This window comes from Acinetobacter sp. 1294596 (assembly GCF_000582925.1).
In the GTDB taxonomy this organism is placed as follows: domain Bacteria; phylum Pseudomonadota; class Gammaproteobacteria; order Pseudomonadales; family Moraxellaceae; genus Acinetobacter; species Acinetobacter radioresistens.
In genome coordinates this window covers 1-57,671 of sequence record NZ_JFCC01000009.1, presented here as the reverse complement: position 1 = coordinate 57,671, position 57,671 = coordinate 1, and the positions used below count along the sequence as shown (strand labels likewise).

Here is a 57,671-nt window from a genome sequence, read left to right as displayed (position 1 = left end):
GAGAAAGTATTGCCACAAGTTGAATATGTTGTGGACTCTCTTAAGATCGATCAGAAACATCTGAAAGCCTACAATGAAGTGTGCGGCTTTAAAAATAATGGAGAGGTTCCTGCAATTTATCTGGCAGTACTTTCACAAAGTCTGCAAATGCATATGATGACGCAGGAAGCTTTCCCGTTTGCAATTCTGGGGCTGGTACATATTCGCAATATGGTACGTCAAACCCGTAGCATCAAAACCAGTGAAGAGCTGACGTTGTCTTGCAGGTTTGGTGAACTTAAACCCCATGATAAAGGTATACAATTCGACTTTATCACTACTGCTAAAGCTGGTAACCAGGTCGTGATGGAAGGACTGACTACCTATCTTGTTCGTCAGAAAAGTACAGTAAAAGCGGCTGAAAAGGTAAAGGCTGAACAGGAACCAGAATATCAGTTGAAAGAAAAATGGGATATTTCTGAAAATACCGGACGCCGCTATGCTTTAGTCTCAGGAGACTTCAACCTGATCCATATTCATGCTGTTACAGCCAAGGCATTTGGTTTCAAGCAGGCAATAGCGCATGGTATGTGGAGTAAGGCTCGAGCACTGGCAAGTCTTGAACTACCAGAAGCTTATGAAGCCGATGTGAATTTTAAATTACCTATGTATTTACCTTCCCGGGTAGAGCTTCTCTCTGCCAAGCAAGGCCAAGATACAGTATTCCTGATTTGTAATGCCAAATCGCATAAACCCCATGTTGCGGGTTGTATTAAAGCGTTGTAAGTTTTAAGCCTGAGTTTCATAACTCAGGCTTTTTTATAGTAAGTATTGAATTAAAACATTTAGATTAAAAATAAGAGTAATGATATGTCAGCCATTCAAGAATGGATTCTTCATGGACACCAGCATTATCAGGGTGAATGTCAATCTGAATTCAGAGATTTAGCAAAGCTGTTTAGCCGATTGCAGTCTAACCGTTTAAATAGCGGAGGGGCTGGGTTAGCAGTTTATTTTAAAGGAAAAAAAGTTGTTGATATTTATACTGGCAAAAAATCTGCAACTAAAAACGGGCAAGCCGATACGCTGGCAGTATGCTATTCAACCGGTAAAGGCGTATTGGCCACTTTGGCTCATATTCTGGTAAGTGAAGGCTTTCTGGACTATGACACACCCATTGGTCGATATTGGCCTGAATTTGCACAGCAAGGGAAAGACAAGCTGACGCTACGACATATATTGTCTCATCAAAGCGGTTTATATGATATCCGCAACCTGATTAATGACGCTGCAGAAATGCTTGAGTGGCAGCATATGTTAACAGTGTTCGAGCAGGCTAAACCACGTTTTTCAGCAGGAGAGGGCGTTGCTTATCAGGCTTTAACCTTTGGCTGGCTGGTCGGCGGGCTACTTGAGAAAGTTACCGGTCAAACTTTATCTCAGTTAATGCAACAATATCTGGTAGAACCACTTGGGTTAGATGGTGCATATTTTGGTCTTCCCTTGACTGAACTGGAGCGTGTAGCTCGTCCTTTTGCTGCCTCTAAACCAGTCCGGAAGGAACATAACAATCAAATATCAAAGAAAACAAAAAGAAAAACATCATTCAGTGAAAAGCTGTTTTACTGGAGTGGACAGAACCCTCAAGATTTCCAAGATGCTATGGTTCCTAAAGGAATGAAAAACTTTAGCTTCTTTAATGAGGCCGGCCTGCAGGCCTTGGTTCCCGCAGCCAATGGTGTGTTTAATGCGCATAGTCTGGCAAAAATTTATGCCATGTTGGCTAATCATGGACAGTGGAAAGGTAAGGTCTTGATTAAACCAGAAGTTTTTCAGGAGCTCAGCAGTATTCAGAGTTTTGCTCGCGACCGGGTTATGCCTGTACCCATGAACTGGCGTTTGGGCTATCATCGGATCTTTACGCTGGGTAAGGCCGCCCAACAAGGTTTTGGGCACATGGGATATAACAGTTCAGCGGCCTGGTGTGATCCTGAGCGTAATTTGAGTTTTGCCTATACTCATAATTTCCAGATGGGTTCCATGACTGGAGATTACCGTTTGTGGGCACTTACTCAAGAAGCTTTACGCTGTGCAGATGGTGTACTTACTGGTAGGAAAGGATGGTTCTCTTGAATTAAAATAATATAAAAGGACATATATGGACATAGAGCTTTCAGATTTACAAACCAAGAAGCAAGCTTTACTAGATCTGTTAAAACATCTTAAAGCTAATGCTTATCAGTTTATCAGTGTAACGCCAGAAACGCATTCACGGGTCTTAAGACATGCGGCGGTAGGAGAAACTTTAGCAGATATTTTTGGCTGGAATCGCTGGTTCTATGCAGCAGATCTCAAGGCACCTTTATTTGAACTATTGAAATATCATGATTTGCTTGAACAGCAGGAGCAACTGTTTCGCTGCAAATTTCGTGTTTCAAGTTTAAATGATGAGATTTTTATCCATAGCAGTTACCCTACAACTAGCCAGAATGCTGTTTTCTTAGGACCTGATACCTACCGTTTTAATTTGCATTTAGACTGTTTCCTAAAACAACAGCAATTCTCTGTGAGCAGTATTCTGGAAATGGGTTCGGGTACGGCAGCCACTGCGATTCTAACAACCAAAAAATTTAACCCTCAGCCAGAACTTACATTGGTAGACATTAATCCACACGCTCTATTATTAAGTGAACTTCATGCAGAATTCTCGGGCATTGAAAAGTTTCGTGCAGTAAATAGTCATTTATATCAGGAAATTCATGAGCAATATGATTTGATTATTGCCAATCCTCCTTACCTGGTAGACTCGGAGCGGCGTCAGTATCGGCATGGTGGCTATAAAATGGATGGTGCACAGCTGGCTTTTGATATTGTGCAGCAAGGGGTTACTCATCTTTACAGAAATGGACACTTGTTTTTATATACAGGGGTTGCCATCCGTAATGGTCAAAGCGTATTACAGGAACGAATTGAAGAGTGGTTTAAAGGACAATCAAAATTTACATGGCGCTGGCAGGAAATCGATCCGGATATTTTTGGTGAAGAACTCGAACAGCCATATTATTCAGGTGTGGAGCGAATTGCAGCCATTATTCTATGTGTTCACAAGATTGCCTGATAGTTTAAAAGCACAGAAATTTTAAATATACATAAATGTAAAAGCGTATCTGGTTTCAAAAATTATTTTCATATTCAAACGCAAAGTAGTGACTTGTCGTTTTAAAAGCAATTGATGACATCGGCTCATTCACTAAGCTGCAAAAAAACAGTATGCTTATACAGGCAAAAAGGAGCATACATGTATCAAGTACTTGCGCGAAAATATCGTCCACGCAACTTTAATGAGCTGGTCGGGCAAAGCCATGTGTCACGGGCGCTGACCAATGCGTTAGAACGTGGCCGTCTGCATCATGCTTATTTATTTACAGGTACACGTGGCGTAGGCAAAACAACAATTGCGCGTATTTTAGCAAAGTGCTTAAACTGTGAAACCGGTGTTACTTCTACACCATGCGAAGTATGTGCTACCTGTAAAGCCGTCAATGAAGGCCGTTTCATTGATCTGATTGAAATTGATGCCGCTTCAAGAACCAAAGTTGAAGATACCCGCGAACTGCTCGACAATGTACCTTATGCACCGACTCAGGGACGCTTTAAGGTTTATCTGATCGATGAAGTGCATATGCTCTCTACTCACTCTTTTAATGCACTCCTGAAAACGCTCGAAGAGCCGCCAGAGCATGTAAAATTTTTATTCGCTACCACAGATCCGCAGAAATTACCTATTACGGTTATTTCACGATGCCTGCAATTTACCTTGCGACCATTAGCAGTTGATGAGATTACTGAACATTTAACCCGAATTTTACAAAAAGAAGAGATTAATGCTGATAGTGACGCCATCTGGCAAATTGGTGAGTCTGCCCAAGGCTCCCTACGTGATGCATTGTCTCTGACAGATCAGGCGATTGCTTATGGTCAGGGTGAGGTACACCATCAGGATGTCAAAGAGATGCTGGGGCTGATCGACCGCACTATCATCTATGACCTGATTCTGGCCATTCATCAGAATAATCAGGCCCGGGTCAGCCAGCTTTTATTACAGTTTAGACATCAGGCACTGGATGTTTCACTTGTTCTGGATCAGCTGATTTCGACCTTACACGAATTGGCTCTATTACAATATTTGCCCGACCTAGGCCTTAAATACAGTGATGAGATTAACCGTAAAATTTTACAGCTCTCACGCCTGATTTCAGCGCAAGACCTGCAACTGTATTATCAAATTGCCTGTAAAGGACGAGCTGACCTGCAACTGTCTGTTACGCAAGAGCAGGGCTTTGAAATGTGTATTTTACGGCTGTTAGCTTTTCGGCCTTTGGCACCTGATGAAATATCAATAGACTATTCTGGACAGGCGGTTCCTGATAGTAGCTCCTCAGCATCGGCAGAAGTTAATACAGCACCTCATCTGTCTGAACCACAGGTAACAGTTTTAGCAGAGAAATTTGAGCCTGAGACAAATTTTATTTCTGAAGAGTTATTACTCGCTGGAGCAGAGCCAGACACTGTGCCTAAAACTACAGCAGACTCTTCTGAACCTTTTGAGAAAAAACCGCTAGAACCAGCTGTTCCGGACAGTAATACTGAGGAAAGTTCAGCAGCAAATGAAATGCTGAGCTTCAATTTAAACTCGGCTGATGGGCTGGTCGGGTTTGATGAGGCAGGTTTAAATATTCAGCCTAAACCGGTAGCGCCTTCTGCTGATCTTTTGGATACTAAATTTCTTGAACCTGATACTGCAGTCATTTCAGAACTGGCAGTAAGCACCCAACCCGATATACTAAAAGATCTTAGCCAGAGTGAAACAGCGCCTACCATATCTGCGGAAGATTTATTTGTTGAGTTACCTGTAGCCGAGTCCTTTAAAACCGGGGGAAAGAGTGAGCAGGTATCTCATAGTTTTTCTGATGAAAAATTGTCTGATACTAAGCTGGAAAAAGCTGGTATTAGCGCTCAGCAATATGAAAACTCTGGTCACTTGATGCCTCAGGATATTCTAACACTGGCACCTCAGCAGTTAGAGCATGACTGGACTGTAGAAAAATGGGAATACTGGTTTAGGAATAGCGAGTTATCACCTGCCGTTCAAGAGCTGGCCCAGCATGGATTGATGACAGGCACGATTAATGGCCTGTCAGTTTTTCAAATTCCACAACAATATGAAGGAATGCTGTCTCAGCTCCAGCATGCTTTAGAGCAAGCCATGAAAGAGCAATGGCCCGATACACAGTTTCAAGTGGAATACAAAGAAATTGAGCAGATCACGCCATATATCATGCAAACGGTACGCAAGGAAAAAGCGTACCAGCGTGCAAAAGAATTACTACAGCAGGAGCCTGCAATTCAGAGTTTAATTCATCTTTTTGATGCCGAGCTGCAAAATATCCAGTTAAAATTATGATTGTTTTATAAACAATAAGTGGCTAGATCCTCCCGCATCTGTTGAGATATGGGAGTGCTTTTTCGTGTTTTACGATTTACAAACACATGAACAAAGTGACCTTGTGCAGATGCTTGCTGCTGACCCTGTTTAAAAATCGCTAAACGATATGTTAAAGAAGATTGGCCGATACGTTCAATTGCTACGCCAACCTCAATTATTTCAGGAAAAGACAGTTCCTGAAAAAAGCTACAAGCAGAATCAACTACCAGCCCAATTACAGGGGATTGATGAATGTTAAACCCTGCTTTCTGAATCAGCAGCGAATTAGCCGCCGTGTCAAAATAGCTATAATAGGTTACGTTATTGACGTGCCCGTATATATCGTTATCTGCCCAGCGAGTCTGAATCGGCAAGAAAAATTTAAAATGCTTGCGTTCGGTAATTACAGGCTTATTCATGAATAAATGGCTCGATATATATTGAGGGCATCCTCATAACCCAGCTCACGGGGGTTATTCTGTAATAGCCGGGTTTGTAATATTGCATCTTGTGCCAGCTGTTCTAAAGCCTGCTCAGGTATGGCGAGTGATTGCAAAGTCAAGGGTAAGCCAGTGATGTCCAGATAATTTTGCATATGATCAATAAACAGATCACTAAGGCCTTCTACTGAGCCACTACTTTTAGGTTCAATATGTAACATCAATTCAGCATAGTGCTGCTTGGCATGAGTCAGGTTAAATTTTAAGACTTCAGTAAAAACCAGAGCATTGCTATGCCCATGTGAAATATGGAAGTGTCCACCAAGCGGATAAGCCAAGGCATGTACCGCACCCACTGGTGAGTTGGCAAAGGCCTGCCCGGCAAGCATTGAACCGACCAGCATATTCTGCCGGGCTTCCATATTGTGGCCATTTTCAAGTACCGGTCTTAAATTTGTATAAAGAATCTGGAGCGCTTTAACTGCGAGTAAATCCGCATAGAAATTTTTTTTAATTTTAGATGTATAGGCTTCGACAGCATGCACCATCGCATCAATACCGGTCGCTGCAGTAATATGACGTGGTAAATTTCGGGTGAAATTTGCATCGAGTATAGTAGTATCTGCAAAAAGCACAGATGATACTATTCCACTTTTTGTTGTTTCCCCAGTGGTTACTATCGAAATAGGCGTGACTTCGGAGCCGGTACCAGCAGTGGTGGGAATTAAAATTAATTTCAGTCGTGCGCCTTGGACCTGATTTACACCATACATCTCCTGGAGCTTTTGCTGTTGTTCAGGATGCGCAAGCAGGGCAATAATCTTGGCAACGTCCATAGAGCTGCCGCCACCAAAGCCTAAAATAATGTCTGCTTTTTCTTCTCGGGCAAAACGGGCGGCTGCCAGGACTACGTCTTCTGGTGGATCAGCCTGTACATCAGCATAAATACTATATTCAAGTCCAATGCTATGTAAAATATCTAAAACAGGTTGATGAAGCTGCTGAGCCAGCATTCCCGGATCGGTAACCAATAACAGTTTTTTGGACTTCTGCTCTATCAAGATTTGCTTGAGTCTCTCAATTGAGCCTAGCCCAGCAATAATATTGGGAACGGTTTGAAACTGAAATTGGCCCATACGTTTTCCTTAATTCTTTAAAAAATTGAACATTATTGTTTTACAGTTCTATAGGATTCATCCTGTAAATAACTTAACATAAGACTCTTCAAAAGAAAGCTGTACTTGAGGTCGTTATGTCGTCCAAAGCGCCGTATAAGGTGTTGTGTGTCTGTTTAGGAAATATTTGCCGCTCTCCCACAGCGGAAATTGTCCTGAGGCATTATTGTGACGAGTATCAGTTAAATGTAATCGTTGATTCAGCTGGCACCAGTAATTATCATCCAGGTAAAGCACCTGACCAACGGAGTCAGAAGCATGCTAAAAAACGTGGTTATGATCTCTCAACGTTAAGAGCTCGTCAGTTAAAGACTCAGGATTTTCTTGATTTTGACTTGATTCTGGCAATGGATCATCAGAGTCTTGAAGATATACAAGCAGTAATGCATCAAGCTGGTCTTGAATATGGCGAAACATGCCTGCGTGCAAAAGTTGCTCTGATGAGTGAGCATGACCCTGAATATTCCAAGCAGGCTTTACCCGATCCCTATTATGGCGGACTTGATGGTTTTGAGCGGGTACTGGATCAGTGTGAATCAAGCAGTCGTGCCTGGATAAATGTATTTAAAAGTCAGTTTGGTCAGTAATTTAAAAGGTTTAGATGTGATTCAGATTCAAAATAATATTCAACTTAAACCTTTTAACAGTTTAAAGCTTAACAGTGTCGCTTCCCATTACATTCACATTGAACAGACTCGGCAGATTCCGGCTGCGGTTCAATATGCTATCCAGAATCAGCTGAATATTCTTGTACTTTCTGGTGGCAGTAACCTGCTTCTACCTGAAAAGATTAATGCACTGGTCATGCATATTGATATTCAAGGTATTGAGTATTTAGATGAAGATGAACAAAGCCGCAGCCTGAGGGTGGGTGCCGGTCAGGTCTGGCATGAGTTTGTACTCTATACCACCACAAAACGCTTGTATGGCTTACAGAACCTGGCTTTAATTCCAGGACGAGTTGGCGCGTCACCTGTACAGAATATTGGTGCTTATGGGGTAGAAGCTGGGGATTTTATTGAATCGGTACAAGTATATGATCGTGAAACTGGCCAGTTTGACTCGATCTGTGCTAAAGACTGCGGTTTTTCATACCGGCACAGTATTTTTAAAGATCAGCCAAATCGCTACATTATTACCCATGTAACATTCAGGTTATTAAAAACACCGCAGCTCAAGCTGAACTATGGCGATCTGAAACTGGCTATGGCAGGTGATCAGAGTGCCGAAAACCTGCAACAGCAGGTTATTCATATTCGACAAAGTAAGTTACCTGACCCGGCACAATATCCTAATGCCGGCAGTTTTTTTAAAAATCCTGTAATTAGTAATGAGGCTTATCAGAAACTGGCAGTGCGATTCCCGAGACTACCGCATTACCCCCAGTTGACTGGTCAGGCCAAGATCGCAGCTGGCTGGCTGATTGAGCAGGCAGGATGGAAGGGCAAGCGTCTGGGTCAGGTAGGCATGTTTGAAAAACAGGCACTGGTCCTGGTCAATTATGCTGAAGCGTCATTAGAAGATATCAAAGCTACTTACTGCGCGGTACAGCACGATGTTTATCAGAAATTTAACATCATGCTCGAGCCGGAACCGGTACTCTATAATGAAATAGCCCAGATTTGCTCACATACGGAATAAACAGTTTATGGCTCAGTATCATTGGATGGTGCGTTTAGTACAGCTTGCCGCAGGCATATTTGTACTGCTCGGCTGTCTGATGGTTTTTATCTATACCCCTTTTTATTCGCAGCTGGTGGTCAAGGCTCTTAATACTTTTGTGCCAGTAGAAGTCAACCAGGTGGCAGCAAAAAGTCAGGAAATGGCCGCCCTGAGCGAATATGAGGAACTAGAGCCTGGTTCAAATCTCTGGATTGCCCGTCAGGCATACTTAAAGCTGATGGAGCAGTCTATGCAAAACCAGAATGCACAGGATTTGCCTACGCTACAGGCCCGTTATAAAGCATTGCAAAAAATTATTATTGAAGAACAGGAAAAAGAAGAAAACGATAAGGACGACCAACCGGTTATTCCATTACTGGTTCCATCTGTTGATAAAAAAGGACAGGAACAAGAACAGCCAGTCTCCGATTCGGTTGAAGACATGCGTGAGCTTCTGCAATTGAATAGCGCAGAGAATAAGGTGTTAATGGAGCAATATATAGATTTCCTGATGACACATCCGGTTGAACAGCAAGAGGCAGTAGAAAGCGAAATTTATCAGGATATTGCCCAAATACAAAAAGAAAAAAATGAACCAGTCTATCCGGCAAGTTCCAGCAAACCTTATGCAATTGTTGTTTTAGGTGGCGGTTTAACTTTAGCTGATAACCAGAAAGATATTGTAGTGAATAAATATACCCGCTTGCGGCTCGAGAAAACCCTGGAAGTCGAAAAACAATACCATTTACCCATTGTTTTAAGCGGGGTAGAAGCCCCTTATATGCAGGCTTGGCTAAAAGAAAGAAATGTAGAAGCAAAATTACTGGAAAACCGCAGTATGAATACCTGTGAGAATTCACGGTTCAGTTCATTGCTTTTACAGAAAAAAGGTGGGGCACCTACAGTAATCTTGATCACGGATGTTTATCATATGCCACGTACACGCCGTTTATTTGCACTAAACGGTATAGAAACCATACCGGTTGAAGCGCCTATGCCTTCAAAATTAACAGACTGGCGTCCAAGCCGGCAGAATTATGATCACAGTCGCCGTGCCAATTACGAAATGCTGGCCACAATTCGCGATATCCTATTTGGCTCAAGTGGCTGCCGGGAGGTACCTTAATGTCAGATATCCCATTTTTAAATCCGAATGTACTTACCCAACTTGACTTGCCTATACCTAGCCGTGAAATTACTTCACAGCTTCTAGAACCATTAAATCTGAACCGCCCGTATGAGCCCTCAGTTGATATTTTGGCTTATCGCAAACTTTATGGTTTAAATCTGCTGTACTGTGACCAATGGCAGGGTTATGTTCCCATGCCACTTTTTCGATTACATGTACAGGTTTTTAAACCGAGAGTTGCTGAAATTAAAGGTACGGTCTGTTTGCTGCATGGTTATCTTGAACACAGCGGCATTTACCAGCCAATCATCCGTGAAATACTTGAACAGGGCTTCAGCGTAATAACATATGACTTGCCGGGGCATGGCTTAAGTGACGGTTCGCCGGCCAATATCCAGAATTTTGATCATTATCAGCAGGTTTTACTGGCCGTATATCAGTATGTCCGTCAGGCTGACCAGTTGCCGCAACCATGGTTAGGTATTGGACAGAGTACGGGAGGCGCAATCTGGATGCATCATTTGCTCGAATATGCTGAGCAACGCCGTAATCCGATTGTTGATCGTATTTTGCTTTTATCTCCACTCATTCGACCTGCAAAAACAGCATGGTGGCATAACCCGGTTGGCCTCGGTATTATCCGGCGTATCAAGCGGCAAGTGCCTCGACATTTCCGGCGTAATAACCATAATCCGGAATTTCTGCGCTTTATTCGCTTAAAAGATCCCTTACAGCCCCGTATGATGGGTATGGACTGGATTCTGGCGATGTCGCGGTGGATGCTGGAAATGGAGCAGCGACCGGCTTGCCGAATACCAGTCTGGCTTGCTCAGGGAGCCCTGGACCAGACGGTAGACTGGCGTTATAACATTGAATTTATTCGGCGAAAATTCCGATTACAGACCCTGCTTATGCTTGAAGAGGGTTCGCATCAACTCATTAATGAGCGGGCTGATATTCGGGCTGCACTTACCGGGCTGATTCCGGCATTTCTACATGCCAGACCTTCAAAATACTATTATGAATAAATAAGCTCATGATCTGGCATTAAGTACTAATAAAACTTAGCGTCATATAATCTTCTGAAAAAGCCAGAGTAATGATCTGGCTTTGTAGTTTTTAGTGAATAGTATGCTTTTATATTCAAGCCTGCTTTTTTGCCAGTAATGTAGCAAAACGCAATTTTATCCGGCGACCATGCTCATCGAGCCGATGTAGCTCACCAACATCTTCATTATATTGTAAGATATTCCAACCCGTATAATAACGAATGAGCTCTCCTTCTTTAAAGGTGAAGGGGAAATCAACATTACATGGATAGTCTGGTGTATCCATAGCCGCAACAATCAGGTTATAACCTTCAGGCAGAGTTGCTTTTTGCATTTCTTCTATAAGTCGGGGAATAGTAGCGGGCTGTAAAAACATCAGCACAACCGTTGAAAAGATAAAGTTATAGCGTTTTTCAATAATGGGATTCTGGTTCAGGTCACGTATCTCAGTGTGAATATGATGAATTTTCTCTGCATCAATAATTTCATTAAGCTTATTGATGCTAGCTTCATTAATATCCCATGCATCGACCTCAAAACCTTTTTCACTGAGAAAAAGTGTATTGCGGCCACTACCACAACCAAGATCAAGTGCGGTACCTGCACTGTGCAGAATTTTACTCGCCATACGTATTTCGGAATGCGTTGGTACTAGTCCATATTTCTTTTCAAAGTAACGCTCAGGTTCACAGAAAAATTCAAGTTGGCAGGCAATATCGGAACTGGTAGAGACAATTTTGTGCCATGCTTGAGGTGAGACTAAGGAAGGTTGATGACTAGCATTAAAAGTTTCTTCAGAAATTATTTCACCATTTTCTGATAGCATGGCAAATACCAGTTCGCCCTGCAATATTGTCAATTTAGCCCAAGTCCCTTCTTGAGTATTATGTTTCTCGCGGAAATTCTGAGGAAGGGTTTTATTAGACCATACAGGCATTTGTTTATAACAGCGCAAGTTACTCATCGTGTTTTCCTCAGATAGAGTTTTATGGTGATCAAGTTAGCCAAGTGAAGAATGTATGTACTCAGCTTTTTACAGTTCAGAATTTTTGAGCACTGGCCATTTGCCACATGCGGTAATAAAAATTTTCTTTATCCTGAAGCTGGTTATTAATAAGGGCATTTTCCTCCATAAAATAATGCAACTGGGCATAATTTTTAATTTCCCGGTCATTAATCCGTTGTGCCAGATGGTGTGCATCAAGTTCCGAAGGATGACGCAAGCCTGCTGCTGCTATCATATCTGCCAAGGCATGCAAAGTGTTTTTATGGAAATTAAAAACCCGTTCAGCTTTGGTGGGCACATGTAAAGCTTTTTGTCGGTCACGGTCCTGTGTAGCTACCCCAACCGGGCACTGATTGGTATGGCAGCTTTGTGCCTGTATACAGCCAATTGCAAACATGAACCCCCGACCTGAATTCACCCAGTCTGCGCCCAGTGCAAATGTACTGGCAATATCAAATGCACTGACGATTTTACCCGCTGCTCCAATCTTGATCTGATCACGTAAACCGGTACCCACCAAGGTATTATGTACAAAGCGTAAGCCTTCACGCAGAGGTGTACCAATATAGTCACTAAATTCAATTGGTGCTGCACCTGTACCACCCTCAGAGCCATCGACTACAATAAAATCCGGTACAATTTTGGTTTCCAGCATAGCTTTTACAATACTCATAAATTGCCATGGATGCCCAATACAGAGCTTAAAGCCTACTGGTTTACCACCAGAAAGATCACGTAGTTTTTGCAGAAAGTGCATCATCTGGATCGGTGTACGAAAAGCAGAGTGGGTAGCAGGAGAGATGCAGTCACGATCACGACTTACTCCCCGAATTAGGGCAATTTCTTCAGAAATTTTATGCTTTGGCAAAATACCGCCATGACCCGGTTTGGCGCCTTGGGACAGTTTGAGTTCAATCATTTTAACCTGTTCAAGTTGCGCCTGTTTAGCAAACTTTCCTTCATCAAACTGTCCGTCAAGCGTCCGGCAGCCAAAATAACCACTGGCAATTTGCCAGACCAAATCGCCACCATTCTCCAGATGATAAGGGCTGATACTGCCTTCTCCTGTGTCATGGTAAAAGTTACCCATCTTGGCACCCTGATTTAACGCCAGAATTGCATTGGCGCTGAGACTGCCAAAACTCATGCCAGAGATATTGAAAATTGAAGCGCTATAGGGCTGAGTACATTGCTCATTACCAATCTGAATACGAAAAGTGGCCGGATCTGCTGGTGAGCAAGGTGCCAGGGAGTGAGTAATAAAACGATAATCTGCCTGATAGACATCTAAAATTGAGCCAAAGGGTTTATCTGAATTTTCATTTTTCGCACGCTGATATACCAGACTGCGCTGTACCCGTGAAAATGGCAGTGCATCATGATCCGATTCAATAAAATACTGCCGGATCTCTGGGCGAAAATCTTCAAAAATATAGCGAAAGTGTCCCATAATCGGATAGTTTTTTAAGATCGAGTGACGATTCTGCAAAACATCATAGAGACCCAGCAGGCTGAGCAAAGCTGTGATTAACCAGACACTGTTAAGCAAGGTATCTGAAACGAAGTAATAAATATAATGTGGCTCATAGAATAGCCTAAGCATGGTAATACCTAATGCGATCAGAATGCACAGAAACCAGACTGAATGTCTTGAGAAAAATGTATTGAGGAGCTTATGACGTATTGTTTGTGCTGGGCTTGCCATTATATTCAGCTTTCCTTTTAATATTTTTCAATAGATTCAACTTGCCAAGCCGGGCTGTATTTCTCAATGACAGTTTTGTTCATTCTCAGTCACATAAGAAGATAACTAGGATAATTTTTCAGATAAAAAAATAACCAGAACAGGTCTGGCTATTTTTTATAAATAAATATTAGTTTTGCTCTTCTTCTGGTGGAAGCAACATCAAAATAGAGTCAGTCAATAGCTGTGCGATATCTTCAAGTATTTCTTCATCATTTAAATTCTGATCAAGAACCAGAATTTCACCATCAGCAAGACGCTTTAAATAGGCTGCAAAGCTTTCAGAAATATATAGTGCTTCACCATTTGCCCAAAAAAGTAGCTGGTTGTCTTCATCTGTATAAAGCAGGCGTGAAGCAGGTTCCAGCATTAGCATGTAACCCTGATCCAAAGCTTCTTCCAGATCACCTGTACCGATCTCTTCCGCTTCAGGAATATTCTCCGGATACTTCGGTTCCGACATCAAGCTGATAATAGCATCATCAAGTACAGTAGAGTTTTGCAGACGGGCAAGTAGTTCTGTTTTAAGGTACTCAAGTTCAACAGGTGTAATCTCACCTGCTGCTGTAGCCTGGTCACGCAGAATATCGGTTAGCGGATTTCTGAGTAACTGGTCTTCAGAAAATTTATCACTCACACGATCCATCATATCTGCAATATTAGGCATACGAAAACCAAAGGAAAAGGTCAGGCAGTCGTCTTCTGCTACGCCATAGTGAGACAGACCTGGCGGAACATATAACAGATCACCTGGAGCCAGTACTTCATCAAAATTTACCTCCATGTCTGGTAGCAGTTTAAGAGGCTGACCTGGAACAAAAGCCGTGTCTGCATCGCACATCTGCCCAAGCTGCCAGCGACGGTGACCGTAACCTTGCACCAGGAATACATCATAAAAGTCAAAATGCTTGCCAACTGAACCGCCTTTAGGCGCATAAGACACCATAATATCATCACGGCGCCACTGTGGAATAAAGGGAAATTTTTTCCATAGGGCTGCGAGGTCAAATGAATAATGGTCAACCGCCTGAACCAGCAAGGTCCATAGTTTTGGCATTTTCTGGAAATCGCCTTTAATTAGAGGAGAAGATTTCACTGACCACTGGTTAGAATCTTTATCTTTTTGCTTGATTAAACGGGCAGTAACATTTTCTTCAAGCGCAAGTTCTTTAACATCGTTCGGTTCAAGAATATTGATAATTTCGGGTAGGGCATTACGGACCAGTAGCGGTTTTTTTTGCCAATATTCACTTAAAAATTGTTCGGCAGTTATACCGCCTAAGACAGCTAGAGGTTGGGACATAGAAAAAACCTGTAAATATTAAAAAAATTAGCTAGGGAATCTGGAAGTCAAGTTGGCGCAAAATCTGGCATAGCTGAATCATGGGTAGGCCCATTAAAGTTGTCTGGTCATTACCCGTCATCTTTTCAAACAGACTAATGCCCAGACTTTCACATTTAAAGCTACCTGCACAGTGAAGTGGTTGATCCAGTTCGATGTATCGCTCAATTTCGGCCAGATTTAATGTGCGGAATTTTACCTGATAATGCTCTACCAGTGTGTGCTGAAAACCTGTGGAATGCTGCTGTACACTCAGCCCCGTACTAAAATAGACCGTTTTCCCGGAATTGGCCTGCAACTGTTGCACTGCCTTTTCAACTGTTAAGGGCTTACCTATAAAATCATCGGGTGTATGTTCCCGCCATGCTACCTGATCGGAACCAATCACTACTGCTTCAGGGTAAAGTCTGGCAACAATATGAGCTTTGTCAAAAGCCAGTCTCTTTGCAAGTTCATCTGCATGTGTCTCACCCTGGGGTAATTCATCAATATCTGGTGAAATACATCGATACTGCAAGCCTAAACGATTCAACAGCGCTTTACGGGTCTCACTACTGGAGGCCAGAATAAGAGGAGGCTGCTTCATCAAACTGCATAATCCATTAAAATATCTAAAGGTACATAGCTGAGTACTGCCTGATGGCAGGCATGAATTTTTACAGGCGGGGCCATATCAGCCTGATAGGCTTCAACCCAGCGCGTTACGCAGATACACCAGAAGTCACCAGGTTTTAGACCGGGAAAACCCACTTCCGGTAAGGGTGTAATCAGGTCATTACCCAGTTTTTGAGAAAAACTTAGAAATTCAGATGTCATCTGTGCACAAACAGTATGCTGGCCCAGATCAGTAGCAGCAGTATGGCAAAAACCATTACGGAAATATCCGGTAATAGGGTCATAGCAGCAGCTTGCCAAGGGTTCACCTAATACATTTAAGCGGTTAATCTTCGGATCAGGATGAAAAGACATAAGTACTCGGAAATAGACGGGCTTTATCTATCATAACAAATCTTTGGCAAACGTTAGCTTTTATGCAAAAGAAGCTAACCTTTTTAAGTATAATCATTTAAAATCGATGGCATTTTTAAATACATAAAGAGAGTATTACATGAATTTTCAGCGTATGACTGACCTTGACCTGACAGGCAAACGTGTCCTTATTCGTGAAGACTTAAACGTTCCTGTAAAAAATGGTGAGATTACGAGCGATGCACGTCTACGCGCTGCATTACCGACAATTCAGGCTGCGCTGGAAAAAGGTGCAGCAGTGATAGTATGTTCTCATCTGGGTCGTCCGGTAGAGGGTGAACCTAAACCGGAACAGTCACTCGCTCCTGTTGCGGCTTATCTGTCTCAGGCACTGGGTCAGGAAGTCCAGTTGGTTACAGAGTACTTGGATGGCGTTGAAGTTCAGGCCGGCCAGGTAGTTTTACTGGAAAATGTACGCTTCAATGCAGGTGAAAAGAAGAATAATCCTGAGCTGGCACAAAAATATGCTGCATTGTGTGATGTCTTTGTTATGGATGCATTTGGTACTGCGCATCGTGCAGAAGCATCTACAGAAGGTGTAGCGCGCTTTGCCAAGGTTGCAGCAGCAGGGCCGCTGCTTGCAGCAGAACTGGATGCACTGGGCCGTGCACTAAAAACACCTGAAAAGCCAATGGTAGCAATTGTTGCAGGTTCTAAAGTCTCTACTAAACTCGACGTTTTAAATTCTTTATCCACACTTTGTGACCAGTTAATTGTTGGCGGCGGTATTGCCAATACTTTCTTGGCGGCCGCCGGTTATAACGTGGGTAAATCGCTTTTTGAAGCAGACCTGGTCGACACTGCAAAAGCGATTGCTGCGAAAGTTTCTGTTCCTTTGCCAACTGACGTGGTTGTTGCTAATGCATCTGAAATTAACTTTGAAGATTTCTTGGGTTCATTGGCAAAAGCTCAAGCTGTAGTCAAGAAAGTATCAGAAGTTTCGGAAAATGATATGATTCTGGATGTTGGTCCAGAAACAGCTCAGGCATTTGCAGAGATTCTTAAAGATTCAAAAACTATTTTATGGAATGGTCCGGTCGGTGTATTTGAAGTTGACCAGTTTGGAGAGGGTACCAAAACACTTTCTCAGGCAATTGCAGAGTCTGCCGGTTTCTCGATAGCAGGCGGTGGAGATACATTGGCAGCTATTGATAAATATGAAGTCGCTGACAAAATTGGCTATATCTCGACTGGTGGTGGGGCTTTCCTTGAGTTTGTAGAAGGCAAAACCTTGCCAGCAGTAGCCGTGCTACTAGAGCGTGCCTAATACATTCTTCTGATTCTATAATTTTTTAAGTTTAAACAGGTTGGCTTGGTCCAGCCTGTTTTCATTTTAGATTCATATAACTGTCATATTTGTGCAATAACATAATCTGCATTAGATCTTCTTTGTTTGGGTAAAGGTAATGAAGTTAAAATTTATGCTTGTGATCTCACTGGTCGCACCACTGGTACTAACTGCGTGTGCAAAGAAAGAAGAAGCAGCTGCAACTGATCAGGGGCAAAATGCACCTGCTGCAGAAGAAAAAATAACACCTGAACAACAAGCTGCAATTGATGCAATCGACAAGCCAGTCATGGATGAAAATAATACAGATATTTCGCCTGAACAAGCGAATGCACCAGCTGAAGATTCTATGACTCCAGCAGCAGAAACGCCTGCACCAGAAGCTGAAACAGCTACTACAGGCACAGCCACACAGTAAATTGTAGGCTTTTGTTTAAAAGTCCCTGCAAATGCAGGGATTTTTTTTTAAATCATGTGTTTTGTTGCTGAATTGAAATAAATGACAGGGTAGAATAGGCCGCATTACCTGGGAGGATATTATGGCACTTATTTCGATGCGCCAGCTCTTGGACCACGCCGCAGAACATAGCTACGGCGTACCAGCGTTCAATGTAAACAATTTAGAACAAATGCGCGCAATCATGCTGGCTGCAGACGCAACCAATTCACCTGTGATCGTACAAGCTTCAGCGGGGGCCCGTAAGTATGCAGGGGCGCCGTTCTTGCGTCATCTTATTCTGGCCGCTATTGAAGAATGGCCACACATTCCGGTAGTTATGCACCAAGATCATGGTACCAGCCCAGATGTTTGCCAACGTTCAATTCAGCTTGGCTTTAGCTCGGTGATGATGGATGGTTCATTAGGTGAAGATGGTAAAACACCAACTTCCTATGAATACAATGTTGATGTGACTCGTCGTACTGTACAAATGGCACATGCTTGTGGTGTTTCAGTAGAAGGTGAAATTGGCTGTCTGGGTTCACTTGAAACCGGTATGGCTGGTGAAGAAGATGGCGTAGGTGCAGAAGGGGGACTTGACCATTCTCAGCTGTTGACTTCTGTAGAAGAAGCACGCAGTTTTGTGGCTGATACCAATGTTGATGCGCTGGCAATTGCTGTAGGTACTTCACATGGTGCGTATAAATTCACCCGTCCACCAACGGGAGACATCTTGGCAATTGACCGTATTAAAGAAATTCATGCGGCTTTACCAAATACACACCTGGTTATGCATGGCTCAAGTTCAGTTCCACAAGAATGGTTAGCTATTATTAACCAGTACGGCGGCGATATCAAAGAAACTTATGGTGTGCCAGTTGAGCAGTTGGTAGAAGCGATCAAACATGGCGTACGCAAAATTAACATCGATACAGACTTGCGTCTGGCTTCTACCGGTGCAATGCGCCGTATGATGGCTGAGCAGCCAAGTGAATTTGATCCGCGTAAATTCTTTGCCAAGACTATTGATGCAATGAAACAGATCTGTGTAGATCGTTATGAAGCATTTGGTACGGCAGGCCATGCAGATAAAATCCGTCCGATTTCACTGGAAAAAATGGTTGATCGTTATAAATAACTCACTACGTGATGTTTTATAATATTTAAAAGCCCACATCTGTGGGCTTTTTCTATAAGCTCAAGTAAAACAAGCTAAGAGTGGCAAGATGGAACTGATTTTTGGGGCGGCCTTATGCAGTGTGGCAGTGTCTATATTCTTAAAATGGGGCAAATCACACGGTTTTGATGCTCTGCAAATGATTACTGTCAATTATGCAGTTGCCAGTGTGCTTTGCTATATATGGTTTAAACCGGATTTTTCTCATGTTTCTTTAAGTACCACTCCGTGGTGGCTGATTTTTATTTTAGGTATGCTATTGCCTGGTATATTTCTATGTCTGGCCAGATCACTACAATACGCAGGAATCCTGAAAACCGAAATTGCGCAACGCCTGTCTGTTGTATTATCTCTACTGGCTGCTTTTTCTATATTTCAGGAACAGTTCAGTATTAGTAAACTGCTGGGTATAGGTCTAGGAATAGTCGCAGTAATCAGTTTATTATTCGGTCAACATTTTCAGGAAAAAACGACTTCCGATCATAAAAAAGGTCTGGTTTTTCTATTGAGTGTATGGATAGGCTACGCGTTGGTGGATATTCTTTTAAAATACACCACAGGCTTAGGCTTACAATTTGCACTGGCCTTGAATCTGGCCTTTCTCTTTTCTTTTGTACTCTCAAGCAGTTTTCTGGTTTTACAAAAAAACCGGTGGTCACAAAAAAATATATTAGCTGGTTCAGGTTTGGGCTTGCTTAATTTTTGTAATATTGCTCTGTACATTAAAGCCCATATGCTACTTAAAGATAGCCCAGCTATTGTATTTGCTGGAATGAATATTCTGGTGGTATTACTGGGTGTGATGAGTGGTTTGCTGTACTTTAAAGAAAAACTGAATCTCCCGACATTAATCGGCTTAATTTTAGGATTGACTGGAGTAATCTGTCTGGCATATGCCATGTAATATGCTTTAAGGTAAGTAAGTTTTTATCACTGCTACCGGATGAAGCAAGTAATCCAGTTTATTGACACTACCAAGTATCTGGCCTGGCTGCTGGCAATTTGGGCATGCTGGATAGGAAAGCATATGCCGTCTATTTATTTGTTCTATGTACATGCTGCCGCAACCTAGACATTTAAATTTAAGCAGACGTTTGGGAATAGGTAACATTGTTTTTTGTTTCCGGTTTTTGAATGATTTTAAAATTTTTATATAAAATTATGATGACAATTATAAAAGGAGAGATATCCTCTCCTCAATTTAGAATTTTATAGCTTGGTAAAAATCTGTTCTCTGTCCAAGCGTGATTTAGGTAACTTGGCATTAAAATCGCTTGCACTGCGGTAGCCTAATGTAAGTAATACTGATGGAACTAAGCCTAATTCAGTTAAGCCTAATTCTGCACTGATAATATCTTCATTAAATCCACCAATAGGGGTAGCGTCCACACCTTCAATACCTGCTGCCAATAGCATTTGCCCAAGAGCAATAAAAGTCTGATTTTCAGCCCAACGCTGGACATTACCTTTTTCATTGCGGTAATAATCAACATAACCACTACGGCTGTCTTTCTGACCTTGTTTGGCTGTTTCATCCTTGAAGCGCCCACTTGCTGCATCTTGATTTAACAAATGCTCAAGATGTTCTTCAGTAATATCGGCTTTAGTACAAAATAAAATAGTATGGGAAGAGTCTAATACTTTAGGTGCGTTATAACTGTACTTGCCCACCAGAGCTTTCGCAATACGCTGTTTGGCAGATTCATGATCAGCGATAAAGAAATGCCAAGGCTGAATGTTAATTGATGAAGGAGTATAACGAAGTATTTCCAGGAAGCGTTCAAACTGCTCCTGTGAAATTTTCTTGGTTGGGTCATAAGCTTTAGTCGTATAGCGGTTATGTACGATATCAAGCAGATCCATATATGTACTCCATCACTGCATTTAGGTTCAAATCATTGAGATTGATCATACGATATTTTTTAAATAATACTCGTAAATTCAATCAATTTTTATCTTAAAGAAGCAGGATTATATTGTTTGTTTAATAATTCCAGCTTATCAACTTTAACTCTGTTTGCTCTGCTAGCGGATTTATCTCCAGAATTTGAGCAGAACGCTCTCTCCAGTCACCTAGCACGATACGCTTTTTATTATATATTTCATGAATTGCAGGGCGATGTGTATGGCCGTGAATCAAAATATCGGAATTTTCCAGAACCTGCTCAACTGTATGCTGGTTAACATCCATAATTTCATAAGCTTTGGTCTGCTTGGTCTCAGCACTTTTTTGACGGAATCCATTGGCCAGCTTTTGTCTAAGACCGAGTGGTAGACGTTTTAGAAAGCCCAGCAAAAGCGGGTTGCGAATTATTTTTTTAAAGCGTTGATAAGATATATCATCAGTACAAAGTGCATCTCCATGTTCTAGCCGGAACGCTAAAGCACCAATACTCAACTGATATATATCTGGCAATAGAACACCGTGAAACTGGTCCAAGAATTTTTGGCCTAAGGCAAAGTCACGATTTCCGGCCTGAAAATAGATAGTGTTACCAGCTTGATGGAACTGCTGTAAAGCCTGAACAATTTCATCCAGCCAAGGCGCAGAGTAATCATCACCGATCCAGGCATTAAACCAGTCTCCTAAAATATAGAGCTGGGTATGCTGGTTTGCATAATGTTTTAATAAGTCTAAAAACCCCCGAACAAGTCGAGGGTGTTCAGGTGACAAATGTAAATCTGAAATAAACAGATAGGTCACAAGGTGTCCTGCATAAAATTATTCAGAGATAATTTTAGCAGATTCGATTACAACATTTTCCAGAGGAACATCGGCATGGTAACCACGGTTACCAGTACGGACATTTTTAATCTCATTAACAACGTCCATACCTTCAACAACCTTACCGAACACTGCATAACCCCAACCTTGAGCAGTTTTACCTGTATGGTTAAGGAAAGAGTTATTTTTCACGTTAATGAAAAACTGGGCAGATGCAGAGTGAGGAGCCTGAGTACGTGCCATTGCAATCGTACCTTCGTCATTGCTCAGGCCGTTATCTGCTTCATTTTCGATTGCATCGCGAGTTGCTTTTTCTTTAAAGTTTTCGTCGAAGCCACCACCTTGGATCATGAAACCGTCAATCACACGGTGAAAGATAACGCCGTCATAAAAGCCGTCACGAACATATTGCAGGAAGTTTTCAGCAGTTTTAGGTGCTTTTTCAGTATTAAGCTCAAGAACAATACGACCTTTATTGGTGTTTAATTCGACTTGAGGAAAACTCATTGGTTAATCTCCTGAACATGGACAAAAATGCCATGGGTTTTTTGGTTGAGAGAAGCATAAGCAAACTGTAAACTACAAGGCAAGTAAAAACGTTATTTTCTTTGTTAAAAAAACTGAATAGCGTTTTAATTATCCTCATTTTTTGATTTAGAAGTGAATTATCTATTATGAAGCCCAATGATGTTGTTTCATCCCTGCCAAATAACCCGACACCAAATAATGAAGCCACAGTCGATCAAGCGCAGCAACAACAACAGGCAGGCTTAGACTTTATCCGTCAGGTCATTAGTGATGATCTGGCTGCCGGGCGTACCCAGAAAGTAATCACCCGCTTCCCACCAGAGCCGAATGGCTATTTGCATATTGGTCATGTGAAGGCTATCTGTCTGAACTTTGGAATTGCAGAAGAATATCAGGGTGCATGTAACTTGCGTTTTGACGACACCAATCCAGATGCCGAAGAGCAGGAATATGTAGATGGCATTGCTAATGATGTGAAATGGCTTGGATTTCAATGGGAAGGTGAGCCGCGTTATGCATCAAGCTACTTTGATCAGCTCTATACATGGGCGCTTCAGTTGATTCAGCAGGGCGATGCCTATGTAGACTTGCAGACTCCAGAACAGATTAAGTTAAATCGTGGCTCTTTTGTAGAGCCAGGCAAAAACTCACCTTATCGTGATGCAAGTGTTGAAGAGAATCTGATACGCTTTGAGCAGATGCGTAATGGTGAACTGGGTGAAGGTAAAGCGGTGCTCCGCGCTAAAATTGATATGGCTTCACCAAATGTCCACATGCGTGATCCGATTCTGTATCGTGTATTGCATTCTGAGCATCATCAAACGGGCAATAAATGGAAAATCTACCCGATGTATGATTATGCCCATCCGTTGTCTGATGCGATTGAAGGCATCACACATTCGCTTTGTACTCTGGAATTCCAGGACCACCGTCCGTTTTATGATTGGGTCGTCGAGAAAGTCCACTCACCCGCTGTACCGCGCCAGTACGAATCTAGCCGTCTGAATGTCGATTATACTATTACTTCAAAACGTAAACTGCGTAAGCTGGTAGAAGGTGGGCATGTACATGGCTGGGATGATCCTCGAATGCCAACAGTTGTGGGTATGCGCCGTCGCGGTTTTACTCCAGAAGGATTGCGTGATTTTTGCAAGCGAGTGGGTGTTTCGAAAACTGACGGTATTGTTGATGTAGCAATGCTGGAGTTCTGCATCCGTCAGTCACTGGAAAATAGTGCAGCACGTGGTATGGCAGTACTAAATCCACTTAAAGTAACTTTAACTAATCTGCCAGAAGCCATGGATCTGGTTCATGCGCGCCATCCAAATATAGATATGGGTGAGCGGAGCATTCCGCTGACATCCGAAATCTATATTGACCGTAAAGATTTTGAAGAAGTGCCGCCAAAAGGTTTTAAACGCCTCATACCAGACGGTGAAGTTCGTTTACGTCATGCCTATGTCATTAAATGCGATGAAGTTATTAAAGATGAAGGCGGTGAGGTAGTAGAACTGAAATGTTCAATTGATACGGAAACTCTGGGTAAAAATCCGGAAGGGCGTAAAGTAAAAGGTGTTATCCACTGGGTTTCTGCAACCCAAGGTATACCGGCAGAAGTCCGTATTTATGATCGCCTGTTTACTGAAGCAGATCCGGAAACTGGAGATGACTTCCTGGCTAACCTTAATCCTGAATCACTCAAAGTGCTTCAGGCTGTAATTGAACCTGCACTGGCACAAGCTCAACCGGAAGACCGTTTCCAGTTCGAGCGTGAAGGTTATTTTGTGGCCGATCGTTATGACCATTCTCCTGAAAAACCGGTATTTAATAGAATTCTCGATTTGAGAGACAGTTTTAAACCGGGTAAATAAACTTAAAAGAAGCCTCTTGTGAAAGAGGCTTCTTTTTTTAAAGGGCATAATATAAATATGATATGGTTAAAGCTGCTAATAGTGCCTGCTTTTATCTTACTGGTCAGTCTGGCTGGCCGGCGCTGGGGAACCACGGTTGCCGGCATATTGGCCGGTATGCCGGTAGTTGCTGGCCCGATAGTGGTGCTGGTTGCTTTAGAGCAGGGGGTTGGGTTTGGTATATATACTGCGACAGCAGCTGTTACCGGTGTAATTGCCTTACTGAGTTTTGGGATAGCTTATTGCTGGTTAAGTCTGAAACTTAACTGGTGGATGACTTTTCTTCTGGCAACGCTGGTTTGGAGTGTTATTTCTAGCTTTCTGGTACTTTTACCACAAAATATTTATCTTGCCCTTTGTATAGCATTACTCGGTTTGATCTTCACACCGTACTTATTACCTCGGAAAAATTGGGTGTATCGACCTGCAGCTCATGCAAAAGATCTGCCGGTACGAATGTTAGCAGGTGGTGTATTCACGCTGATAGTTACACAGGCTGCTAATCTGGTGGGTGGAACATGGAGTGGATTACTGGCAGTTTTTCCAATTATTGGTTCGATTCTGGCAGTTTTTACGCATATCACACAAGGTGCCGATGCGGTTACTACTCTATATCGAGGTACAGTACGGGGCTTATATTCGCTTGTACTTTTCTTTTTTATATTGGTAATGGCATGGCCATATATGAGTTTCTGGTTTGCGCTTATCCTTGCCATAATTGCAGCAATCATTCTGCAATTGCTATTTCAATATGCAATGAAACCACTTATCTTTTTAAACAATAAAACCCGTTAGCGTTAGACTACTTTTTTTCTTCCTGTTTATAGATGAGATAAGAAGGAATCTGCATTTTTGCCTTATCCCGCAGTTTTTTCTTGATATACAATACCAGCGCAAAGGATGTGGTAGCCACGGTAATCATCATGCTGTTCATATAGCTCATGATTGAACTGACATAACCGATAGTTGTCAGACGATTCATCATCTTCACCACTTGCGGGCTGCTCTCGACCCCGGTAATGGCCCAGCTACATAAATGCTCACAGTTGTTAATAATAAGATGATACTGATTCTCATGCATGCGGGAACGCATACGTCTAACTACCGTGCGGCCACTATATTTTGGAGCTTCATAGTGGCGTACAGAAATTTTCTTGCCATGAGAAAAGTTCTTGAGTGAGGTCATTTCGATAGGATGTTTTTTAAATAGATGGGCAAAACCAGAATAATGAATCACACGACCACGCCCGGCATAAATACCATGGTGAGTATAGCCAAAATGTTTAACAATTAAATGCGCTCCAACAGTGAAGCGTTTTACGCGTCGTGACTGCATATTGTTTTTATTCCAATAAATCGTTGGGATTACTTTATTGAAAGCAGAGTCAGGATTATACCTAAAATTAGTGTAGGCTGTCACAATATAGCGCGTTTTAACACTTTTATTGAATATTCAGATTTTTTAGAAAAAATAAAAAACTGTTAAGGGTGGCTTATACAATTCTTTTAAAATAAAAATATTTTTCATTTAACGCTTCATGGAAAATTGACCGTTTAGTCAAAACTGGTATGTTTTTTGCTGGGAATAAAACAATTCAACTAAAGCAGATGAGTGTATGACTGTTGAAATTTATCCCTGTAAAAACCATTCTGTTCAGACAGTGGTGCTCAGTTCGGGCCTAGGTGGCCACGCGAATTTTTGGCAGCCGCAGATTGAAGCATTAAGAGAATATTTTCAGATCATTTGCTATGACCATGAAGGCATAGAACCGCAGAGTCCAGAATTACCGGAAAATTATTCCATACAGCATCTGGCAGAGCATCTGGCAAAAATTTTAAAACAGTACCAACAGCAAAACTGTCATTTTATATGACATGCCCTAGGTGGGTTTATAGGCATAGAACTTGTGCGGCTTTATCCTGAGCTGGTCAATAGACTGGTCCTTATTAATGCTTGGGACCGGCTCGATTCGCATACTGAAAAGTGTTTTAGTACCCGTATTGCTTTACTTCGGTATGCAGGTATTGAAGCTTATATACGGGCTCAGGCCTTATTTTTATATCCGCCTGCCTGGATTTCCGCACATTCACTGCAATTGAATGAACAGGAAAACAAAATGATCGGTATTTTTGCACCTCTAGAAAATGTCTTTAAACGGCTTCATGCATTACAGAATTATCAACCTTTTGAAGTGGCGCGTCAGATTCAAAATCCTACTCTGGTGTTAACCAATCAGGATGACTTTCTGGTGCCATGGAAACGGGGGCTGGCACTTGCCAAGCTGATTAAAAATGCTGAACTGGAATTAATGCCAAATGGCGGTCATGCCAGTACCATAACCCAAGCTCAGAGCGTAAATGAGATACTAATTAGATTTTTAACTAAAACAACAGATTAATCTGATATAGGGAGTAGAAAATGACAATTTATCAGCAAGGCCTAGAGCAGGATGTACTCAAGCAGTTATTTACTGAAGCACGTACCTATAATGCATGGCGGGAACGTGATGTAAGCGATGAGCAGCTTATGCAGATTTACGATCTGGTGAAAATGGCTCCCACTTCGGCAAACTGTTCACCTGCGCGGTTTTTGTTTATCAGATCTGCAGGAGCCAAAGCCAAACTTAAACCGGCCTTATCATCAGGGAATCTGGAAAAGACAATGAACGCGCCCGTAACAGTGGTAGTAGCTTATGACGCAGAATTTTATGAGCAGCTGCCTGAACTTTTCCCACATGGAGATGCCCGGTCATGGTTTACTTCAAGTCCAGAACTGGCACATGAAACGGCTTTTCGTAACAGTTCCATGCAAGCAGCTTATCTGATTTTGGCCTGTCGGAGCCTGGGGCTTGATACCGGTCCAATGTCCGGTTTTAATCCAGCTTTAATTGATGAAACTTTTTTTGCAGGCACCAGTTGGAAATCTAACCTGCTGATTAATATTGGCTATGGAGCTACAGAAAAATTGTTTGAGCGGTTACCTCGACTGAATTTTGAAAAAACCTGCAAAATACTCTAAAGCCCATCGAGCAGGAACATACGCGTTGTTGCTGCTCAAGTAATTCTAAAAAATCAAAATACTAAATCTTAAATAAATTATTAATAGTTAAAAAATTAGCTTTGAATAGATTTCTGCTGCGATTAATTGAAGATGCTTATATTTCTGTTCCTGATGCACTATCTAATTAAAAATACTACTCTTGAGCCCTTATCTAATTTATATTTATTAGTATGCTTCGATTATTTTCTTAGGAAATACTTATATTTGATAAGAAGCTTAAAAAAGCCACTGTTGCAGTCGTATTGCGCTTTAAAGCACAGATTACTCGTTTTATTCACAGTATTTATATTTAATAGAACTGCCCTAATTCTGATTTTTAATAATGTTCTCTATATTTATACAACTCAAGATAGATCTTAAAAATAATTTTAATACCTTTCCGAGTAATGTACCGCTGTTTTTTACGTCATGGTGCGCTTGATATTTAAACTTGGTTTAACTCTGTTATTTATTTCTATTCTGGATAGAGCCAGTCTAAGATCCTATAAAAACTGCTCATCTTGTTAGTTATTTTCAAAAGCCTTTAAATTTTGCACTGTATGCACATATTTTGTGCGCGTGATACTTTTTGATACACCTATTTAGACTAAATGGTAAAAAAAATAATACCTCAATATTTTATTAATATATTGATATTTAATAATAAAAAATATTGGCATGCACCTTGCATTAATAAAAATACAAGCAAGAAGAACTGATGTACTTGGTCCTTTTACTCGAGAAGTTTTAAAAGAGAGGTACGAATATGAAAGTCGGCGTTTTTTGTCCAATTGGTAATAACGGATGGTTGCTCTCGAAAACAGCACCACAATATCAACCAAGTTTCGAAATGAATAAAGAAATCGTACAGCGTGCTGAACATTACGGTTTTGACTTTGCTTTATCCATGATCAAGTTGCGCGGTTTCGGGGGGGAGACTGAATTTTGGGATTACAACCTGGAAACATTTACATTAATGGCTGGCTTAGCCGCGGTTACGTCCAAAATCCAGATTTATGCAACAGCTGCTACATTAGTTATGCCGCCGGCAATTGTAGCAAGAATGGCTTCCACAATTGATTCTATTTCTAATGGCCGCTTTGGTCTGAATGTAGTAACTGGCTGGCAAAAGCCAGAATATAGCCAGATGGGTATGTGGCCGGGAGACGAGTACTTTGGTAAACGTTATGAATATCTTTCAGAATATGTGCAGGTATTAAGAGAGTTATGGGCAACAGGCCACTCTGACTTTAAAGGTGATTTTTTCAAGATGGATGACTGCCAGGTGAAGCCAGTGCCTCAAGCAGACATGAAAATTATCTGTGCAGGCCAGTCTGATGAAGGACTGGCATTTTCGGCAAGGTATGCCGATTATAATTTTGTTTTTGGTAAGGGCTTAAACACTCCAACGGCCTATGCCGGTATTAATGAACGTCTAAAAACACAGACAGATAAGACAGGCCGTGATGTTTCGACTTATGTACTGTTTATGGTCATTGCTGATGAAACTGATGAAAATGCTCAGGCAAAATGGCAAAACTATAATAATGGGGCTGACATGCAAGCTATTCAGTGGTTACAGGACCAAGGCGGAAAAGACAAGATTTCAGGTAATGACACCAATATAAGGCACATGGCTTCCAGTGTATCTCCAGTCAATATCAATATGGGAACTCTGGTAGGTTCATATGAAAAAGTGGCTGCCATGCTTGATGAAATTTCAGAAGTTAAAGGTACAGACGGTATTCTTCTGACTTTTGATGATTTTATAAAAGGTGTAGAAGATTTCGGAACCCGAATTCAGCCACTGATGAAAAGCCGTATTGAAGTAGATAGCCCTGTACCAAGCCAAGTCACTGCACTGGAGAAAAGCGCATGAATATGAAATCAGCAATATGTGCCGACTTTACTTCAGATTCTGCACCAATTTTGAATGCTGCTCCTGAGGCAATCAAGCTCGATCCCAAACAGACAGCATTAATTATTGTGGATATGCAAAATGCATATGCCAGTTCAGGTGGTTATCTGGACTTGGCCGGTTTTGATGTATCTACTACACAACCAGTCATTGAGCAAATTAAAAAAGCTGTAGATATTGCCCATCAGGCAGGTATTCAGGTGATTTATTTCAGAAATGGCTGGGACCAGCATTATGTAGAAGCTGGCGGAGCAGGTTCGCCAAATTTTCATAAGTCAAATGCCCTGAAAACCATGCGTAAGCAGCCGGCGCTACAGGGAAAATTACTGGCTAAAGGCGGCTGGGACTATGAGCTGGTTGATGAGCTAAAGCCTGTAACGGGTGATATTGTTATCGATAAACCCCGTTATAGTGGTTTCTTTAATACTAGTCTGGACAGTGTGCTGCGTGCACGTGGTATCCGTAATTTATTATTCACCGGAATTGCGACTAATGTCTGCGTAGAGTCTACCTTAAGAGATGGCTTCTTCCTGGAATACTTCGGTGTATTACTTGATGATGCCTGCTATCAGGCTGGTCCGCGTGAAGCGCATGAAGCCACTTTATATAACGTTAAAACCTTTTTTGGCTGGGTTTCTGATGTAGCCAGCATGCAACAGTGTTTTGGTCAAAAACAGTCCCAGAGCTCAGCAGCATAAGTTATTTTTTAAATAAAAAAATTGGAAGAAGAAACATGGCAAAAACAGTAATTATACCAGAAGGTACCGGTACGCCTTTGGCACCTTACGTTCCAGCAACCTTGGCCGACAATATTGTATATGTATCCGGTACCTTACCCTTAGACACAAATAATGAGGTGGTCTTTGTAGGAGATGCTGCTGCCCAGACCCGACATGTACTTAGTACCATTCAGAATGTCATCGAGACGGCGGGCGGTACGATGGATGATGTGACCTTTAATTCCATATTTTTAAAAGACTGGGCAGATTATGCTGCCATCAATACTGTCTATAGAGAATTTTTCCCAAATGAAAAACCAGCCCGTTTCTGTATTCAGTGCGGACTGGTGAAACCCGAAGCTCTGATTGAAATTGCTTCGGTTGCTCATATTGGCTAATCGCATCATGGACCATATTGAGAAAGATGCTAGAACAGATTAAGGGCTAAAAAATTCCGCACGAACCTGGCATCTTTCTATTATTGAGGAGAATTATACATGAATTCAGTTGTAGCAAAAGATCTGGCAGTGAATACAAAACTTTCGGCATCTCTGATGAAATTAAAAGAGTCATCAGCCTCAGAAAAACCGGTTTTAAGTGAAACCCAGCAGTTATTTAGGAACGCCATGAGCAATCTGGCGGCAGCAGTCAATATTATCAGTACCGACGGTCCAGCGGGACGTGCGGGCTTTACTGCATCTGCTGTATGTAGTGTAACCGATACGCCACCTACATTATTGGTCTGCCTGAACCGTAATGCATCAGTCTATGAAACTTTCAAGCAGAATCAGGTGTTATGTGTTAACACGCTCGCTTTGGAGCATAAAAATCTGAGTAATCTGTTCGGCGGCAAAACACCAATGGCAGAGCGTTTTGCACAGGGCGAATGGCAAACCCTGACGACTGGTTCACCGGTATTGCAAGACGCCATGCTGACTTTTGACTGTCAGGTTAAACAGATCAGTAGCGTAGGTACACATGATATTTTTTTCTGTGAAGTACTAAGTATTCAACAAAAATCAGGAGCTCGCAGTCTGGTTTATTTTGACCGCGCCTATCACCAGCTTACTCAACACCACTAAATCTATTGCAGAAATAAAAATAAACTTTGGGGGTAGTAGACATGAAAGAACGTTGGTTTGTCAGATGGCGTCCCTATCGGGGAAATCTTGAAAAAACACCTGTAGCAATGAATGAATATCTGCCAGTAGGGCAAAGCATGGTACTGGGCGCCCAGCATGCTTTTGCCATGTTTGGAGCAACTATTCTGGCCCCTCTATTGATGGGTTTTGATCCGAGCCTGACGATGCTCATTACGGGTATCGGTACGATTTTATTTTTCCTCATTACAGGCGGCCATGTGCCGAGTTATCTGGGATCAAGTTTTGCATTCATTGGCGCCGTAGCTGCAGCCACTGGCTATGCTGGAGCTGGCAGTAATCCCAATATCGCGCTTGCTTTAGGCGGAACAATTGTATGTGGAGTTTTATATGCAATTGTAGGTTTAATGGTCATGCGAACTGGTACTCAGTGGATTGAGAAACTGATGCCACCTGTAGTAACCGGTACAATTGTCATGATTATCGGGTTAAATCTTGCCCCGGTTACCATTAAAAGTGTTTCAGCCAATAATTTTGATGCATGGATGGCACTTGTAACTATTTTATGTATTGGTACGATTGCCGTTTTTACCCGAGGCATGATTCGTCGTCTACTATTACTGATCGGTCTGGTCATGTCCTACGCGATATACTTTGTCTGCGCCAATGTCATGGGTTTAGGCAAACCAATCGATTTTAATGCTATTTCCAATGCGGCCTGGTTCGGTTTACCTGCTTTTCATCAGCCGGTATTCCAGCTGAATGCCATTTTATTGATCGCACCTGTGTTTATCATTTTAATTGCTGAAAACCTCGGCCACTTTAAGGCGGTCAGTGCGATGACCGGGCAAAATATCTCTCCATATATGGGAAGGGCTTTCTTTGCAGATGGTTTATGTACCACACTTTCAGCTTCAGTAGGTGGTACAGGCATGACGACTTATGCTGAAAATATTGGGGTAATGGCAGCCACTAAAATTTATTCTACTGTTGTCTTTGTTATTGCTGGTGTTTTTGCAATCCTATTAGGTTTATCCCCAAAATTCGGTAGTCTGATCAGCACCATTCCAGTAGCAATTCTGGGCGGCGCTTCAATTGTAGTTTTTGGTCTAATTACGATCGCAGGAGCACGTATCTGGATTAGTAATCAGGTAGATTTTAGCAAGAATGGCAATATGATCGTCGCTGCGATCGCTCTAATTATGGGTGCAGGTAATTATTCACTGCATATTGGCAACTTTGATTTAGGCGGAATTGGTACTGCAACCTTTGCTGCAATTCTGATGAATCTAGTTTTTAATCGTGAAACACGGACTCTTAAAACTGGTTCAGGTACAACACCTTTAACTTCACCTGCCATGCCCGTCAAAGAATAAATCTAGAACAGTACAGATACAAAGTAGTTGATAAAAAATTTATCACTTTTTAAAAAACCTTATCTTTTATGGAAGTAACTATGACAATAAAATCTGTAGCATTCATTGGCTTGGGTGCAATGGGCTGGCATATGGCAGGCCATTTGATCAAAGCATATACAGATGTCCGGGTCTGGAACCGTACTGCCAGCAAGGCCAAAGAACATGCCAGAGTGTTCGCAACACAAGCTACCAGTCTTAAAGAAGCGGGACAGGCCGATATTATTTTTTCCTGTTTACCTACCAGTAAGCAGGTTGAGGAGATTATTCAACAGGCACAACCTAAAACGGGTAGTATCTGGGTAGATTGTACCAGTGGAGAGCCACAATCAGCACAGCGGCTACAACAACAATTAAAAGAGCAGGGCGTAACCTATCTTGATGCGCCAGTTTCAGGACAGACTATAGGGGCAGAAAAAGGCACCTTAACCGTTATGGTTGGTGGAGACCCGAATATGCTAGAGCAGGCAAACCCGGCCATTCAAACTTTTGCCGGTCTGATTCAGCATGTAGGCGATAGTGGTTCGGGATTTGCAGTAAAAGCGGTAAACAATATTTTGATGGCAGCAAATTTATGGGCGTTGGCTGAAGGTATGTGTAATTTAAAAAGCCAAGGGGTCGAACTGGATGCAGCCCTAAAATGTATTAATGCCTCAAGCGGTCAAAGTAATATGTCTCATCACATTTTTGCACAACGCGTGTTGAGTCGTGAATTTCCTTTAACTTTTGCATTAAACCTGCTTGCGAAAGATGCCACTATTGCTACACAGCTTGCAGGCACTACTCAAACTATAATGCCGGTTTTGCAGTTAACACAGCAGCTGTATCGTTCTGCCAGTAATAATTTACCCTCAGAAAGTGACTTTTCCAGTGTGGTACAGCAGCTGGAGCAATGGAATAATCTAACCCTGCAATCTGCCTGAATAAATCTTGTTGTTCTATATAATTAGATATTTGTTAATAAAAAGTCCTGTATAAACAGGACTTTTTTAAGATTATTTCCAGCAAGGTATTTTACTGAATTGGATGATGAGAAATTTCACTCAATTCTTTTCGGCTATAACCACGTGATACCAATACCCGGGTAATCCCTGCGATGACATCTTCATTGGTGGCTTTCGCCAACGCTTCCAAAAGTTGTGCATTGCTTTTACATGCACAATCATTTTCGACACAAACAACCTGGTTTTTATGTGCGTTCTGTTGCTGGTCTGCGGAGAACAGCTTTTGCCAAAAACTCATAAATTTATATTAATCAACCTAACATATGCGGAAATATAGCCAAATTAAAATAAAATACAAGTCATCCTAAGTCTTAAAAGATGAGCTCAACAGTTAAAACTTTTAATTTTACCGTTACGAATTAACAGTTTTATGACAGAGGATATATCTTATAATTTACAACTATATGTATTAGTTATATTTTTTATAAAATAAAAAGAGATTATAAAAATAATCTCTTTTACATATGATACAAATTGTTTAAATCTTTTCCAGCAAAATACCTGTCTCCACATGATGGGTATATGGAAACTGGTCAAACATGGCAAACTTTAAAATTTTGTGGCTTTCTAATAAGATTTTAAGATTATCATGCAGGGTGTCAGGATTACAGGAAATATAGATAATCCGGTCAAAGCGTTGTAATAATTTTAAAGTATCCAGATCGATTCCTGCACGTGGCGGATCAACAAAAACGGTATCGAATTCATAACTCTGAATGTCAATTTCTGCTTCCTGCAAACGTCTGAATTCACGTTCACCATTGAAAGCTTGGGTAAACTCTTCAGCTGAGAGGCGGGCCACCTGAATATTGTCAATTCCATTTTGCTCAATATTCCATTGCGCTGCATAAACTGAACTTTTGGCCAGCTCGGTTGCCAGCACCCGCTCAAATTTTAAAGAGAGCGGTAGCGTAAAATTACCATTACCGCAATAGAGTTCCAAAAGATGCTTTTGTGATGCCTCGGCAGCTTTACATGCCCATTCAAGCATTTTCTGGCAGACAATTGCATTAGGCTGAGTAAAACCACCTTCAATCTGTTTATATTTAAATTTTTGTTCTAATACCTGTAATTCTTCTACAACAAAGTCATCAGTTAATACCAGCTTTTGACCACGGCTCCGCCCAATAATTTTAATATTTAACTTTTCTGCCAGAGTTCTTGCTGCCTTTTCCCACTCATTGTCGAGTTTACGGTGATAAATCAGTGTAACTAGCATCTCATCGCTTAAAGTAGCTAGGAAATCAACCTCGAACAGACGTTTTTCAAGGAGAGGGTTTGCTTTGAGTTCTGCAAGTAAAACCGGCATAAGCTGGTTAATGCTGTGGTCTGCAATTGGGAATTCATCTACACGAATAACTGTTTTTTGCTGGTCTTCAGGATTACGTTCAAACATGGCATAAAACATATCCTGATCGGTATGCCAGATACGGAATTCAGCACGCATCCGGAAATGCTGTTCAGGTGATTCAAATACTTCCAGGGCAGGCGGGTTAAATTCGGCAAATTGAGTAGAAATACGCTGAATTTTTGCTTCAAGTTGGGCTTGATAGGTCGCGGTCATAAAGAATCAACAAAAACAGGTGAAAATCGATGCCGCATCTTAACAAAGATTGGCAGGAATAAAAATCAGTCCTGCCTTTTAACGTGCTGTGCTTTTGCCGGTCTTTATACAGTACTAGAAGGATCGGATCATTTTTAAACCAGCACTCCAGTTGCGGCCATCTGCGGGTTCGAAGAAACGTTTGTTCCCATCATTTACTATTACTGAACCTACATAATCTTTATCAAGCAAGTTATCTACCCGGGCAAAAGTATTGATTTTCCAGTCAGCATTTTTCCATACATAGCCAATATTTGCAGCCATAACTGTATAACTTGGTGCAGTATCAGAGTTAATATCGTCTACATAAATTTTATCATTGTAGCGAACATCAAGTCCTGCCTGAAAGCCGGTTTCGGGTTGCCAGTTTAAAGCGATATAGGCCTGATTTTTGGCAATTCCCGGTATGATATTGCCTTTATATACGGTTGCACGGCTGTCTGAGCCAGGAATATCTGCATCAAACTTGGCATTTAGATAACTATAACTTGCCTGTGCATAAAGCTCCTGCCACAAGTTTTTATTCCAGTACAACTCAATACCTTCACGCTGGGTGCGTTTGGCATTTTGAAAAGTATTACGGCCATTATTACTCTCTGCCGAGACAATATCATTGCGAGTCTGAGTATGGAAAATGGCCGTACTGAAATCGCCCCAATTATTCTGAGTTTTGAAACCAAGCTCATAACTGTCACTGCTGGCTGGTTTCAAATCAAAATTAATCCCCGAAGTTCCTGAGGTAGGGTAAGCCATTTCTGTAAAGGTCGGTGTTTCAAAGCCTTTAGCATAGCTAATATAAAGTGTTGAATCCGGTATGATATTCCAGCTTAATGCAATTGAGGGAAGAAGCTTCTGATAGTCTGTCTGTCCACTGTCATCCTCATTGGTACCCTTAATATATTTATCTTTAGATTCATAATGCACATTGCTATAACGCAGCCCACTGTCTCCCCGCCAGTCTGGCAGGAATTGCCAAGAAGCCTGAATATAGGGGTCAATATTCCATAAAGTATTTTTCTCATCACGACGCAAGTTACCTTTTACGCCATATTGTGGTGTATTGTTATTCAGTACAAAATTTTCATAACCCTGCCGGTCTTCATCCATTGCATCGAGTGCCATACCAATACTTAGGGTAGTATTTGGCAGTAGCTCTTTACCGGTCCAGCGCAAATCCGTACCGTAATACATACGTTCAAAATCGATTACACCGCCGGCATGTCGAGGGTTGGCCTGTGCAGTATTTGGAATGGACTGGTATTGAATTACATGGCGCTGGCCAAGATAAGCCATGCCATAAAGTTCATGCTGATCATTAATTGGCTTTGACCACGTTACTCCTGTTTGAGTCTGCTGAATTTCCTTACGTGTATCAAACTGTCGAATAAAGCTGGCCTGCTGTCTCGGATCATCCTTCCATTGTTGACGGGTTAAACCGCCTGGGTCATCAGCGTTGATATCCACATGGTTAACTACCCAGTTAACTTGAGAACCATCTTCCAGATTCCAGCTCAGCTTTGCATTGTTCAGGACTTTACGTGCTGCACTATGTTCCCGAAAGCCGTCAGTGTCAAAGTAAGATGAACTGATGATATAGCTTGGTTCACCTGCTTTATCTGCACCACCTTGTAAAACCAGACTGGTTTTGTTTTTATGATGGCTGCCTCCGGCATAACCCAATTCAACAGAATCACGACCTTTGCCTTCACGTGTTGTACTAAGAATAGTCCCGCCAGATGAATTTCCATACAGGGAAGAGAATGGACCACTTAATACTTCTATATGGTCGAGACTGCCCAAATCAATATTTGAGGTCTGACCTTGACCATCCGGCATGGTGGCAGGAATACCGTCAACATATAAGCGTATACCGCGTACCCCGAATGTTGAACGTGCACCAAAGCCACGCATGGAAATTTGCAGATCTTGCGCATAGTTTTCACGGTTATTAATCTGCAGCCCTGGAACACCTTTTAGGGTTTCTGACAGATTCACATCCAGATTATTCTGATTTTGTGGCTGTTCTATACGATAGACAGATGCCGGTGTTTCAAGCCAGCTGGTATCGGTACGTGTAGCCTCAAGCGTAATTGGTGCAAGCTGTACAACTTCTTGTGCTTGAGCCCAGCTTGCCTGAAGAATGCAGGCACTCAGAAGAAGTTTTTTATATGGAAAGGCAGATAGGGAAGCAGAGCTTTTCATAAGTATCCTGAACTGGTAAATACTAATAGCCTAAGAATTTAAGACTAGATTCTTAAAGTAAAAAAGCTGAGTTTTTAAAAGATCAGACCATGTTTATTCATATATAAACCAATGAAAGTATAAGGGAAAAATTTGTTATAAGAATAAGTTAAAGCTTCCCTATGACTCTAAACCTGATTTCAAATAAAAACTCAGCATTAGGAGCGTATTAAAATGGAAATAAATGCAGCTGACCAGAATTTATCTGTAGTATCTTGGTATAAAAGTCGTAGAATAACTTGAGAAATAAGATTATTTATATTTTTAAAATTCAAAGAGATCAATAAAAAACCAGCGACTTAAACTAGAGCGCCGGCTAATATTTTAGTACTGATTAGTTTCCACGATAAGTAGAATATCCATAAGGGCTGAGTAGGAGTGGAATATGATAGTGGGGTACAGTGCCATTCACTTCGAAAATGACTGGAATTTCGGGGAAAAAAGTATCCTGTTTCTGTGTTTTGAACCAGTCACCTGTTTTAAAGGTAACTTTATAAAGCCCCTGATGAAAATTCTTGTTTTCCGGATAGAGTGCAGTAATACGGCCATTTTCATTGGTTTTAGACTGACTGATCTGAACCCATTTTCCTTTAACCTGTTCTTCAAGCGTGACCTCAACATTAGATGAAGGCAAGCCTGTTTCCAGGTTAAGTACATGCACACTGAGCGGATTAGCTGCAGCAAAACTGAATTGGGCTGCACATAGACTTAAACCGGCAATAATGAGTTTTTTCATGTTTTTACTCCTGTGATAAACTTTTTTGGACACCCTGTTCGGCGCATGCTTCATCTTGTGCTGCACCCCCTCCACCTGCGACTCCTACTGCACCAATCACTTCATTTTTATAAGTCACCGGAATACCGCCACCGAGTAGCAACAGTTCATTTAGGGTGTTCAAATTACTGGCTTCAGGGTTATTTTGAGCATTACGGTTCAGGACAGAAGTCCGTGTTTTGGTGGACAGTGCAGTATAAGCCTTGCGCTGTGCCGCAAGGGCATTATGTGGACCAACACTTTCTTGACGTTTGAGTACCAGTATATTGCCGCCCCGGTCCAGTACCGCGACTGCAATATTCTTTTGCTGGGCATGACAGGCAGTAATGGTATGATCAGCTAAATGTTCAGCAAGCTTTAGACTTAAATTATATTGCTGTATTGGTTCAGGTGTTTTCGCAGACAATGTCGTGATAAAACCTGAAGCTAAAAAAAAGCTTGCCGTCAGAACAGGCCAGTAAGATGGCTTTAACATGAGTATCTCCTTAAATCCTGAAAACATAATAAAAAGAGATATGGTCTTGTTGGATGACAAGTAGATTACAGATTTGTCATTTAGGCGTAATGGAAAAATGGTTTTGAAATGAATATCTTGATTATTGAAGATGAACAGAAAATAGCGCGCTATCTGGCCAAGGGTCTGACTGAGTCAGGTTACCGAACATGGCTTGCACATGACGGACGGGAAGGTCTTATGCTATTTGAACAGCATGCAATTGACTTGGTTATCCTAGATGTCATGTTACCAGAGCTTGATGGCTGGCAGGTGATTCAGACCTTGCGCCAGTTTTCGGAAGTTCCGGTATTATTCCTGACCGCCCGTGACAGTGTTTTGGACCGGATCAAAGGTCTGGAACTGGGTGCTGACGACTATCTGGTAAAACCTTTTTCCTATATTGAGTTACTGGCAAGAGTTAAAACCTTGTTACGGCGTTCATCTGCTAAAGTAGTCGAACAGTTGCAGGTCGAGAATCTGAAAATCGACTTGCTCGAACACAAGGTTTACCGTGACCGGGACCTTATTGAATTAACCAACAAAGAATATGCTTTACTCAGATTTCTGGCTGAGCATCAGGGCGAAATCATGACACGTACCCAAATTGCTTCCCAAGTCTGGAATATCAATTTTGATACTGACACCAATGTGGTTGATGTAGCAGTACGTCGCCTGCGTGCTAAGATTGATGATGCTTATCAGCCTAAACTGATTCATACCATACGTGGTATGGGCTATAAACTTGATACAAACACATGAGTATATTCCAGCATTCGCTTGCAATTCGGCTGAGCTTATCATTTATCGGTATTGCCTGTGCAGTGTTTTTAGCGATAGGTCTACTGGCTTACAATGGTATGGATCAGGTATTAAAGCGCCAGCAGGATGAAGCATTGCGAGCCAGGGTAGAGCGGCTGGAACTCCTGATTCAAAATTCTAGCGATTTAAATAGCCTGATTCAGCGGCCCAAACTTTATGAAAATATGCTTGGAAATCAGGATAATCTGCTTATATTAAAAAATCAGAACGGAACTGCTCTGATTTATATTAATCCCTTGCAGATTCATATACCCATTTTGCCTAAAGCCGAACAAACCTGGCTCATTGATAATAAGAAACAGCAGGCCACTACAAGGCTGGCATGGAAAACAATTAATTATCAGGGACAGCAGTATTTGCTGATTGCAGGTAAGCAGTTCGATGAGCGAGAGCAGGTCCTCTATAGCTTTGCCTTAAAGCTTGCAGGTTACATTGGGCTAGGAATCTTGACGGTATGTATATTGAGTGCTTTAGTCAGTTATTATGGCCTTGCACCACTAAGAGATTTAAGTGAGCAGACCCGGTTAATCAATATTCAAAAGCTGAACCAGCGTGTCAGCGAAACCAGTCAAAGTGACGAAATCAGACTACTCTCTACCGCCATGAACAGTATGCTGGAGCGGATTGAGCAAGGTTATCAGCAACTGAGCCGCTTTTCTGAAGATATGGCACATGAGTTTCGGACGCCTTTAAATAATCTGATTGGACAGACGCAGATTCTGCTTAGTCAAGATCGTGAAAAGGCCGATTATCAGGATTTGTTATTTTCCCATTTGGAAGAATATGAACGTCTGAAAAGGATGGTTGAAAATATGCTATTTCTGGCACGTGCTGATCATTCTCAAAATAGCCTAAGTATTATAGAGATTAATCTAAAAAGTAGTCTGAATGAACTGTTGGCATATTTCGAATTAATTGCTGAAGAAAAAAATCTGCAGATTAACAGCCGCCTCAAGATTACATTTATCCATGCTGACTATTTATTGTTTCAAAGAGCAGTTTCCAACCTTTTAAACAATGCGATTGAATATAGTACAGAGAATGGCCATATTTCTATAATAGCTGAACGGATAACGCTGGCAGGTAAAATATATAATGCAATTCATGTTTTGACATATGATGTATATATTGCTGAACAACATTTGCCACATTTGTTTGAACGCTTTTATCAATGTGATCCGGCCAGACACCAGCAAGGACGTTCTGGAGGTTTAGGGCTTGCAATTGTTCAGTCAATTATGAGTATTCATGAAGGGATAACAGAAGTTAAAAATATGCCAGAAGGGGTCCGGTTTAGTCTGTATTTTCCTGAACATTTAGCTAGCAATTCAGTAAACAGAAAATAAAAACATTCTTATAACCGTTTTAATTTTTCTGTTAAATACCGCATTCCTTCCGTGGCAGTCATGGAAAGTAACTGGTACTGTTCAGGGAGCTGCACATGATCGGCTTTTGGGTCAATATAGTAAGCCTCACAATGAGCAGGAATCTCATTAACCAGAGCTGCAACAGGATATACTGACAGTGTTGAACCTATCACAATAAAAATATCAGCCTGTCTTGCAAGTTTAATGGCCTGTTCATAAGCAGGCACAGTTTCACCAAACCAGACCACATGGGGCCGCAAAGAATAACCTTGCCGACATTTATGTTGCTGGAGGTCAAGCTCCCAGCCGTCAACCGGATAAAACTCTTCAGTATATTGCGCGTCCGGGCCTGATGTCTTTGCTAGGCGAATATTCCCGTGTAAATGTAATACCCGCTTACTTCCTGCGCGCTCGTGCAGATCATCAATGTTCTGGGTAATCACCTCGACATTAAAATTATCTTCTAAACTGGCAATAGCCTGATGTGCAGCATTCGGCTCGGCATCAAGAATATTTTTACGCCGTTCATTATAAAATCGTTGTACCAGTTTAGGATTTTTGGACCAGGCTTCAGGCGTAGCGACTTCCTCAATACGGTATTGCTCCCAAAGTCCATTGCTGTCGCGAAAGGTATTAATTCCACTTTCTGCACTCATGCCTGCACCAGAAAAAACAACCAGTTTCTTCATAGTTATTATGCTCCATTGCTTAAAGTTTATTTCTAATGTAATTCAGCTAAATCAACATATTAAAGCTTTAGCTAGAAGTTTATATCAGTCAGGCATCTCATCAATATTTCGCGGTTCAGCTCGGGGCTGTACATTCATACGATGGCGAAATGATGAGGAATGTTCATAAGCCTGAATTCGTACCCGCATAATCGACCCTAATGGCTGATGTTCACGAATTCCATGCCAAGGATTAAAAGAAAGGACATCATCTGAATACACCCGTCGGGCCGGACCAAAAGTATCCTGTTGGGGAAAATGCAGAATACCAATATTCTGATGTGGAGATTCTTCTTCACGCCATAAAACTGCTGCATCCTCAACTGGCATCCGTTCAAGATCAGTACAAAGTTGCGCACGTATTACGTAATCAGCAGTAGTATGTTTAAAAAAATCCCTGACCAGATCACGGATGGTGGACTCGGATTCAATCTGCATCTGTTGTCCTGTAAGTGTTTTTACTGAATCGGACTCAGGGGCAATACTAATCTTGGCAATATAATCGCCATAGCGTAATGCAGCCATTGTATGATAGGTCTCACCTAATATGTGGTTCTGGCTGCGAGCCAGACCTTGCAAAGTTGCAGGCGCGGGAACTCCTGCAGATTCTACTAACTGATTAACGCCACGTAATACTGAACGCATACCGCGCATCATACTCTCAGGTGCCTGCTCGCCTTGAGTAATGAAAGGCAGCATCTGTTTATATTTTCGTACTGTCCCGAAAGCCAGTACCGGTATATTGACCATTAAAAAATCCTGATTATGACCATCACTGGGATCATCAGGAAGTAACCGGTGTCCGGGAACATTTAAAATTTTAAGAGCAAAGCCATGAGGTGCCGGAATCTTATCGCTACGCAAATCTCCCGGGGCAGCAGAAAGACGCACCATAACATCATAATGGCCAGGGTGAGCGAACAGGCCTTGGCGCAAATGTTCAGGCAAATGTTCAGGAACCTTCAAAATTCCTTTTAAGAATCCATGTGATTTTGCATGAGCATCACGGACAGCATGACGGTGTTTATCAAAGACTTTACAGTTTGTTTCAGCCATCTGCTCGACAATTTCCTGAATCAGACGGTCCTCATCTGGCTGTTTTTGTTCTACTCCGGGATGGTAGCGCACATAGCGTTCCGGCATGAAAAGGCTCCTTTATTATTTGAATATGACTAAATTTAAAAATAAGAAAATAATTTGGTACTAATCTAGCCAACTCTAAAGGAATGAAATATGCAACTTGGTAAACAATTCGAGTGTATTTGGTAAATATAAAGTGCTGGCTTGAAACTTAGAGGGGTTATTGTAGAAACATTTTTTGCCACATGAGCTCACAGTCAGGCATGTTATGCTTGAACTTATTGTTCAGCCATTCAAAGGATAGTTTTGTGCAATTACATCATCATATACAAACTGCTTCTGAGGCCACTACACAAACTCCAGTTGTATTGTTGCATGGTTTATTTGGTAGTTACAGTAATTTGAATATGCTGGCACGGGGTATAAAAGACCGTGATATTTTTCAGCTGGATTTGAGGAATCATGGACAGTCTGGGCATTCGGCCGAACATAATTACGAACTGATGGCACAAGATGTAATCGAAACTTTAGAACCCTTTAAACTGGAGAAAGTCATTCTGATCGGGCACTCTATGGGCGGAAAAGTTGTGATGAAAATTGCGGCTTTAAGACCGGAGTGGGTAGAAAAGTTGATCGTACTGGACATTTCACCTGTGCATAGTAATCATGGTGAACATGAGCAGATTTTTAAGGCATTAAAAGCGGTAGAAGCCAGTAATGTACAAACCCGACCTGAAGCAATGACAATTATGCGTGAATACCTTCAGGAAGAAATGGTTATACAGTTCCTGATGAAATCCTTTAAGGCTGGGCACTGGCTGTTTAATGTCGATGCTCTGGCGAACAATTACCCGAATATTCTGGCATGGGAAACTATTGAGCCCTCATCCATTCCAACCTTATTCATCAAAGGTAGCAAATCACCTTATATTTCCAAAGAAAAACATTTTCAGGCAATTCACCAGCAGTTTCCATTTGCACGGATTGAAGAGGTTGAGGCAGGCCACTGGTTACATGCAGAGAAAACAGAACAGGTCATGGCACTCATCTTAAATATGCTGGATACCTGAGCCTTAAAGTTTTCTAGACTTCATATCTTAAAATATAAAAAAACCTGTCATTAGACAGGTTTTTTTATATGTATTAATTAGTGGTCATGATGAAGATATTCTGGTTCTTTTGGTAGTGCAAAACTACACAGGAAACAGATAACAAGCATGACAATAACATAAACGAAGAAAGTATTTTCAAACCCTGCTTCTTTAAATTTTAAAGCAACGGCTGGAGCTGAACCTCCAAATAATGCATTACCTACTGCATAAGAGAAACCGACACCAAGTGCACGAACATGGGTCGGGAACATTTCTGCTTTAACCAGGCCACTAATAGACGTATAGAAGCTTAGCAGCATCATCAGGAAAATAAGCAGGAGCGTTACGATTACAGGTGAGTAGCTGAAGTGTCGCATCCCGACAACCATTACTGGATAGATAAAGATAGCACTGGTGGCACTAAACAGCAGCATAGAGGCCCGTCGTCCAATCCGGTCGGAAATCATACCGAATATCGGCTGCGCCAGCATAAATACAAATAGGGCACAGGTCATCATAAAACCGACAGTCTTGCCATCAATACCGATATTGGTCAGGTAGGTTTTTGAATAAACAGTAATAACATAGAAAGTTAATGAACCTGCCGAGGTATAGCCAACCACCAGTAAAAAGGTTTTCCAGTGTTTTTGAAATAATGCACGCAGGCTACCAGACTCTTTACGCTCACTGTCTTCATGTGACAGAGTTTCTTCAAGACGGCTACGGGCCAGCAAAGAAATAATGGCGGTAATACCCCCGATGACGAACGGAATGCGCCAGCCGCCGTCCATTAACTGCTGTTCACTCATAAAAGCAAGCAGGATCACACCCAGCAGACTCGCTAGAAGTTGACCGCCGGAGAGAGTGACATACTGAAAAGAAGCATAAAAACCACGCTGGCCTTTTAATGCAATCTCGCTCATATAGGTTGCAACCGCTCCGTACTCGCCCCCAACCGATAAACCTTGTAACAGTCGAACCAGTAATAATAAAAATGGAGCTGCCATACCTACCTGTTCATATGTAGGCAGTAAGGCGAAAAGGAAGGAACTGATAGCCATCAAACTGATAGAAATAACCATCGACTGTTTACGGCCCCGGGTATCAGCAATACGGCCAAAAAGCCAGCTACCGATTGGACGCATAAAGAAACTTGCCGCAAATACTCCCCAGACATAAATACCCTGTGCGGTAGAAGTCATATCTGGTGCAGTAAGTGCATGCTGGAAATACATGGCAAAAACAGCATAAATATAAAAATCGAACCATTCCACCAGGTTACCGGAGGAAGCCCCGACAATTCCCAAGACCCGTTTCCGTTTTTCTTCTTTCGTATATATGACTTCACTCATCTAGATATCCTTATGGCTATGCCAGTTGTACTATTTGCTAGATAATCATTATTTAAAATATATAAATGATCGTATTTTCTCTTCTTCTATATAGGAAGAAGATATACACAGTAGTTAGCATTGGCAATTATAGAGATTAAATATTAAAAAGTAGCCATATGAGAAATTTTAGTAAATATATGGGCATTAATTCGGCATTTTTATTATAAATATAAAAAGACTTTTAATTACAGGTAAAAAAACAAGCCCTAAAATATGAAATTTTAGGACTTCTGGCTTTGAAGTATATTTAAGCAAGCTTAAAATTTCTTGGTGTAATTTACAAAGAACCGGTTCTCGGTAAAGTCATTACCGTATTTGACGTCGTAATTAATCAGAATATATTGCAGAGCTACACCCTTCAGCGCAGGCTGCTGGAATGCATAATTTACAATAATATTTGACTCACTTTCCTTGTTTTCTCGACCATCTGCGGTTTTAAAGTCATTGCCATATACATACTTCAGTGTCGTATTCAGGCCCGGTACATGGTCTTTAAAATCATAACCGTAGATAAAGTGATATGACTTTTCATCTTGCTTGAAGAAACCGGTGGTATTCCAGTTAATAAAATAAGTTTCTGGCAAGAAACCGTCTGGAAGCGGATAAGCAGACTCACCAATAATTTGCTGGTAACCGATACCAAAGCTATGGTTTTTAATCTTGAGAGTTTCTAGTAGACCTACATTTTGTGCATCTATGTTAAAATTATTTCCGGTATCTTGAGCATTAAAATATTTAAAGCGTGAGTTAACTGAAAACTCTGGTTGTTTCCAGGTATGATCCAGACCAAGGTAATGCTTGTTATATAGATTTTCCAGATTACCAAAATAATATTCTGCTTTAAGATTTGGCATGATCTGATAACGCAGGTCAATATAGTTTAAGCCATCAGAAAATTCGGTTATGCCATTTGAAGTAAAAGAAAACTTGCGGAAGTCTTCTTCATTGCGCGGCGAAACCTTGGTAATGCGGCCAATTTCCAGATTTAACTGGTCGGTCAGTTGTGATTTAAGATTAGCTCCCCAATAGGACGTTAATAGTTGCCGGCTGGCATCTACAGCAGTAACCGGTAAATCCAGCCATAACTCACCCAAACTGAGCAATGTTCTGTCATAACCCAGTTTTAAGGTAGCGCCATATTTTAAAAAGTCGCGTGCTTGCGTTTGAGTTACCGGATCAAAAGGTAGAACAGTATCGGCAACGTGTTTGTCTGAACTTAAACGTACCGCGTACTGTACTGAGGCATCTGCACCAATTTTGACTGGCAGTCCTGCAATCTCAAGTGGGGTGTCAATCATTCTGGATTTATAGAACAAAGAAGCAGACTGTGACCAGCTGCCGGTATCTTTTAAATCAGAACGTTCAAAGTTACGATCAATATATGCATTTTTTAAGGTAAATTTCCATTCATCTTTAACTGGAAAAAGTACAGGTAAACTTGGAGCAGCAGTAGAAGCTTTGTTTTGCTGTACGGGATTTCCTGCAATATTCTCTGGAAGCGGTGTACTCTGATGAACTGCTGTATCCTGATTACCTAGCGGAGATTCAGCTGCCCAAAGCGGTAGAGATGCCGTAAATGCTGCCAGCATAACCCCTGAAGAAACTGCAAGATGTTTAGTTTTTAATTCATTCATAGAGTTTAGTTCCATTTCTTGAAATAATGTGCCCATCCTGGGCACATAGATAAGTTAAGTATTTAATGAGGTCGTTGTATTTAAAGGTGGAGCAGGGGTAGCGGTTACAGATACTTTTAAATTGACCAGAAAAATTGCTAGGGCAGCAATAATACCGGGAATAGCAATCGCTAAAAAATTCATCTGATGTGGTAATTCCAGTGTAAGTAAGGCGCCCGTTAATACAGGTCCAACAATTGCACCAATCCTGCCTATACCGGATGCCCATCCCAAACCAGTTGAACGTACAGCTGTTGGATAAAACTGTGCGACAAAAGTATAAAGTAGAATTTGCGATCCGATGGTTGCCGCGCCAGCAATCGCAATCAAGCTATACAGCACAAATTGCGGGCTGTTGAAACCTAGTAAGATCAGGGCAAGAGCACCTAATATAAACATGGTAGTAATGACAGGTTTCAGATGGAATCTGTCTGCCAGTACTCCACCACCAATTGCTCCTACCATTCCCCCAATATTTAAGGCAAACAGAAACAGCATGCTGGCACCTAGTGAATAGCCCGCTTGCAACATCAGTTTTGGCAACCAGCTTCCTAAAGCGTAAACCATCAATAGACACATGAAAAAGGCTATCCAGAACATGAATGTACTGAAGGTACGTCCACGCTGAAATAAGGCACGAACAGGTGCACCCTGATGATCAATGTTTTCATTTAAATAAAGTTCAGTCTCAGACCCTACAGCTAGCTGAGGAGATAATTTCTGAACAATATTTTTAGCTTGTTGCTCGTCTTGGGACTTGATCAGGAATGCAAGAGATTCAGGCAGAAGTTTCCAGAGTAAAGGTAAAAACAGTAAAGGAATACCCGCTATGTAAAACATAATCTGCCAACCATGATCTTTGACTAACCAGGCACCAAGTAAGGCAGATACCATACCGCCAATGGCATAGCCACTAAACATGATTGCGACTAAAGTACTGCGAATTTTCTTTGGTGCATATTCTGTCATAAGGGCTACAACATTTGGCATAACCCCTCCGATACCTAACCCGGCAATAAAGCGTAATATTGCAAATTCGACAGGACCACTGGCAAAAGCGCCCATAAAAGTAAAACCACTAAACAGTGAAACACAGATTAAAATAGTTTTCTTGCGGCCCAGTTTGTCAGACAGCGTGCCAAAAATCATGGCACAAAACATCATTCCAAATAATGCTGCACTGGCCAGTAAGCCTGCTTGTACTGCCGATAATGACCATTGCTGCATTAATAGCGGTAGTGCGACCCCATAAATAACCAAGTCATAACCATCAAAGATAATAATGATCAGACATAAAATTAATACCTTCCAATGAAAAGGCGTAAATTTCGCATAGTCTATAAGATCATGAATATTGATCTGACTTTTATTCATTCTTCACCTCCAATCTGTGAAGTACTGAGTAATTATGCTGATAAATTAGGCGGTAGCTTGTATTAAGTCAAAAACTTAATCAGTATATATTTATGTAATAAAGGTATAACTAAAACTTATTATTTAATTATTTGATCTTAAAAACATTTATCATATTAAGGAAAATAGAAATTTATATATTATTTTTATAGTTATATAAAAAATATTTTATAGATAGAGTAAAATAAAAATGTATAAAATTATTTTAACTTAATAAAAATTTTAATAAAAAACCGGATAAATTAATTTATCCGGTTTTGAAATTTAAAAAGAAAATGAGATTTTAAATTATCTTATAAAATCTGAGATTATCTGATTAAATATTTCAGGCTGTTCAATATTTGAAATATGAGAAGCATTTATTTTGGCAAGTTGAGCATTTGGAATACGCTCAAGCATAAATTCAGCATCTTCTACGGTAGTGACCGGATCTGCTGTACCTGCAACAATTAATACTGGCACTTTAATCTCTTTAAGCTGATCACGTAAATCCGCTTTAGCCAGAGCCTCACAACAGCTTGCATAACCTTCGGAGCTGCCAGCTGCCAGGTCGTTACTCAAGTGCTTTACAATTGCTGTTTGGCTCTGGATAAAGGGTTCGGTAAACCAGCGTGAAGCAGCAGTTGCAGCAATAGGCTTTAAGCCCTGTTCACGGACCAAACTGGCGCGTTCCAGCCAAGCCTGTTCCTGTCCAATTTTTGCTGCTGTATTGCAGACTACAACGTGATTAAAGCGTTCAGGATAATGGATCGCAAGCCATTGTCCTGTCAGGCCGCCCATGGAAATTCCACAAAAGCTGGCGGTCTGTATTTTAAGGTGGTCAAGCAGGTGAATAACATCCAGACCTAATTGTTCAAGCGTATAAGGACCTTGAGGTGCAGAGGAGCTGCCATGGCCGCGTGTGTCATAGCATATGACAAAAAAGTGAGCTTTGAAGTAATCTAGTTGCTGCTGCCACATACTCAAATTAGTTCCAAGCGAGTTGGAAAAAATTAGTGCCGACTTGTCTGTATCGCCAAAAGTCTGATAGTGCAGGGCAATATCATTTAAAGTAAATGTTGGCATTATAATTTCCTTGAAATTGTTTAAACCCGTTCAATAATCATGGCGATACCCTGACCGACCCCGATACACATCGAACACAGTGCATAACGGCCATTACTCTGCTCCAGCTGATTGAGTGCAGTGGTCACCAGCCGCGCTCCCGAAGCACCCAGTGGATGACCTAGCGCAATTGCACCCCCATTCGGATTCACCTTGATACTGTCATCCGGCAATCCTAAATCCCGGGTGCAGGCCAGTACCTGTGCCGCAAATGCTTCATTCAGCTCGATCACATCCATCTGCTCAAGACTCATGCCCGTCTGGTCCAGCAGTTTCCGGATCGCCGGAGCCGGGGCAAAGCCCATAATCCGGGGTTCAACGCCTACCGTGGTCGCCGCAACAATTCTGGCACGCGGCTTGAGCTGGTACCGGGCAACAGCCTCATCTGAAGCCACCAGTACTGCGGCTGCACCATCATTAATTCCTGAAGCATTGCCCGCAGTGACCGTGCCTTCTGCCTTGACTACAGGTTTAAGCCGGGTCAGGCCCTCAAGCGTGGTTGAGGCACGTGGATGTTCATCGCTATCAACCACTACTGCTTCCCCCTTACGCTGCGGTATCGTTACCGGGGTCAGCTCGTGTGCGAAGAAACCTCGCTGCTGGGCGGCAGCCGTGCGCTGCTGGCTGGTCAGGGCAAAGCGGTCCTGATCTGCCCGGTTAATGCCAAACTGCTCAGCGACATTCTCGGCAGTTTGTGGCATGGTTTCAACACCATACATTTCTTTCAGCCTGGGATTGATAAACCGCCAGCCCATGGTGGTGTCTTCAATCTTCTGGCTGCGGCTAAAAGCCGATTCAGCCTTGCCCATGACAAAGGGCGCACGGGTCATGCTTTCTACCCCACCGGCAATGACCAGATGGGTTTCTCCGGCCTTGATGGCACGCGCTGCCATGGCGATGGTATCCATGGACGAGCCACACAGCCGGTTAACCGTCGTGGCTGGTACCTGATATGGCAGGCCTGCCAGCAGGGCTGACATGCGGCCGACATTACGGTTGTCTTCACCCGCCTGATTGGCACAACCATAGATCACATCATCGAGCTGGCTCCAGTCCACGCCCGGGTTACGCTGCATCAAGGCCTGAATCGGTACGGCACCGAGGTCATCAGCACGGACGGCTGCCAGACCGCCGCCATAACGGCCAAAGGGAGTACGGATGGCATCAACAATATAAGCATTCTTCATGGGTTCTGACCTTCTATTCTCTGCTGCATGGGGACAGTGAATCTATCAATTTGAGGTGGCATCAAGCAGGCGGGCACCGGTCAGTGACTGCAGCTCGTCAAAAGACAGCCCGTCGACTTTCTCGATGACCTTCAGACCTTCCGCACTGACATCAATCACGCATAGGTCGGTATAGATACGGTCAACACATTTCAGGCCGGTTGCCGGGTAGCTGAGTTCGGCCACAATTTTTGGTTCACCTTTTTTGGTGACATGGTCCGTGGTTACAAATACTTTCTTGGCACCTACAGCCAGGTCCATTGCCCCACCAACTGCCGGGATGGCATCTGCCGCTCCGGTATGCCAGTTGGCCAGATCACCATTTTCAGCCACCTGAAAAGCGCCGAGTACACAAATATCCAGATGACCACCACGCATCATGGCAAACGAGTCACCGTGATGAAAAAAGGCACCACCTTGCAGCATGGTGACGTATTCCTTGCCAGCATTGATCAGTTCCGGGTCTTCTTCACCCGCTGCCGGTGGCGGACCAAAGGCCAGTAGGCCGTTTTCCGAGTGCAGGAATACATCCTTGTCTTCTGGCAGGTAACTGGCAATTCTGGTCGGCAGGCCAATACCCAGGTTGACATAGGCACCATCCGGAATATCTTGGGCAACCCGGGCTGCAATCTGGTCACGGGTCAGTTTGGTATAGCTCATCATATTCTCCTTGGCGGCTTATGCGTGGGTATTCGGGCTCGATGGCGTGACCGCCACGACATGCTGGACAAAGATTCCCGGGGTCACGATATGTTCCGGATCCAGTGCACCCAGCTCTACCACCTCGGAGACCTGGGCAATGGTGACCTCGGCTGCCATGGCCATAATCGGACCGAAATTGCGTGCAGATTTACGGTAGACCAGGTTGCCCCAGCGGTCACCCTGATGAGCCTTGATCAGGGCGAAGTCAGCCCTGATCGGGTTTTCCAGCACATAGTCCTTGCCTTCGTGTTGCAGGGTAGGCTTGCCTTCGGCCAGCAGGGTGCCGAAGCCGGTAGGTGTATAAATGGGGCCAAGGCCCATACCGGCCGCCTGGATGCGGCAGGCCAGATTACCCTGCGGAACCAGCTCCAGTTCGATCTTGCCGGCACGGTAGAGTTCATCGAAAACCCAGGAGTCGGACTGGCGTGGGAAGGAGCAGATGATTTTACGTACAGCACCTGACTTGAGCAGTTTGGCCAGACCATAATCACCGTTACCGGCGTTGTTATTTACAATGACCAGATCCTGCACGCCAAGCTCGATCAGGCCATCGATGAGTTCAGCTGGCTGGCCGGCTGTACCGAAGCCGCCAATCATGATGGTAGAGCCGTCTTTAATCTGTGAAAGCACTTCGGCTAAGGAAGTCCTGCTTTTATCAATCATAATATGTCCTAGTCAAATAGATAACCTGTTTCAGCTTTTTGAGCTTTGCGTAGAAGCCACAGCAGCCGTACTTGGCTCATGTTTACTCAGTACCAGATGTGCAATTACACCAATACAGATACCCCAGAAAACCGAGCTGAGACCCAGAAAATGCATGCCAGAGGCAGTGGCTAAAAATGTAATCAGCGCTGCATCCCGCTGAGCATCATTTTTCATTGCCATACTAATATTGGTGGCAATCGCTCCTAATAATGCAAGTCCTGCCAATGCAGCTACCAGTTCCTTGGGTAACAAACTAAAAAGCATGACAATACTGCCAGCGAACAGACCGCCCAAAATGTAGAAAATACCATTGGCGATCCCGGCAATATAACGCTTGTCTTTAAGTTCATGGGCATCTTTACCCATACATAATGCTGCCGTGATTGAAGCCAGTACAATAGTGATACCCCCTACACAGGCCACAGCAAGAGAGGCAATACTGGTAACACTGATAATCGGTTTGGCCGGCGTGTCATAGCCGCTCAGTTTCATAATTGCCATACCCGGTAAAAACTGTCCGGACAGGCTGACCAGAATCAGTGGAATAGTCAGGTTTAATGTGGAATTCCATGACCACTCAGGCATGATGAATTGTGGAATGGCAAGGGAAAAATTCATTTCAACTGGATTCATTTTTCCAAGAATAAGACTTAGACCGATGCCAGACACTAAAACCCAGATCATTGCATAGCGTGGACTTAAACGTTTTGCGACCAGATAAACCCCTAGCATGCCAAATACAATGATGGGCATGCTATCTGTAGCTTTAAACAGTCCCAGACCGAACTGGAATAAAATCCCCGCCATCATGCCAGCTGCTACATCTTGAGGAATCCATTTCAATAATTTATCAAAATAGCCGGTGGCACCGATGGCAAAAATTACTAATGCAGAAGTGATATAGGCGCCTACTGCCTCATTTAGGGAAATATGAGGGAATAACGTGACCAGCAGGGCAGTTCCCGGAGCAGACCAGGCAGTAATTACCGGAGTTTTATAACGTATGGACAGGTAAATTCCTGCAACTGCTGCGCCGATCGAAATTCCCCAGATCCATGAAATCATCATGGCACTAGAAACATTAGCCTGTTGTGCCGCCTGGAAAAAAATAATTAAAGGACCTGAATAAGAAATCAGCACTGCCAGAAATCCTGCGACAGTTGCTGAAATTGACCAGTCTGCTTTTAATGTCCTGAACAGGGTTGCCATTGCGCATTCGCCTCCATGCAATTAAATTCAATGATCCTGTTGAATCTTTTTATATAAGATCAGGTTTAACCCTGATCACCTCCACCTACCGGTATGACACTGCCGGTAATATACGATGACTCGTCAGAAGCCAGAAAAACAATGGCATTTACTTGTTCCTGAATAGTTCCATAGCGGTGCATTAAAGACCGGTCAATCGTCTGGTCAACCACTTCCTGCATCCAGTGTTTTTCAGCGTCTGAAAGTGGGCTGTCATTCCGGGGCACTTTCCGTGGAGGTGCCTCAGTTCCGCCTGTCGCTACAGCATTGACCCGGATTCCATCTTTGGCATGTTCAAATGCTAAAGATGCTGTTATGGCATTTACACCACCTTTAGAAGCGGAGTAGGGAATACGATTAATACCACGGGTAGCGATAGAAGAGACATTAACAATAACACCGGACTGATTTTTAATCATTTCTGGTAAAACTGCACGACAGCACCATAAAGTCGGGAAAAGTGAACGGTTTACTTCCTTGATAATTTCCTCTTCAGAAAATTCCTGAAAAGGTTTCATCCAGATGGCACCACCCACATTATTGATCAGTACATCAACACGACCATAAGTTTCCACTGCCTTACTCACGACTGCCTGAGCACCGGCAAAAGTTTCCAGATCTGCCTGAATGGTGACAGCTTTACCCCCCGCCGCTTTAATTTCGGCTGATACTTCTTCTACATAGTCAGAGCGGTCTGCCATCACTACCTGAGCACCTTCTGCCGCTACACGCAAAGCTACTCCACGACCAATGCCTTGAGCTGCCCCAGTAACAATGACTACTTTATTATTAAATCTTTGCATATTCATAAGCTTCTCCACAGAGATTAATTTGCAGAGAATTTTTCAAACAGGAAGTTTGCAGGTTTGACACCTTCAGCGTCCAGCCAGCCGCGTACTGCCTCGACCATTGGCACTGGTCCGCAAAGATAAATATCTACATCACCGCTATTTAACCAGCCATGATCAATATGATTGGTCACATATCCCTTACGTTCATGCAGGCTTTCCGGGTTAGCTACAACTGTGCAGTATTCAAACCACGGAAATTTTTCCTGAAGCTCATCAAGTTTTTCAAGAGCTACCAGATCAAAGTCATTGGTTACACCAAAAACCAGACGTACAGGCTGTTCACAGCCCTTTTCTTCCAGTACCTGTAGCATTGACATGAACGGTGCTATACCTGTGCCGCCTGCCAACATGAGGACCGGGCGGTTATTATTACGCAGGTAAAAACTGCCAAATGGACCAGTAAAACTCATCTTGTCGCCCGGTTTTACAGTTTTGCTTAGAAACTCGCTCATTTTGCCATTGGGCACATTACGCACAACAAAACCAGTCAGGCGATTGCCCGGTTTTGAGCTAAAAGAATAGGAACGGGTTTCCGTAGTTCCCGGAATCTCAACATTAACATACTGCCCAGCCAGAAAATGAATATCTGGCTGGCCTTCATCAAGTTTAATATCAAATGTAATTGTCGAGTCAGACAGGTTTTCAACCCGTGATAGAGTACCCTGAAATTTATGGATTTCAGTTTTACATACATCTGAAGATGCCTGGATCTGAAATACGGCATCTGAAGTAGGGCGGCACTGACAGGCCAGAATATAACCTTCTTCGGCTTCTTCCGGTGTAAGTGCATCTTCAATATAGTTTTCTTCTGGCATGTCATAGCTACCAGATTCACAGAATGCACGACATGTACCACATGCGCCATCACGGCAATCCAGAGGAATATTGATTTTTTGGCGATAAGCTGCATCTGACAGAGTTTCACCCTGAGCAACACTGATGAATCGGGTAACGCCATCTTCAAATTGAAGTGCTACATTGTGGTTTGACATGGCTTGAATCCTGCAGAAATATTAAAACTGGAGCGCTCAGCCAACATTCCGTTTGGCTGAGATTTGATACATGTTAGATATGGTAGATATCAATGACTTGATTGATATAGTCGTTCTTAAGCACTACATATTTGCTCAGGATTTTTGCTTCATTACCTGAAAAATCAATCACATAACGTGACATACCAAAATAGCTGTAGCTGGTTTTATAACGGTAACTCAAAGTATTCCAGTTAAAACGTACTGTGACCTTGCTACCTTCACGTTCAACTATTTCAATATTTGAAATATTGTGACTGGTACGGGTGTCAGGCATGGTGGCACTTGAACGTTCTGTTTTAATTCGGAAAATCCGGTCTTCAAGCCCTTGACGGTCAGGGTAGTAAATCAGGGAGATTTCAGACTGCGGGTCTTCAGTGAGTTTGTCATCATCATCCCAGGCAGGCATCCAGAAAGAAGCCTCCGGCGCATAGCAGGCCAGCCATTCATCCCACTGTTCATCATCCAGAAAACGGGCTTCTTTAAAAAGAAACTGGCTGACCTGTTCCAGTGTTACGGTTTCGAGGTTCGCTGTTGCATTCATGCGTTCTCTCCTTGATCAGCCAGCACCTTTTCTGCTGCAATGGCTTTCTTCATCTCATGTAACCAGTGCTGATGCTGGGCCAGATACAGTCCTTCATCTTCAGTTTTAATGCCGGAAAGTTTCGGTTTTAAACCAATTTCATTAGCTGCATCATCTGGTCCTTGTACCCAGTGCTTAGATCCACGGCACATATCGTTCCATTCCAGTTCAATGCCGGCATATCCTGCCTGGCAGGCACGGAATTCTTCAAGGTCATCCGGAGTTGCCATGCCAGAAGCATTGAAGAAATCTTCATACTGGCGAATGCGGCGTGTACGGGCTTCAGGTGATTCACCTTTAGGGGCGATACAGTAAATGGTTACTTCAGTTTTATTTACTGCTAGGGGACGTAATACCCGGATTTGTGAGCCAAACTGATCCATCAGGTAGACATTTGGATACAGACATAAATTTCGTGAGCGTTCAATCATCCATTTGGACATCGCAGCGCCATAACGCTCGGTGTATTCTTCAGCCTTGCTGTAGTTGGGACGGTCTTCCGGATTGGCCCATTGGGTCCAGAGCAACATATGGCCATTTTCAAAACCATAAGAACCCCCACCTTGCTTGCCCCATGCGCCTGCACTCATGGCCCGAACATTATCACCAGCCTGTTTTTCCTTGCGTTGCTGGGTTGTCGCGGCATAATTCCAGTGCACGGCAGAAACGTGGTAGCCATCGGCTCCGTTTTCTGCAGTAAGCTTCCAGTTCCCTTCATAGGTGTAAGTCGATGCACCACGCAGAATTTCCAGTCCTTCATCAGACTGGCCAACAATCATGTCAATAATTTTGGTAGCTTCACCCAGAAATTCTTCAAGAGGGGGTACATCAGCATTTAAACTGCCAAACAGGAAACCCTTATAGTTTTCAAAACGTGCCACTTTCTTTAGGTCATGTGAACCGTCTTTATTGAAACAGTCAGAATAACCTGCATCTGCCGGATCTTTTACTTTAAGCAGCTTACCAGAGTTATTAAATGTCCAGCCGTGGAATGGACAGGTATAAGTGGCCTTGTTGCCGCGCTTGTAACGGCAAAGCTGTGCACCGCGGTGCGAACAGGCATTGATCATAGCATTCAGTTCACCGGTACGGTTACGTGCAATGATGATCGGCTGACGGCCAATATGGGTAGTGTAATAGTCGTTATTGTTCGGAATCTGGCTCTCATGTGCCAAGTATACCCAGTTGCCTTCAAAGATATATTTCATTTCCAGATCAAACAGCGCCTGATCTGTAAAGACTGAGCGGTGAAGTTTAAATTCACCAGTTTCAAAATTGTCTACAAGTAATTCATCAATACGGTCAAGGTGGCTGGTATTGATTACAGGAATACGTGGCATGTCCGTTCTCCGACTTTCCAAATTTGTGGAAGCCACCGGGTTTAGCTAAAAATAGCTGAACCCGGTATCTCTATAACGCTTAAGCGCTTGCGCGGCGTCGTTCAACTTCGCTAGAAGGGGCAGTGTCTGCTTCTTTCACGAGCTCAACATTAAAAGTGATGTGCTTGAATGGCTTGTCCAGTTCAAGACGGGCTATTTCAGCTTCATCAGTCACATCTGTTGCTGTTGCAACCAGCCCGTCACGGGTAGCAAAGGCAAAGTCATCCCACAGATACTCGTCACCTTCAATATTGAACTGTGTGGTGAGCTTGCGGTAACCCGGTGCCGATACAAAGTAGTGCACATGAGAAGGGCGGTTACCATGACGGCCGAGCTTGTTTAAAAGCGCCTGAGTAGTGCCTTCTGGCGGGCAGCCATAACCTACCGGCATGGTGGTCAGGGCAACATATTTACCATCTGCATCTGTAAGGATGGTACGGCGCAGGTTAAAGTCGGACTGGGACTTGTCAAAGAATGAATAGTTCCCCAGGCTGTTGGCATGCCAGACTTCTACCTTGGCTCCTTCAATAATATTGCCCTCTGTATCAGTAACTGTGCCTTCAATGATCAGAGTGTCGACCTTGTCGGACTCGGAGCCGTCATCCATACGGGCAAAGCCGACAGACTCAGGGGCACCGGCCACATAGAGCGGGCCTTCGATGGTACGGGGAGTGCCGCCAGTAATACCGGCCTTGGCATCTGCCTCATCGGCACGCAGGTCGAGGTAGTGTTCAAGACCGAGCCCGGCAGCGAGCAGGCCGAGTTCATTGGTCTGGCCTGCATCGGTCAGGTATTCGAGGCCTTTCCAGACTTCAGAGGGCTGGATGTCGAGGTCTTCGATGGCCTGGAACAGATCCCC

The 57,671-nt window shown here is 42.6% G+C and carries 55 protein-coding genes and 2 pseudogenes (1 of these 57 running past the window's edge); 26 read left to right on the top strand and 31 right to left on the bottom strand.

Annotation, left to right across the window (positions count from 1 at the left end; genetic code table 11):
* From J502_RS05725 to dnaX, 4 genes are all read left to right on the top strand, one after another.
* Nucleotides 1-765 carry the 3' portion of a MaoC family dehydratase gene (locus J502_RS05725; protein WP_005406250.1) on the top strand. The gene continues 90 nt to the left of window position 1, outside the view, so the window shows 765 of its 855 coding nt (coding positions 91-855); its start codon lies beyond the left edge, outside the window; it ends in the stop codon at nt 763-765.
* Nucleotides 766-849: 84 nt separating this feature from the next.
* Nucleotides 850-2,112, top strand: coding sequence for a serine hydrolase domain-containing protein (locus J502_RS05720; RefSeq protein WP_034683384.1), 1,263 nt, complete (start codon nt 850-852; stop codon nt 2,110-2,112).
* A 25-nt stretch (nt 2,113-2,137) separates the two neighbouring features.
* Nucleotides 2,138-3,097, top strand: a complete 960-nt coding sequence (locus J502_RS05715; RefSeq protein WP_005406230.1) for a methyltransferase — start codon at nt 2,138-2,140, stop codon at nt 3,095-3,097.
* A 180-nt stretch (nt 3,098-3,277) separates the two neighbouring features.
* Nucleotides 3,278-5,443: a DNA polymerase III subunit gamma/tau gene (gene dnaX / locus J502_RS05710; protein WP_005406472.1), complete on the top strand. Its 2,166-nt coding sequence runs from the start codon at nt 3,278-3,280 to the stop codon at nt 5,441-5,443.
* 5 nt (nt 5,444-5,448) lie between these two features.
* Here dnaX and J502_RS05705 read toward each other — a convergent pair whose 3' ends face one another.
* On the bottom strand, nt 5,449-5,883 hold the full coding sequence (locus tag J502_RS05705) for an acyl-CoA thioesterase (RefSeq protein WP_005406338.1): 435 nt from the start codon (nt 5,881-5,883) through the stop codon (nt 5,449-5,451).
* Nucleotides 5,880-7,040, bottom strand: coding sequence for an iron-containing alcohol dehydrogenase (locus J502_RS05700; protein WP_005406490.1), 1,161 nt, complete (start codon nt 7,038-7,040; stop codon nt 5,880-5,882). The genes J502_RS05705 and J502_RS05700 overlap by 4 nt, the downstream gene beginning before the upstream one ends.
* A gap of 116 nt (nt 7,041-7,156) precedes the next feature.
* Here J502_RS05700 and J502_RS05695 point away from each other — a divergent pair, with 116 nt between their 5' ends.
* The 4 genes from J502_RS05695 to J502_RS05680 are packed head-to-tail and all read left to right on the top strand — an operon-like array spanning nt 7,157 to nt 10,898.
* Nucleotides 7,157-7,666 carry a low molecular weight protein-tyrosine-phosphatase gene (locus J502_RS05695; RefSeq protein WP_005406331.1) on the top strand — a complete coding sequence of 170 codons (510 nt, stop codon included), beginning with the start codon at nt 7,157-7,159 and terminating at the stop codon, nt 7,664-7,666.
* Nucleotides 7,638-8,720 (top strand): UDP-N-acetylmuramate dehydrogenase, encoded by a 1,083-nt coding sequence (murB, locus tag J502_RS05690; RefSeq protein ID WP_005019972.1) that lies wholly within the window; start codon nt 7,638-7,640, stop codon nt 8,718-8,720. The genes J502_RS05695 and murB overlap by 29 nt, the downstream gene beginning before the upstream one ends.
* Nucleotides 8,721-8,727: 7 nt before the next feature.
* Nucleotides 8,728-9,867 (top strand): YdcF family protein, encoded by a 1,140-nt coding sequence (locus J502_RS05685; protein WP_005019973.1) that lies wholly within the window; start codon nt 8,728-8,730, stop codon nt 9,865-9,867.
* Nucleotides 9,867-10,898 carry an alpha/beta hydrolase gene (locus tag J502_RS05680; RefSeq protein WP_005406242.1) on the top strand — a complete coding sequence of 344 codons (1,032 nt, stop codon included), beginning with the start codon at nt 9,867-9,869 and terminating at the stop codon, nt 10,896-10,898. Before J502_RS05685 ends, J502_RS05680 begins: the two co-directional genes overlap by 1 nt.
* Nucleotides 10,899-11,013: 115 nt before the next feature.
* Here the strand turns inward: J502_RS05680 and tehB are convergent, their stop codons facing one another.
* From tehB to J502_RS05655, 5 genes are all read right to left on the bottom strand, one after another.
* Complete coding sequence (gene tehB / locus J502_RS05675; protein ID WP_005406457.1) at nt 11,014-11,883, bottom strand: SAM-dependent methyltransferase TehB; 870 nt, start codon at nt 11,881-11,883, stop codon at nt 11,014-11,016.
* Nucleotides 11,884-11,959: 76 nt separating this feature from the next.
* Nucleotides 11,960-13,630: an FMN-binding glutamate synthase family protein gene (locus J502_RS05670; protein WP_005406265.1), complete on the bottom strand. Its 1,671-nt coding sequence runs from the start codon at nt 13,628-13,630 to the stop codon at nt 11,960-11,962.
* A 169-nt stretch (nt 13,631-13,799) separates the two neighbouring features.
* Nucleotides 13,800-14,972 (bottom strand): ribosomal protein uL16 3-hydroxylase, encoded by a 1,173-nt coding sequence (locus J502_RS05665; protein WP_005406356.1) that lies wholly within the window; start codon nt 14,970-14,972, stop codon nt 13,800-13,802.
* Nucleotides 14,973-15,003: 31 nt separating this feature from the next.
* On the bottom strand, nt 15,004-15,597 hold the full coding sequence (locus J502_RS05660; RefSeq protein ID WP_005406377.1) for a Maf family protein: 594 nt from the start codon (nt 15,595-15,597) through the stop codon (nt 15,004-15,006).
* The gene (locus J502_RS05655) at nt 15,597-15,980 is read right to left on the bottom strand and encodes a DUF2237 family protein (RefSeq protein WP_005019984.1); all 384 of its coding nucleotides are present in this window, start codon (nt 15,978-15,980) and stop codon (nt 15,597-15,599) included. Before J502_RS05655 ends, J502_RS05660 begins: the two co-directional genes overlap by 1 nt.
* 139 nt (nt 15,981-16,119) lie before the next feature.
* On the opposite strand from J502_RS05655, the gene J502_RS05650 reads away from it, so the two are divergent.
* The 5 genes from J502_RS05650 (at nt 16,120) to J502_RS17200 (ending at nt 20,016) form a co-directional block, all read left to right on the top strand.
* Nucleotides 16,120-17,307, top strand: coding sequence for a phosphoglycerate kinase (locus J502_RS05650; protein WP_005406482.1), 1,188 nt, complete (start codon nt 16,120-16,122; stop codon nt 17,305-17,307).
* A 139-nt stretch (nt 17,308-17,446) separates the two neighbouring features.
* Nucleotides 17,447-17,746 carry a hypothetical protein gene (locus J502_RS05645; RefSeq protein ID WP_034428858.1) on the top strand — a complete coding sequence of 100 codons (300 nt, stop codon included), beginning with the start codon at nt 17,447-17,449 and terminating at the stop codon, nt 17,744-17,746.
* A 121-nt stretch (nt 17,747-17,867) separates the two neighbouring features.
* Nucleotides 17,868-18,905: a class II fructose-bisphosphate aldolase gene (gene fba / locus J502_RS05640; protein WP_034683383.1), complete on the top strand. Its 1,038-nt coding sequence runs from the start codon at nt 17,868-17,870 to the stop codon at nt 18,903-18,905.
* Nucleotides 18,906-18,993: 88 nt separating this feature from the next.
* On the top strand, nt 18,994-19,848 hold the full coding sequence (locus J502_RS05635; protein ID WP_005406328.1) for an EamA family transporter: 855 nt from the start codon (nt 18,994-18,996) through the stop codon (nt 19,846-19,848).
* A 39-nt stretch (nt 19,849-19,887) separates the two neighbouring features.
* Nucleotides 19,888-20,016 (top strand): hypothetical protein, encoded by a 129-nt coding sequence (locus J502_RS17200; protein ID WP_005406365.1) that lies wholly within the window; start codon nt 19,888-19,890, stop codon nt 20,014-20,016.
* Between the two features lie 137 nt (nt 20,017-20,153).
* Here the strand turns inward: J502_RS17200 and nfsB are convergent, their stop codons facing one another.
* From nfsB to J502_RS05615, 3 genes are all read right to left on the bottom strand, one after another.
* Nucleotides 20,154-20,807, bottom strand: a complete 654-nt coding sequence (gene nfsB, locus J502_RS05625; RefSeq protein ID WP_005406443.1) for an oxygen-insensitive NAD(P)H nitroreductase — start codon at nt 20,805-20,807, stop codon at nt 20,154-20,156.
* Nucleotides 20,808-20,928: 121 nt separating this feature from the next.
* Nucleotides 20,929-21,648: a UDP-2,3-diacylglucosamine diphosphatase gene (locus tag J502_RS05620; RefSeq protein WP_005406293.1), complete on the bottom strand. Its 720-nt coding sequence runs from the start codon at nt 21,646-21,648 to the stop codon at nt 20,929-20,931.
* Nucleotides 21,649-21,666: 18 nt separating this feature from the next.
* A complete protein-coding gene (locus J502_RS05615; protein WP_005019994.1) occupies nt 21,667-22,176 on the bottom strand; it encodes a peptidylprolyl isomerase in 510 nt (169 codons plus the stop codon).
* Nucleotides 22,177-22,343: 167 nt separating this feature from the next.
* On the opposite strand from J502_RS05615, the gene J502_RS05610 reads away from it, so the two are divergent.
* Both J502_RS05610 and J502_RS05605 read left to right on the top strand, forming a co-directional pair.
* On the top strand, nt 22,344-24,068 hold the full coding sequence (locus J502_RS05610; protein ID WP_034683382.1) for a glutamine--tRNA ligase/YqeY domain fusion protein: 1,725 nt from the start codon (nt 22,344-22,346) through the stop codon (nt 24,066-24,068).
* A gap of 57 nt (nt 24,069-24,125) precedes the next feature.
* Nucleotides 24,126-24,902: a hypothetical protein gene (locus tag J502_RS05605; RefSeq protein WP_005406471.1), complete on the top strand. Its 777-nt coding sequence runs from the start codon at nt 24,126-24,128 to the stop codon at nt 24,900-24,902.
* Between the two features lie 7 nt (nt 24,903-24,909).
* On the opposite strand, the gene J502_RS05600 is transcribed toward J502_RS05605, so the two are convergent.
* Complete coding sequence (locus J502_RS05600) at nt 24,910-25,443, bottom strand: lecithin retinol acyltransferase family protein (protein ID WP_005019997.1); 534 nt, start codon at nt 25,441-25,443, stop codon at nt 24,910-24,912.
* A gap of 280 nt (nt 25,444-25,723) precedes the next feature.
* Here J502_RS05600 and rutD point away from each other — a divergent pair.
* From rutD to J502_RS05560, 8 genes and pseudogenes are all read left to right on the top strand, one after another.
* Nucleotides 25,724-26,506: pseudogene (gene rutD / locus J502_RS17250) on the top strand (pyrimidine utilization protein D).
* 20 nt (nt 26,507-26,526) lie between these two features.
* Nucleotides 26,527-27,126: a malonic semialdehyde reductase gene (locus tag J502_RS05590; RefSeq protein ID WP_005406283.1), complete on the top strand. Its 600-nt coding sequence runs from the start codon at nt 26,527-26,529 to the stop codon at nt 27,124-27,126.
* A 787-nt stretch (nt 27,127-27,913) separates the two neighbouring features.
* On the top strand, nt 27,914-29,026 hold the full coding sequence (gene rutA / locus J502_RS05585; RefSeq protein ID WP_005406448.1) for a pyrimidine utilization protein A: 1,113 nt from the start codon (nt 27,914-27,916) through the stop codon (nt 29,024-29,026).
* Nucleotides 29,023-29,763, top strand: coding sequence for a pyrimidine utilization protein B (gene rutB, locus J502_RS05580; RefSeq protein ID WP_005406385.1), 741 nt, complete (start codon nt 29,023-29,025; stop codon nt 29,761-29,763). Before rutA ends, rutB begins: the two co-directional genes overlap by 4 nt.
* Nucleotides 29,764-29,798: 35 nt before the next feature.
* On the top strand, nt 29,799-30,182 hold the full coding sequence (gene rutC, locus J502_RS05575; protein ID WP_005020003.1) for a pyrimidine utilization protein C: 384 nt from the start codon (nt 29,799-29,801) through the stop codon (nt 30,180-30,182).
* A 156-nt stretch (nt 30,183-30,338) separates the two neighbouring features.
* On the top strand, nt 30,339-30,866 hold the full coding sequence (gene rutF, locus J502_RS05570; RefSeq protein WP_227499295.1) for an NADH-dependent FMN reductase RutF: 528 nt from the start codon (nt 30,339-30,341) through the stop codon (nt 30,864-30,866).
* Between the two features lie 41 nt (nt 30,867-30,907).
* Nucleotides 30,908-32,260, top strand: coding sequence for a solute carrier family 23 protein (locus J502_RS05565; RefSeq protein ID WP_005020005.1), 1,353 nt, complete (start codon nt 30,908-30,910; stop codon nt 32,258-32,260).
* Between the two features lie 80 nt (nt 32,261-32,340).
* Nucleotides 32,341-33,222, top strand: a complete 882-nt coding sequence (locus J502_RS05560; RefSeq protein ID WP_005406372.1) for an NAD(P)-dependent oxidoreductase — start codon at nt 32,341-32,343, stop codon at nt 33,220-33,222.
* A gap of 91 nt (nt 33,223-33,313) precedes the next feature.
* Here J502_RS05560 and J502_RS05555 read toward each other — a convergent pair whose 3' ends face one another.
* The 5 genes from J502_RS05555 to J502_RS05535 all read right to left on the bottom strand — a co-directional run bounded on the left by J502_RS05555 (nt 33,314) and on the right by J502_RS05535 (nt 38,397).
* Nucleotides 33,314-33,541: a hypothetical protein gene (locus tag J502_RS05555; RefSeq protein WP_005020007.1), complete on the bottom strand. Its 228-nt coding sequence runs from the start codon at nt 33,539-33,541 to the stop codon at nt 33,314-33,316.
* 240 nt (nt 33,542-33,781) lie between these two features.
* Entirely contained in the window at nt 33,782-34,867 is a 1,086-nt protein-coding gene (gene trmA, locus J502_RS05550; RefSeq protein WP_005406291.1) for a tRNA (uridine(54)-C5)-methyltransferase TrmA, read from the bottom strand.
* A gap of 114 nt (nt 34,868-34,981) precedes the next feature.
* The gene (locus tag J502_RS05545; RefSeq protein WP_034683381.1) at nt 34,982-37,108 is read right to left on the bottom strand and encodes a TonB-dependent receptor family protein; all 2,127 of its coding nucleotides are present in this window, start codon (nt 37,106-37,108) and stop codon (nt 34,982-34,984) included.
* Between the two features lie 373 nt (nt 37,109-37,481).
* Nucleotides 37,482-37,883, bottom strand: coding sequence for a hydroxyisourate hydrolase (gene uraH / locus J502_RS05540; RefSeq protein WP_005406363.1), 402 nt, complete (start codon nt 37,881-37,883; stop codon nt 37,482-37,484).
* Nucleotides 37,884-37,887: 4 nt separating this feature from the next.
* Nucleotides 37,888-38,397 carry a GlcG/HbpS family heme-binding protein gene (locus tag J502_RS05535; RefSeq protein ID WP_005406349.1) on the bottom strand — a complete coding sequence of 170 codons (510 nt, stop codon included), beginning with the start codon at nt 38,395-38,397 and terminating at the stop codon, nt 37,888-37,890.
* A 108-nt stretch (nt 38,398-38,505) separates the two neighbouring features.
* On the opposite strand from J502_RS05535, the gene J502_RS05530 reads away from it, so the two are divergent.
* Complete coding sequence (locus J502_RS05530) at nt 38,506-39,177, top strand: heavy metal response regulator transcription factor (RefSeq protein WP_005406317.1); 672 nt, start codon at nt 38,506-38,508, stop codon at nt 39,175-39,177.
* A complete protein-coding gene (locus J502_RS05525; RefSeq protein ID WP_005406517.1) occupies nt 39,174-40,583 on the top strand; it encodes a heavy metal sensor histidine kinase in 1,410 nt (469 codons plus the stop codon). Before J502_RS05530 ends, J502_RS05525 begins: the two co-directional genes overlap by 4 nt.
* An 8-nt stretch (nt 40,584-40,591) precedes the next feature.
* Here the strand turns inward: J502_RS05525 and J502_RS05520 are convergent, their stop codons facing one another.
* Nucleotides 40,592-41,293: an SIR2 family NAD-dependent protein deacylase gene (locus tag J502_RS05520; RefSeq protein ID WP_034683380.1), complete on the bottom strand. Its 702-nt coding sequence runs from the start codon at nt 41,291-41,293 to the stop codon at nt 40,592-40,594.
* A gap of 84 nt (nt 41,294-41,377) precedes the next feature.
* On the bottom strand, nt 41,378-42,475 hold the full coding sequence (locus J502_RS05515) for a catalase family protein (RefSeq protein WP_034683379.1): 1,098 nt from the start codon (nt 42,473-42,475) through the stop codon (nt 41,378-41,380).
* A gap of 245 nt (nt 42,476-42,720) precedes the next feature.
* On the opposite strand from J502_RS05515, the gene J502_RS05510 reads away from it, so the two are divergent.
* Nucleotides 42,721-43,482: an alpha/beta fold hydrolase gene (locus tag J502_RS05510; RefSeq protein WP_005406240.1), complete on the top strand. Its 762-nt coding sequence runs from the start codon at nt 42,721-42,723 to the stop codon at nt 43,480-43,482.
* 77 nt (nt 43,483-43,559) lie between these two features.
* Here the strand turns inward: J502_RS05510 and J502_RS05505 are convergent, their stop codons facing one another.
* The 13 genes and pseudogenes from J502_RS05505 to catA form a co-directional block, all read right to left on the bottom strand.
* Nucleotides 43,560-44,855, bottom strand: coding sequence for an MFS transporter (locus J502_RS05505; protein WP_005406307.1), 1,296 nt, complete (start codon nt 44,853-44,855; stop codon nt 43,560-43,562).
* Nucleotides 44,856-45,154: 299 nt separating this feature from the next.
* Nucleotides 45,155-46,312: pseudogene (locus J502_RS05500) on the bottom strand (OprD family outer membrane porin); the annotation flags it as partial.
* A gap of 273 nt (nt 46,313-46,585) precedes the next feature.
* Nucleotides 46,586-47,944 carry an aromatic acid/H+ symport family MFS transporter gene (locus J502_RS05495; protein WP_034683377.1) on the bottom strand — a complete coding sequence of 453 codons (1,359 nt, stop codon included), beginning with the start codon at nt 47,942-47,944 and terminating at the stop codon, nt 46,586-46,588.
* A 327-nt stretch (nt 47,945-48,271) separates the two neighbouring features.
* Nucleotides 48,272-49,048, bottom strand: a complete 777-nt coding sequence (gene pcaD, locus J502_RS05490) for a 3-oxoadipate enol-lactonase (RefSeq protein WP_034683376.1) — start codon at nt 49,046-49,048, stop codon at nt 48,272-48,274.
* Nucleotides 49,049-49,068: 20 nt separating this feature from the next.
* Nucleotides 49,069-50,274 carry a 3-oxoadipyl-CoA thiolase gene (pcaF, locus tag J502_RS05485; protein ID WP_005406225.1) on the bottom strand — a complete coding sequence of 402 codons (1,206 nt, stop codon included), beginning with the start codon at nt 50,272-50,274 and terminating at the stop codon, nt 49,069-49,071.
* 45 nt (nt 50,275-50,319) lie between these two features.
* On the bottom strand, nt 50,320-50,973 hold the full coding sequence (locus tag J502_RS05480; protein ID WP_005406330.1) for a 3-oxoacid CoA-transferase subunit B: 654 nt from the start codon (nt 50,971-50,973) through the stop codon (nt 50,320-50,322).
* Nucleotides 50,974-50,991: 18 nt separating this feature from the next.
* Nucleotides 50,992-51,678, bottom strand: a complete 687-nt coding sequence (locus J502_RS05475; protein ID WP_005406344.1) for a 3-oxoacid CoA-transferase subunit A — start codon at nt 51,676-51,678, stop codon at nt 50,992-50,994.
* Between the two features lie 30 nt (nt 51,679-51,708).
* Nucleotides 51,709-52,929 carry a benzoate/H(+) symporter BenE gene (gene benE / locus J502_RS05470; RefSeq protein ID WP_005406447.1) on the bottom strand — a complete coding sequence of 407 codons (1,221 nt, stop codon included), beginning with the start codon at nt 52,927-52,929 and terminating at the stop codon, nt 51,709-51,711.
* A gap of 65 nt (nt 52,930-52,994) precedes the next feature.
* Nucleotides 52,995-53,777, bottom strand: a complete 783-nt coding sequence (locus J502_RS05465; protein WP_005406232.1) for a 1,6-dihydroxycyclohexa-2,4-diene-1-carboxylate dehydrogenase — start codon at nt 53,775-53,777, stop codon at nt 52,995-52,997.
* A gap of 17 nt (nt 53,778-53,794) precedes the next feature.
* Nucleotides 53,795-54,811, bottom strand: coding sequence for a benzoate 1,2-dioxygenase electron transfer component BenC (benC, locus tag J502_RS05460; RefSeq protein ID WP_005406354.1), 1,017 nt, complete (start codon nt 54,809-54,811; stop codon nt 53,795-53,797).
* Between the two features lie 73 nt (nt 54,812-54,884).
* The gene (gene benB / locus J502_RS05455) at nt 54,885-55,394 is read right to left on the bottom strand and encodes a benzoate 1,2-dioxygenase small subunit (RefSeq protein ID WP_005020044.1); all 510 of its coding nucleotides are present in this window, start codon (nt 55,392-55,394) and stop codon (nt 54,885-54,887) included.
* On the bottom strand, nt 55,391-56,773 hold the full coding sequence (gene benA, locus J502_RS05450) for a benzoate 1,2-dioxygenase large subunit (protein ID WP_005020045.1): 1,383 nt from the start codon (nt 56,771-56,773) through the stop codon (nt 55,391-55,393). The genes benB and benA overlap by 4 nt, the downstream gene beginning before the upstream one ends.
* Nucleotides 56,774-56,852: 79 nt before the next feature.
* Nucleotides 56,853-57,671, bottom strand: an 819-nt coding sequence (gene catA, locus J502_RS05445) for a catechol 1,2-dioxygenase (protein WP_034683375.1), incomplete at its 5' end; no start/stop codon positions are given.

What these genes read in the sequence shown, in the direction of transcription:
- J502_RS05720 (WP_034683384.1), top strand. Translation starts at nt 850, where the DNA reads ATGTCAGCCATTCAAGAATGGATTCTTCATGGACACCAGCATTATCAG.
- J502_RS05715 (WP_005406230.1), top strand. Translation starts at nt 2,138, where the DNA reads ATGGACATAGAGCTTTCAGATTTACAAACCAAGAAGCAAGCTTTACTA.
- dnaX (WP_005406472.1), top strand. Translation starts at nt 3,278, where the DNA reads ATGTATCAAGTACTTGCGCGAAAATATCGTCCACGCAACTTTAATGAG.
- J502_RS05705 (WP_005406338.1), bottom strand. Translation starts at nt 5,883, where the DNA reads ATGAATAAGCCTGTAATTACCGAACGCAAGCATTTTAAATTTTTCTTG.
- J502_RS05700 (WP_005406490.1), bottom strand. Translation starts at nt 7,040, where the DNA reads ATGGGCCAATTTCAGTTTCAAACCGTTCCCAATATTATTGCTGGGCTA.
- J502_RS05695 (WP_005406331.1), top strand. Translation starts at nt 7,157, where the DNA reads ATGTCGTCCAAAGCGCCGTATAAGGTGTTGTGTGTCTGTTTAGGAAAT.
- murB (WP_005019972.1), top strand. Translation starts at nt 7,638, where the DNA reads ATGTATTTAAAAGTCAGTTTGGTCAGTAATTTAAAAGGTTTAGATGTG.
- J502_RS05685 (WP_005019973.1), top strand. Translation starts at nt 8,728, where the DNA reads ATGGCTCAGTATCATTGGATGGTGCGTTTAGTACAGCTTGCCGCAGGC.
- J502_RS05680 (WP_005406242.1), top strand. Translation starts at nt 9,867, where the DNA reads ATGTCAGATATCCCATTTTTAAATCCGAATGTACTTACCCAACTTGAC.
- tehB (WP_005406457.1), bottom strand. Translation starts at nt 11,883, where the DNA reads ATGAGTAACTTGCGCTGTTATAAACAAATGCCTGTATGGTCTAATAAA.
- J502_RS05670 (WP_005406265.1), bottom strand. Translation starts at nt 13,630, where the DNA reads ATGGCAAGCCCAGCACAAACAATACGTCATAAGCTCCTCAATACATTT.
- J502_RS05665 (WP_005406356.1), bottom strand. Translation starts at nt 14,972, where the DNA reads ATGTCCCAACCTCTAGCTGTCTTAGGCGGTATAACTGCCGAACAATTT.
- J502_RS05660 (WP_005406377.1), bottom strand. Translation starts at nt 15,597, where the DNA reads ATGAAGCAGCCTCCTCTTATTCTGGCCTCCAGTAGTGAGACCCGTAAA.
- J502_RS05655 (WP_005019984.1), bottom strand. Translation starts at nt 15,980, where the DNA reads ATGTCTTTTCATCCTGATCCGAAGATTAACCGCTTAAATGTATTAGGT.
- J502_RS05650 (WP_005406482.1), top strand. Translation starts at nt 16,120, where the DNA reads ATGAATTTTCAGCGTATGACTGACCTTGACCTGACAGGCAAACGTGTC.
- J502_RS05645 (WP_034428858.1), top strand. Translation starts at nt 17,447, where the DNA reads ATGAAGTTAAAATTTATGCTTGTGATCTCACTGGTCGCACCACTGGTA.
- fba (WP_034683383.1), top strand. Translation starts at nt 17,868, where the DNA reads ATGGCACTTATTTCGATGCGCCAGCTCTTGGACCACGCCGCAGAACAT.
- J502_RS05635 (WP_005406328.1), top strand. Translation starts at nt 18,994, where the DNA reads ATGGAACTGATTTTTGGGGCGGCCTTATGCAGTGTGGCAGTGTCTATA.
- J502_RS17200 (WP_005406365.1), top strand. Translation starts at nt 19,888, where the DNA reads ATGAAGCAAGTAATCCAGTTTATTGACACTACCAAGTATCTGGCCTGG.
- nfsB (WP_005406443.1), bottom strand. Translation starts at nt 20,807, where the DNA reads ATGGATCTGCTTGATATCGTACATAACCGCTATACGACTAAAGCTTAT.
- J502_RS05615 (WP_005019994.1), bottom strand. Translation starts at nt 22,176, where the DNA reads ATGAGTTTTCCTCAAGTCGAATTAAACACCAATAAAGGTCGTATTGTT.
- J502_RS05610 (WP_034683382.1), top strand. Translation starts at nt 22,344, where the DNA reads ATGAAGCCCAATGATGTTGTTTCATCCCTGCCAAATAACCCGACACCA.
- J502_RS05605 (WP_005406471.1), top strand. Translation starts at nt 24,126, where the DNA reads ATGATATGGTTAAAGCTGCTAATAGTGCCTGCTTTTATCTTACTGGTC.
- J502_RS05600 (WP_005019997.1), bottom strand. Translation starts at nt 25,443, where the DNA reads ATGCAGTCACGACGCGTAAAACGCTTCACTGTTGGAGCGCATTTAATT.
- J502_RS05590 (WP_005406283.1), top strand. Translation starts at nt 26,527, where the DNA reads ATGACAATTTATCAGCAAGGCCTAGAGCAGGATGTACTCAAGCAGTTA.
- rutA (WP_005406448.1), top strand. Translation starts at nt 27,914, where the DNA reads ATGAAAGTCGGCGTTTTTTGTCCAATTGGTAATAACGGATGGTTGCTC.
- rutB (WP_005406385.1), top strand. Translation starts at nt 29,023, where the DNA reads ATGAATATGAAATCAGCAATATGTGCCGACTTTACTTCAGATTCTGCA.
- rutC (WP_005020003.1), top strand. Translation starts at nt 29,799, where the DNA reads ATGGCAAAAACAGTAATTATACCAGAAGGTACCGGTACGCCTTTGGCA.
- rutF (WP_227499295.1), top strand. Translation starts at nt 30,339, where the DNA reads ATGAAATTAAAAGAGTCATCAGCCTCAGAAAAACCGGTTTTAAGTGAA.
- J502_RS05565 (WP_005020005.1), top strand. Translation starts at nt 30,908, where the DNA reads ATGAAAGAACGTTGGTTTGTCAGATGGCGTCCCTATCGGGGAAATCTT.
- J502_RS05560 (WP_005406372.1), top strand. Translation starts at nt 32,341, where the DNA reads ATGACAATAAAATCTGTAGCATTCATTGGCTTGGGTGCAATGGGCTGG.
- J502_RS05555 (WP_005020007.1), bottom strand. Translation starts at nt 33,541, where the DNA reads ATGAGTTTTTGGCAAAAGCTGTTCTCCGCAGACCAGCAACAGAACGCA.
- trmA (WP_005406291.1), bottom strand. Translation starts at nt 34,867, where the DNA reads ATGACCGCGACCTATCAAGCCCAACTTGAAGCAAAAATTCAGCGTATT.
- J502_RS05545 (WP_034683381.1), bottom strand. Translation starts at nt 37,108, where the DNA reads ATGAAAAGCTCTGCTTCCCTATCTGCCTTTCCATATAAAAAACTTCTT.
- uraH (WP_005406363.1), bottom strand. Translation starts at nt 37,883, where the DNA reads ATGAAAAAACTCATTATTGCCGGTTTAAGTCTATGTGCAGCCCAATTC.
- J502_RS05535 (WP_005406349.1), bottom strand. Translation starts at nt 38,397, where the DNA reads ATGTTAAAGCCATCTTACTGGCCTGTTCTGACGGCAAGCTTTTTTTTA.
- J502_RS05530 (WP_005406317.1), top strand. Translation starts at nt 38,506, where the DNA reads ATGAATATCTTGATTATTGAAGATGAACAGAAAATAGCGCGCTATCTG.
- J502_RS05525 (WP_005406517.1), top strand. Translation starts at nt 39,174, where the DNA reads ATGAGTATATTCCAGCATTCGCTTGCAATTCGGCTGAGCTTATCATTT.
- J502_RS05520 (WP_034683380.1), bottom strand. Translation starts at nt 41,293, where the DNA reads ATGAAGAAACTGGTTGTTTTTTCTGGTGCAGGCATGAGTGCAGAAAGT.
- J502_RS05515 (WP_034683379.1), bottom strand. Translation starts at nt 42,475, where the DNA reads ATGCCGGAACGCTATGTGCGCTACCATCCCGGAGTAGAACAAAAACAG.
- J502_RS05505 (WP_005406307.1), bottom strand. Translation starts at nt 44,855, where the DNA reads ATGAGTGAAGTCATATATACGAAAGAAGAAAAACGGAAACGGGTCTTG.
- J502_RS05495 (WP_034683377.1), bottom strand. Translation starts at nt 47,944, where the DNA reads ATGAATAAAAGTCAGATCAATATTCATGATCTTATAGACTATGCGAAA.
- pcaD (WP_034683376.1), bottom strand. Translation starts at nt 49,048, where the DNA reads ATGCCAACATTTACTTTAAATGATATTGCCCTGCACTATCAGACTTTT.
- pcaF (WP_005406225.1), bottom strand. Translation starts at nt 50,274, where the DNA reads ATGAAGAATGCTTATATTGTTGATGCCATCCGTACTCCCTTTGGCCGT.
- J502_RS05480 (WP_005406330.1), bottom strand. Translation starts at nt 50,973, where the DNA reads ATGAGCTATACCAAACTGACCCGTGACCAGATTGCAGCCCGGGTTGCC.
- J502_RS05475 (WP_005406344.1), bottom strand. Translation starts at nt 51,678, where the DNA reads ATGATTGATAAAAGCAGGACTTCCTTAGCCGAAGTGCTTTCACAGATT.
- benE (WP_005406447.1), bottom strand. Translation starts at nt 52,929, where the DNA reads ATGGCAACCCTGTTCAGGACATTAAAAGCAGACTGGTCAATTTCAGCA.
- J502_RS05465 (WP_005406232.1), bottom strand. Translation starts at nt 53,777, where the DNA reads ATGAATATGCAAAGATTTAATAATAAAGTAGTCATTGTTACTGGGGCA.
- benC (WP_005406354.1), bottom strand. Translation starts at nt 54,811, where the DNA reads ATGTCAAACCACAATGTAGCACTTCAATTTGAAGATGGCGTTACCCGA.
- benB (WP_005020044.1), bottom strand. Translation starts at nt 55,394, where the DNA reads ATGAATGCAACAGCGAACCTCGAAACCGTAACACTGGAACAGGTCAGC.
- benA (WP_005020045.1), bottom strand. Translation starts at nt 56,773, where the DNA reads ATGCCACGTATTCCTGTAATCAATACCAGCCACCTTGACCGTATTGAT.